At 65.4% G+C, this 57,671-nt stretch carries 47 protein-coding genes (2 of these 47 running past the window's edge); 18 read left to right on the top strand and 29 right to left on the bottom strand.

Features of this window, described 5'->3' with window-relative positions:
* Together HDG34_RS22865 and ltrA are read left to right on the top strand one after the other, a co-directional pair.
* Window positions 1-515, top strand: the 3' end of a protein-coding gene (locus HDG34_RS22865) for an MFS transporter (RefSeq protein WP_184062324.1). The gene continues 763 nt to the left of window position 1, outside the view; 515 of the gene's 1,278 nt are visible here — the last part of the coding sequence; its start codon lies off the left edge, out of view; the stop codon is at window positions 513-515.
* A gap of 478 nt (window positions 516-993) precedes the next feature.
* The gene (gene ltrA / locus HDG34_RS22860; RefSeq protein WP_184062322.1) at window positions 994-2,361 is read left to right on the top strand and encodes a group II intron reverse transcriptase/maturase; all 1,368 of its coding nucleotides are present in this window, start codon (window positions 994-996) and stop codon (window positions 2,359-2,361) included.
* Between the two features lie 117 nt (window positions 2,362-2,478).
* Here ltrA and secF read toward each other — a convergent pair whose 3' ends face one another.
* The 5 genes from secF to queA all read right to left on the bottom strand — a co-directional run bounded on the left by secF (window position 2,479) and on the right by queA (window position 8,546).
* On the bottom strand, window positions 2,479-3,429 hold the full coding sequence (gene secF, locus HDG34_RS22855) for a protein translocase subunit SecF (RefSeq protein ID WP_090803074.1): 951 nt from the start codon (window positions 3,427-3,429) through the stop codon (window positions 2,479-2,481).
* An 18-nt stretch (window positions 3,430-3,447) separates the two neighbouring features.
* Complete coding sequence (secD, locus tag HDG34_RS22850) at window positions 3,448-5,541, bottom strand: protein translocase subunit SecD (protein WP_184062320.1); 2,094 nt, start codon at window positions 5,539-5,541, stop codon at window positions 3,448-3,450.
* Between the two features lie 116 nt (window positions 5,542-5,657).
* Window positions 5,658-5,987 (bottom strand): preprotein translocase subunit YajC, encoded by a 330-nt coding sequence (yajC, locus tag HDG34_RS22845; RefSeq protein WP_184034524.1) that lies wholly within the window; start codon window positions 5,985-5,987, stop codon window positions 5,658-5,660.
* A gap of 195 nt (window positions 5,988-6,182) precedes the next feature.
* Window positions 6,183-7,373 carry a tRNA guanosine(34) transglycosylase Tgt gene (tgt, locus tag HDG34_RS22840; protein WP_184062318.1) on the bottom strand — a complete coding sequence of 397 codons (1,191 nt, stop codon included), beginning with the start codon at window positions 7,371-7,373 and terminating at the stop codon, window positions 6,183-6,185.
* Between the two features lie 114 nt (window positions 7,374-7,487).
* A complete protein-coding gene (gene queA / locus HDG34_RS22835) occupies window positions 7,488-8,546 on the bottom strand; it encodes a tRNA preQ1(34) S-adenosylmethionine ribosyltransferase-isomerase QueA (RefSeq protein ID WP_184062316.1) in 1,059 nt (352 codons plus the stop codon).
* Between the two features lie 189 nt (window positions 8,547-8,735).
* Between queA and recG the strand changes: the two genes are divergently transcribed.
* The 6 genes from recG to ubiA all read left to right on the top strand — a co-directional run bounded on the left by recG (window position 8,736) and on the right by ubiA (window position 16,020).
* A complete protein-coding gene (recG, locus tag HDG34_RS22830) occupies window positions 8,736-11,072 on the top strand; it encodes an ATP-dependent DNA helicase RecG (RefSeq protein ID WP_184062314.1) in 2,337 nt (778 codons plus the stop codon).
* Window positions 11,073-11,174: 102 nt separating this feature from the next.
* On the top strand, window positions 11,175-12,134 hold the full coding sequence (locus HDG34_RS22825; RefSeq protein WP_184055574.1) for a LysR substrate-binding domain-containing protein: 960 nt from the start codon (window positions 11,175-11,177) through the stop codon (window positions 12,132-12,134).
* A gap of 411 nt (window positions 12,135-12,545) precedes the next feature.
* Complete coding sequence (locus HDG34_RS22820; RefSeq protein WP_184062312.1) at window positions 12,546-14,000, top strand: catalase; 1,455 nt, start codon at window positions 12,546-12,548, stop codon at window positions 13,998-14,000.
* Between the two features lie 107 nt (window positions 14,001-14,107).
* Window positions 14,108-14,272 (top strand): hypothetical protein, encoded by a 165-nt coding sequence (locus HDG34_RS22815; RefSeq protein ID WP_184034506.1) that lies wholly within the window; start codon window positions 14,108-14,110, stop codon window positions 14,270-14,272.
* A 153-nt stretch (window positions 14,273-14,425) separates the two neighbouring features.
* Complete coding sequence (locus HDG34_RS22810; protein ID WP_184034504.1) at window positions 14,426-14,923, top strand: Dps family protein; 498 nt, start codon at window positions 14,426-14,428, stop codon at window positions 14,921-14,923.
* Between the two features lie 233 nt (window positions 14,924-15,156).
* Window positions 15,157-16,020: a 4-hydroxybenzoate octaprenyltransferase gene (gene ubiA, locus HDG34_RS22805; RefSeq protein WP_184062310.1), complete on the top strand. Its 864-nt coding sequence runs from the start codon at window positions 15,157-15,159 to the stop codon at window positions 16,018-16,020.
* 131 nt (window positions 16,021-16,151) lie between these two features.
* On the opposite strand, the gene proC is transcribed toward ubiA, so the two are convergent.
* The 6 genes from proC to HDG34_RS22775 all read right to left on the bottom strand — a co-directional run bounded on the left by proC (window position 16,152) and on the right by HDG34_RS22775 (window position 23,383).
* Window positions 16,152-16,967: a pyrroline-5-carboxylate reductase gene (gene proC, locus HDG34_RS22800; protein ID WP_184062308.1), complete on the bottom strand. Its 816-nt coding sequence runs from the start codon at window positions 16,965-16,967 to the stop codon at window positions 16,152-16,154.
* Window positions 16,968-17,043: 76 nt separating this feature from the next.
* Window positions 17,044-17,742, bottom strand: a complete 699-nt coding sequence (locus tag HDG34_RS22795) for a YggS family pyridoxal phosphate-dependent enzyme (RefSeq protein ID WP_184062306.1) — start codon at window positions 17,740-17,742, stop codon at window positions 17,044-17,046.
* A gap of 36 nt (window positions 17,743-17,778) precedes the next feature.
* Window positions 17,779-19,005: a glycolate oxidase subunit GlcF gene (gene glcF / locus HDG34_RS22790; RefSeq protein ID WP_184062304.1), complete on the bottom strand. Its 1,227-nt coding sequence runs from the start codon at window positions 19,003-19,005 to the stop codon at window positions 17,779-17,781.
* A gap of 8 nt (window positions 19,006-19,013) precedes the next feature.
* Entirely contained in the window at window positions 19,014-20,102 is a 1,089-nt protein-coding gene (glcE, locus tag HDG34_RS22785) for a glycolate oxidase subunit GlcE (protein ID WP_090803095.1), read from the bottom strand.
* Window positions 20,103-20,303: 201 nt separating this feature from the next.
* Window positions 20,304-21,797 (bottom strand): FAD-linked oxidase C-terminal domain-containing protein, encoded by a 1,494-nt coding sequence (locus tag HDG34_RS22780; protein WP_090803097.1) that lies wholly within the window; start codon window positions 21,795-21,797, stop codon window positions 20,304-20,306.
* Window positions 21,798-21,964: 167 nt separating this feature from the next.
* The gene (locus HDG34_RS22775) at window positions 21,965-23,383 is read right to left on the bottom strand and encodes an FAD-linked oxidase C-terminal domain-containing protein (protein WP_184062302.1); all 1,419 of its coding nucleotides are present in this window, start codon (window positions 23,381-23,383) and stop codon (window positions 21,965-21,967) included.
* A 223-nt stretch (window positions 23,384-23,606) separates the two neighbouring features.
* On the opposite strand from HDG34_RS22775, the gene HDG34_RS22770 reads away from it, so the two are divergent.
* A complete protein-coding gene (locus HDG34_RS22770; protein ID WP_184062300.1) occupies window positions 23,607-24,161 on the top strand; it encodes a cob(I)yrinic acid a,c-diamide adenosyltransferase in 555 nt (184 codons plus the stop codon).
* Between the two features lie 54 nt (window positions 24,162-24,215).
* On the opposite strand, the gene HDG34_RS22765 is transcribed toward HDG34_RS22770, so the two are convergent.
* The 6 genes from HDG34_RS22765 to HDG34_RS22735 form a co-directional block, all read right to left on the bottom strand.
* Window positions 24,216-24,548, bottom strand: coding sequence for a helix-turn-helix domain-containing protein (locus HDG34_RS22765; RefSeq protein WP_090803102.1), 333 nt, complete (start codon window positions 24,546-24,548; stop codon window positions 24,216-24,218).
* The gene (locus tag HDG34_RS22760) at window positions 24,545-24,889 is read right to left on the bottom strand and encodes a type II toxin-antitoxin system RelE/ParE family toxin (RefSeq protein WP_184055553.1); all 345 of its coding nucleotides are present in this window, start codon (window positions 24,887-24,889) and stop codon (window positions 24,545-24,547) included. The genes HDG34_RS22765 and HDG34_RS22760 overlap by 4 nt, the downstream gene beginning before the upstream one ends.
* Window positions 24,890-25,092: 203 nt before the next feature.
* The gene (gene aroG, locus HDG34_RS22755; RefSeq protein ID WP_090805593.1) at window positions 25,093-26,166 is read right to left on the bottom strand and encodes a 3-deoxy-7-phosphoheptulonate synthase AroG; all 1,074 of its coding nucleotides are present in this window, start codon (window positions 26,164-26,166) and stop codon (window positions 25,093-25,095) included.
* A 415-nt stretch (window positions 26,167-26,581) separates the two neighbouring features.
* On the bottom strand, window positions 26,582-28,048 hold the full coding sequence (gene tldD, locus HDG34_RS22745; RefSeq protein ID WP_090803105.1) for a metalloprotease TldD: 1,467 nt from the start codon (window positions 28,046-28,048) through the stop codon (window positions 26,582-26,584).
* Window positions 28,049-28,135: 87 nt separating this feature from the next.
* Window positions 28,136-28,999: a carbon-nitrogen hydrolase family protein gene (locus tag HDG34_RS22740; protein ID WP_184062298.1), complete on the bottom strand. Its 864-nt coding sequence runs from the start codon at window positions 28,997-28,999 to the stop codon at window positions 28,136-28,138.
* A 153-nt stretch (window positions 29,000-29,152) separates the two neighbouring features.
* Window positions 29,153-33,403, bottom strand: coding sequence for a YhdP family protein (locus HDG34_RS22735; protein WP_184062296.1), 4,251 nt, complete (start codon window positions 33,401-33,403; stop codon window positions 29,153-29,155).
* Between the two features lie 264 nt (window positions 33,404-33,667).
* On the opposite strand from HDG34_RS22735, the gene glnE reads away from it, so the two are divergent.
* Window positions 33,668-36,463, top strand: a complete 2,796-nt coding sequence (gene glnE / locus HDG34_RS22730; protein ID WP_184062294.1) for a bifunctional [glutamate--ammonia ligase]-adenylyl-L-tyrosine phosphorylase/[glutamate--ammonia-ligase] adenylyltransferase — start codon at window positions 33,668-33,670, stop codon at window positions 36,461-36,463.
* Window positions 36,464-36,568: 105 nt separating this feature from the next.
* Here glnE and recN read toward each other — a convergent pair whose 3' ends face one another.
* Together recN and HDG34_RS22720 are read right to left on the bottom strand one after the other, a co-directional pair.
* Window positions 36,569-38,236, bottom strand: a complete 1,668-nt coding sequence (gene recN, locus HDG34_RS22725) for a DNA repair protein RecN (protein WP_184062292.1) — start codon at window positions 38,234-38,236, stop codon at window positions 36,569-36,571.
* 66 nt (window positions 38,237-38,302) lie between these two features.
* Window positions 38,303-39,205 (bottom strand): NAD kinase, encoded by a 903-nt coding sequence (locus HDG34_RS22720; protein WP_184055543.1) that lies wholly within the window; start codon window positions 39,203-39,205, stop codon window positions 38,303-38,305.
* Between the two features lie 210 nt (window positions 39,206-39,415).
* Between HDG34_RS22720 and hrcA the strand changes: the two genes are divergently transcribed.
* The 3 genes from hrcA (at window position 39,416) to HDG34_RS22705 (ending at window position 42,103) form a co-directional block, all read left to right on the top strand.
* Window positions 39,416-40,435, top strand: a complete 1,020-nt coding sequence (hrcA, locus tag HDG34_RS22715; protein WP_184062291.1) for a heat-inducible transcriptional repressor HrcA — start codon at window positions 39,416-39,418, stop codon at window positions 40,433-40,435.
* A 181-nt stretch (window positions 40,436-40,616) separates the two neighbouring features.
* Complete coding sequence (gene hemH, locus HDG34_RS22710; RefSeq protein ID WP_090803115.1) at window positions 40,617-41,687, top strand: ferrochelatase; 1,071 nt, start codon at window positions 40,617-40,619, stop codon at window positions 41,685-41,687.
* A gap of 8 nt (window positions 41,688-41,695) precedes the next feature.
* Window positions 41,696-42,103, top strand: coding sequence for an RNA-binding S4 domain-containing protein (locus HDG34_RS22705; RefSeq protein ID WP_018419480.1), 408 nt, complete (start codon window positions 41,696-41,698; stop codon window positions 42,101-42,103).
* On the opposite strand, the gene HDG34_RS22700 is transcribed toward HDG34_RS22705, so the two are convergent.
* On the bottom strand, window positions 42,075-42,236 hold the full coding sequence (locus HDG34_RS22700) for a hypothetical protein (protein ID WP_167368620.1): 162 nt from the start codon (window positions 42,234-42,236) through the stop codon (window positions 42,075-42,077). The two genes, HDG34_RS22705 and HDG34_RS22700, sit on opposite strands and share 29 nt — an antisense overlap.
* A gap of 365 nt (window positions 42,237-42,601) precedes the next feature.
* On the opposite strand from HDG34_RS22700, the gene grpE reads away from it, so the two are divergent.
* The 4 genes from grpE to pabB all read left to right on the top strand — a co-directional run bounded on the left by grpE (window position 42,602) and on the right by pabB (window position 48,785).
* On the top strand, window positions 42,602-43,189 hold the full coding sequence (gene grpE, locus HDG34_RS22695; RefSeq protein ID WP_184062290.1) for a nucleotide exchange factor GrpE: 588 nt from the start codon (window positions 42,602-42,604) through the stop codon (window positions 43,187-43,189).
* Between the two features lie 332 nt (window positions 43,190-43,521).
* On the top strand, window positions 43,522-45,471 hold the full coding sequence (dnaK, locus tag HDG34_RS22690; RefSeq protein ID WP_018419483.1) for a molecular chaperone DnaK: 1,950 nt from the start codon (window positions 43,522-43,524) through the stop codon (window positions 45,469-45,471).
* A gap of 269 nt (window positions 45,472-45,740) precedes the next feature.
* Window positions 45,741-46,880: a molecular chaperone DnaJ gene (gene dnaJ / locus HDG34_RS22685; RefSeq protein ID WP_018419484.1), complete on the top strand. Its 1,140-nt coding sequence runs from the start codon at window positions 45,741-45,743 to the stop codon at window positions 46,878-46,880.
* Between the two features lie 18 nt (window positions 46,881-46,898).
* Window positions 46,899-48,785: an aminodeoxychorismate synthase component I gene (gene pabB / locus HDG34_RS22680; protein WP_184062289.1), complete on the top strand. Its 1,887-nt coding sequence runs from the start codon at window positions 46,899-46,901 to the stop codon at window positions 48,783-48,785.
* Window positions 48,786-48,833: 48 nt separating this feature from the next.
* Here the strand turns inward: pabB and panB are convergent, their stop codons facing one another.
* The 7 genes from panB to HDG34_RS22645 all read right to left on the bottom strand — a co-directional run bounded on the left by panB (window position 48,834) and on the right by HDG34_RS22645 (window position 54,295).
* Window positions 48,834-49,649 (bottom strand): 3-methyl-2-oxobutanoate hydroxymethyltransferase, encoded by an 816-nt coding sequence (gene panB, locus HDG34_RS22675; protein WP_184034424.1) that lies wholly within the window; start codon window positions 49,647-49,649, stop codon window positions 48,834-48,836.
* A gap of 37 nt (window positions 49,650-49,686) precedes the next feature.
* Window positions 49,687-50,367, bottom strand: a complete 681-nt coding sequence (locus tag HDG34_RS22670; protein WP_090803123.1) for a deoxynucleoside kinase — start codon at window positions 50,365-50,367, stop codon at window positions 49,687-49,689.
* Window positions 50,364-50,906 (bottom strand): 2-amino-4-hydroxy-6-hydroxymethyldihydropteridine diphosphokinase, encoded by a 543-nt coding sequence (folK, locus tag HDG34_RS22665; RefSeq protein WP_184062288.1) that lies wholly within the window; start codon window positions 50,904-50,906, stop codon window positions 50,364-50,366. Before folK ends, HDG34_RS22670 begins: the two co-directional genes overlap by 4 nt.
* A 51-nt stretch (window positions 50,907-50,957) precedes the next feature.
* Window positions 50,958-52,589 (bottom strand): polynucleotide adenylyltransferase PcnB, encoded by a 1,632-nt coding sequence (gene pcnB / locus HDG34_RS22660; RefSeq protein ID WP_184062287.1) that lies wholly within the window; start codon window positions 52,587-52,589, stop codon window positions 50,958-50,960.
* Window positions 52,586-53,272: an HAD family phosphatase gene (locus tag HDG34_RS22655; protein WP_090803128.1), complete on the bottom strand. Its 687-nt coding sequence runs from the start codon at window positions 53,270-53,272 to the stop codon at window positions 52,586-52,588. Before HDG34_RS22655 ends, pcnB begins: the two co-directional genes overlap by 4 nt.
* On the bottom strand, window positions 53,265-54,017 hold the full coding sequence (hda, locus tag HDG34_RS22650; RefSeq protein WP_090803130.1) for a DnaA regulatory inactivator Hda: 753 nt from the start codon (window positions 54,015-54,017) through the stop codon (window positions 53,265-53,267). Before hda ends, HDG34_RS22655 begins: the two co-directional genes overlap by 8 nt.
* A gap of 74 nt (window positions 54,018-54,091) precedes the next feature.
* Window positions 54,092-54,295: a hypothetical protein gene (locus HDG34_RS22645; RefSeq protein WP_184062286.1), complete on the bottom strand. Its 204-nt coding sequence runs from the start codon at window positions 54,293-54,295 to the stop codon at window positions 54,092-54,094.
* On the opposite strand from HDG34_RS22645, the gene purM reads away from it, so the two are divergent.
* Entirely contained in the window at window positions 54,294-55,361 is a 1,068-nt protein-coding gene (gene purM / locus HDG34_RS22640; RefSeq protein ID WP_184062284.1) for a phosphoribosylformylglycinamidine cyclo-ligase, read from the top strand. The two genes, HDG34_RS22645 and purM, sit on opposite strands and share 2 nt — an antisense overlap.
* Before the next feature lie 122 nt (window positions 55,362-55,483).
* Here the strand turns inward: purM and miaA are convergent, their stop codons facing one another.
* Together miaA and mutL are read right to left on the bottom strand one after the other, a co-directional pair.
* Window positions 55,484-56,425 (bottom strand): tRNA (adenosine(37)-N6)-dimethylallyltransferase MiaA, encoded by a 942-nt coding sequence (gene miaA, locus HDG34_RS22635; protein ID WP_184062282.1) that lies wholly within the window; start codon window positions 56,423-56,425, stop codon window positions 55,484-55,486.
* 47 nt (window positions 56,426-56,472) lie between these two features.
* Window positions 56,473-57,671, bottom strand: the 3' portion of a protein-coding gene (mutL, locus tag HDG34_RS22630) for a DNA mismatch repair endonuclease MutL (protein WP_184062280.1). Its footprint extends 907 nt past the window's final position; 1,199 of the gene's 2,106 nt are visible here — the last part of the coding sequence; its start codon lies off the right edge, out of view; it ends in the stop codon at window positions 56,473-56,475.

The raw sequence follows: 57,671 nt of genomic DNA, 5'->3' as shown, positions 1-57,671 counted from the left end.
ATCTGATGCTGTTCATGCCGACCTATGGCGTGCGGCAACTGGGGCTCGCGCCGTCGGTCGCGTTCTCGGCGATCGCGGTGACGGGTCTGATCCAGATGGTGTTCTCGCCGGTGGCCGGGCATTGGTCGGACCTGCATGGACGCACGCGCATCATGCTGGGCGCGGCCGTGCTGCTGTTCGTGCTCGTCTATCCGGCGTTCGCGTTCCTGATCGCGCATCCGAGCTTCGGCACGCTGATCGTCTGGCAGATCGTGTTCGGTTTTCTCGTCAGCGGCTACTTCGGCGCGACGCCGGGACTGCTGTCGGAGATATTCCCGGTGCAGACGCGCACGACCGGCATGTCGCTCGCGTATAACATCGCGGTGACGATCTTCGGCGGCTTCGGGCCGTTCATCATCGCGTGGCTGATCAGCGCGACCGGTTCGAAGGCAGCGCCGAGCTACTACGTGATGTTTGCCGCGCTGCTGAGCATCGCGGCGCTGATCGGCGCACGGCGCAAGCTGGGGTTCCGCTAGGAACGAGGCGGTAACGACGGCGTACGTAAACGCAAAAGGCCGGTTCGACAGAACCGGCCTTTTTTATTGTGCGCCGAGCATGCGCAACAGCTTGGGGGTGTGAGTCCCCTGTCCAACCTGATGGTGGTGAAGGACTAGCGAAACGCAAGGGCGTCGTCGTGAGGCGGGGTCTGAAGGAAGCGTGTAGCAAAGCCATGACCTGACGAACAGAAACCAGATGCGAGGCCTACCTAGCCGGACGAGCAAGCAATTGATTGCGAAGTCCATAGCCATCAAGGGCTGGGGTGGTAGATCTGGCAGGTGTGTGGTGAAGGCGGTTGCGCTTACCTCGGGAGGCCTGCATGGCGTCCTGGAATCAGGACTGAGCGGCTCGCAAGGGCCGTTGACCACCGTGCAGGAGTCAGCAGAGGGCATATTAGGGCGGCGACGCCTGAAGGCCCGAACGGAAAGGAGCGGCGAGTAAGCCGGAGAACTCGACATGGGAGAGCAGCAGAAAACGCATCGCGTCCTCGACAGCGGAAGCAGGGGTGAAGCCCCGATGGCTGCTGGTGGAGGGGCTGAACCTATGGCGGCGAACCCCGAGTCTGAAAGCCCGTCGGCATATGACCGACTGATGGAAGAAGTCTGCGAAAGGGGGAACCTGAAGCAGGCGTTGAAGCGTGTGAAAGCGAACAAGGGCGCACCGGGCGTGGACGGGATGACCGTTCAGGCATTACCGGCGTACCTGCGGGAGCATTGGCCGTCGATACGGGCCACGCTGCTGAACGGCACATACAAGCCTCAACCTGTGAGACGGGTCGAGATACCCAAGCCGGATGGTGGTGGCGTGCGCAAGCTCGGCATCCCCTCTGCGCTTGATCGATTCGTCCAGCAGGCGGTCTTGCAGGTGTTGCAAAGGCAGTGGGACCCGACGTTCTCGGAGTCCAGCTACGGCTTCCGTCCGGGCCGCTCGGCACATCAGGCCGTGGCGCAGGCGCAAAGCTACATCCAGTCGGGGTACCGATGGGTTGTAGATCTGGATCTGGAGAAATTCTTCGATCGCGTGAGCCACGACATCCTGATGAGTCGGGTGGCAAAGCGAGTCAGCGACAAGCGAATGCTGAAGCTGGTCCGCTCCTTCCTGACGGCGGGTGTGATGGAGCACGGGCTGGTTGGTGCGACGGACGAGGGCACACCCCAGGGTGGTCCCCTGTCCCCGCTATTATCCAATCTGATGCTCGACGATCTTGACCGGGAGCTTGAGCGACGCGGGCTGCGTTTCGCGAGGTACGCTGACGACTGTAACGTCTACGTACGCAGCGAACGCGCGGGCCAGCGTGTGATGGCGGGGCTGAAGGCCTTCCTCGCCGGCAGGCTGAAGCTGACGGTCAACGAGACCAAGAGCGCGGTCGCACGGCCACACACGCGGAAGTTTCTGGGGTTCACCTTCTCGGATCGGGACAAGGTCAAACGGCGTATTGCGCCCAAGGCGCTGTCCCGCCTCAAGGAGCGCATCCGGGAATTGACTCAACGCACGCGCGGGGTCAGCGTCGACCAGATGATCGGCGCGCTGAAACGTTATCTGGCAGGGTGGCGGGGCTACTTCGGTTTCTGCGAAACGCCCAGCGTTCTGCAACGCCTGGATGAATGGATACGCCGCCGCATCCGCTGCTTCTTCTGGAAGCAGTGGAAACGGGGCCGCACAAGATTCCGGGAGCTGACAGTACGCGGCGTCAGCCGAAACCTTGCTGCCCAGACGGTCGGTTCGCCACACGATGCGTGGCGGCTGAGTTGCAGTCCCGCGCTGGGCATCGCCCTGTCAAACCGTTACCTTCGCTCGCTGGGGCTTCCATCACTAAGGCCATAGTCGATTAACCGATCCGAACCGCCGTGTACGGACCCGTACGCACGGTGGTGTGGGAGGGGCCGGGCCGCGAGGCCTGCCCCTATCCCGATCCTCGCATCCTCAGCGGTTACGCGCGCATCAAACCTGGGCGCCCGCGTTCGGATCGTCCGGATCGACGCGTTCCTTCTTGTCCTTGATCAGGTCTTCGCGCTTGACGCCGAACCACATGGCAAGAGCCGCGGCGACGAACACCGACGAGTAGATACCGAACAGAATACCGACCGTCAGCGCGAGCGCGAAGTAGTGCAGCGTCGGGCCGCCGAACAGGAACATCGACAGCACCATCATCTGCGTACAGCCGTGCGTGATGACGGTTCGCGACATCGTGCTGGTGATTGCGTGGTTGATCACTTCGATCACGGTCATCTTGCGTTCGCGGCGGAAGGTTTCGCGAATCCGGTCGAAGATAACGACCGACTCGTTGACCGAATAGCCGAGCACCGCGAGCACCGCGGCCAGCACCGACAGCGAGAACTCCCACTGGAAGAACGCGAAGAAGCCGAGAATGATGACGACGTCGTGCAGGTTGGCGATCACGCCGGCGATCGCGTACTTCCATTCGAAGCGGAACGACAGGTAGATCACGATGCCGGCCACCACGCAGGCGAGCGCGAGCAGACCGTCGGTGGCGAGCTCCTTGCCGACCTGCGGACCGACGAACTCGACGCGCTGCAACTGCACTTCCGGCGTGTCGGCCTTCAGCGCGCCCATCACCTGGTCGCTCTGCTGCGCGGACGTGTAGCCCGTCTTCAGCGGCAGACGGATCAGTACGTCGCGCGAGGTGCCGAAGTTCTGCACCTGCGCGTCGGCATAGCCGAGCTTGCCGAGCGTGTTACGCACCGGGTCGAGCGGCACCGCGCCCGGATACTGCACCTCGATCACGGTACCGCCGGTGAATTCCACCGACAGATGCAGCCCGCGATGCACGAGGAAGAACACGGCGGCGAGGAAGGTGATCAGCGAGATCGCGTTGAAGATCAACGCGCGCTGCATGAACGGAATGTCTTTACGGAAACGGAAAAATTCCATGGTCTTGTTCTCCGGGACTCAGCGGGACGAACCCGGTTTTTGCCGCGTCGAGTCATTCGACGTCGGCGTGCCCGACGCATTGCGGCGACGCACGGTCGGCTTCGAGCGACCCTGCGCGCCGGCCGCGGCCGGTGCCTTCGAGCTTGCCTTCGCTTTCGCCTTCGCCGTGGCGATGGCCTGCGCGGTGTCGGTCGCGGCGTCGCTGCCGCCGAGGGTGTTGCCGGCATACGCGGCCGAGCCTGCCGCCGCTGTTTGCGGACGCCACACCTGGCCGATCGACAGCGACTTCAGCTTCTTCTTGCCGCCGTACCAGAAGTTGACCAGGCCGCGCGAGAAGAACACCGCCGAGAACATCGACGTCAGAATGCCGATACAGTGGACGATCGCGAAGCCGCGCACCGGACCGGAGCCGAACGCGAGCAGCGCGAGGCCGGCGATCAGCGTGGTCACGTTCGAGTCGAGAATCGTCGCCCATGCATGCGCGTAGCCGTTCTGGATGGCCAGTTGCGGCGGCGCGCCGTGGCGCAGTTCCTCGCGCACGCGCTCGTTGATCAGCACGTTCGCGTCGATCGCCATACCGAGCGCGAGCGCGATAGCGGCGATACCCGGCAGCGTGAGCGTGGCCTGCAGCATCGACAGCACCGCGACCAGCAGCAGCAGGTTCACGGACAGGCCGACCATCGAGATCACGCCGAACAGCATGTAGTACGCGCTCATGAACACGGCGATCGCCGCGAAGCCCCACACGACCGAGTGGAAGCCCTTCTTGATATTGTCGGCGCCGAGGCTCGGGCCGATCGTGCGTTCCTCGATGATTTCCATCGGCGCGGCGAGCGAACCGGCGCGCAGCAGCAGCGCGAGGTCGGCGGCCGCTTGCGGGGTCGGCTGGCCGGTGATCTGGAAGCGGTCGCCCAGTTCCGACTGAATCGTCGCGACGGTCAGCACTTCGCCCTTGCCGTGCTCGAACAGCACCATCGCCATTGGCTTGCCGATGTTGTCGCGCGATACCGCGCGCACCGCGCGGCCGCCGGCCGAGTCGAGACGGATATTGACCGACGGACGCTGATGCTCGTCGAAGCCCGCCGACGCGTCGATGATGCGGTCGCCGGTGAAGATCACCTGCTTGCGCAGCAGCACCGGCGTCTGGTTGCCTTGCGTGAAGAGTTCATCGCCCGGCGGCACCGGGTCGTTCGGGTTCGGATGCGTGTTGACCGGATCGGCGAGGCGCGCTTCGAGCGTCGCCGTACGGCCGATGATGTCCTTCGCCTTCGCGGTGTCCTGCACGCCCGGCAGCTCGACGACGATGCGGTCCGTGCCCTGTTGCTGGATCACCGGCTCGGCCACGCCGAGTTCGTTCACGCGGTTATGCAGCGTCGTGATGTTCTGCTTGAGCGCGGCGTCCTGCACCTCGCGCTGCACGGCCGGCGTAAAGGTGCCGACGAGCTGCACGCCGCCGTCCGGGCCGGTGTTCGGCTGCGACGCCCACTGCAGTTCGCTGACGCTGCGGCCGAGCAGCTTGAGTGCCGCGTCCGCCGTGGCCTGGTCGGCCAGATTCACCACCACCGACTGGTTCACGCGATTCACGCCGCCGTCGCGCACGTTGTTGTCGCGCAGCAGCGTGCGCACGTCCGAGGCGTCCGAGTCGAGCTTCTTGTTCAGCGCGCCGGCCATGTCGACCTGCAGCAGGAAGTGCACACCGCCGCGCAGGTCGAGACCGAGGTACATCGGCAGCGCGCGCAGCGCGGTCATCCAGGTCGGCGACGCGCTTTGCAGGTTCAGTGCGACGACGTACTGCGGATCGTTCGGGTCGCTATTGAGCGACTTCTGCAGCAGGTCTTTCACGCGCAACTGCGTGTCCGTGTTCGTCAGGCGCACGCGGATGTTCGCGTTGTTCTGCGAGTTGTCGAACGTGATTGCGGTCGGCTTGATGTGATTGGCCGCGAGCGCGGCTTCGATCGACGCTAGCGTGGCGGCGTCGAGTCTGACCGTGGCCTTGCCGCTCGACACCTGCACCGCCGGCGCTTCGCCGTACAGATTGGGCAGCGTGTACACGAGGCCGATGACCAGAGCCACCAGCATCACGGCGTATTTCCAGAGGGGGTAGCGATTCATGAGTGGTCCAACGGGAAGGTTGGCTTGGATGCGATGCGTCCGGCGATGAGCGCGGGCCGTTCAGCGAACTGCCTGAACCGCCGGCGAGGCCGCACCGGACGCGGGGAGTGCAGGCCTTACAGCGACTTGATCGTGCCCTTCGGGAGAATTGTCGTGACCGACGCCTTTTGCACGGTGACTTCCGTGCCTTCCGAGATTTCGATGCCGACGTAGGCTTCGCCCACCTTCGTCACCTTGCCGACGATGCCGCCGTTCGTCACGACTTCATCGCCCCTGGCCATCGCTGCGAGCATGTTGCGATGTTCCTTCTGACGCTTCATTTGCGGGCGAATCATGATGAAGTACAGTACGCCGAACATCAGGATCAGCGGCAGGAAGCTCATCAGGTTCGATTCGATACCACCTGCTGCTGCGCCTTGCGCGAAGGCATTGGAAATGAACGACACGTTGGTCTCTCCGTTATCAGTCAAACGATCAAAAAAATCAGCCGATTATTCTACCACCGGCCACACGCGCGCCGGCGCGGCGAATCGGCTTTGCGATCAACCGTTTAAAGGTCCGATTCGGGGCAAATTCAGCGGCCGGCGAAAGTAAATTGTAAGTTGTCCGCGTGCGGCATGCGCAATCCATGCGGCGGGCCGTCAGGACGACGGTTCGACGCCGCGCGCGCGGTCTTCGTGGAAACGCTTGCGGAATGTCTCGAACAGTTTCGCCTCGATCGCATCGCGCATTTCCTGCATCAGTTCCAGGTAGTAATGCAGGTTGTGGATCGTGTTCAGCTGCGCGCCGAGAATTTCGCCGACGCGATGCAGGTGGTGCAGATAGCCGCGCGTGAAGTTGCGGCAGGTGTAGCAGCCGCATTGCTCGTCGAGCGGGCGCAGCGAGTTCCTGTGCGTCGCGTTGCGGATCTTGATGTCGCCGAAACGCGTGAAGAGCCAGCCGTTGCGCGCGTTGCGCGTGGGCATCACGCAGTCGAACATGTCGACGCCGGCCGCGACGCCGGCCACCAGGTCTTCCGGCGTGCCGACGCCCATCAGGTAGTGCGGCTTGTCGGCCGGCAGCTTGGGGCCGATGTGGTTCAGGATCCGCATCATGTCTTCCTTCGGCTCGCCGACCGACAGACCGCCGATCGCGAGGCCGTGGAAGTTCTTCTGCGCGAGGCCGGCGAGCGACTCGTCGCGCAGATCCTCGAACATGCCGCCCTGCACGATGCCGAACAGCGCATTCGGATTGCCGAGGCGCTCGAATTCGTCGATCGAGCGTTGCGCCCAGCGCATCGACATGCGCATCGATTCGGCGGCTTCCTTGTGCGAGGTCGGGATGTTGTTGGTGGCGTACGGCGTGCATTCGTCGAACTGCATCACGATGTCCGAGTTCAGCACCTTCTGGATCTGCATCGACACTTCCGGCGACAGGAACAGCCGGTCGCCGTTGATCGGCGACGCGAACGTGACGCCGTCCTCGGTGATCTTGCGCAGATCTCCGAGCGAGAACACCTGGAAGCCGCCCGAGTCGGTCAGGATCGGCTTCTTCCAGCCCATGAAGCCGTGCAGGCCGCCGTGCGCCTCGATGGTTTCGAGGCCGGGTCGCAGCCACAGGTGAAACGTATTGCCGAGGATGATCTGCGCGTGCATTTCGTCGAGCTCGCGCGGCTGGACCGCCTTCACGGTGCCGTAGGTGCCGACCGGCATGAAGATCGGTGTCTCCACCACGCCGTGATTGAGCGTGACGCGGCCGCGGCGCGCAAGGCCGTCGGTGCCGAGCAGTTCGAATTTGAGGCCATTCTCCGGGCGCTCGTGGGCAGGATGTTGCGAGAGATGACCAAGGGTCATGGGGATCACTCCTGGGCGACCGGAAAACAGTCCGGCGCAATCAATGAAAACCGCCACGAGGGATCGCGGCGGCTAGGAAGACTGCCAATACGCTGAAGCAGTGCTCGAACCGGCTCATGCATCGCGCCGCGTGAGCAGCATCGCGTCACCGTAGCTGAAAAAACGATAGCGCTCGTCGATCGCATGACGGTACGCGGCGCGAATCGTCTCGACGCCCGCGAACGCCGACACCAGCATCAACAGCGTAGATTTCGGCAAATGGAAGTTCGTGACCAGCCGGTCGACCACGCGGAACCGGTAGCCCGGCGTGATGAAGATGTCGGTTTCCGCGCTCGCCGCGCCGAGCGGATGGCCGGCGGCTTCGGCGTCGCGCGCGGCGGCTTCGAGCGCGCGCAGCGACGTCGTGCCGACCGCGATCACGCGGTTGCCGCGCGCTTTGGTCGCGGCGATCTTGTCCGCGAGCGCTTGCGGCAGGTGATACCACTCGCTGTGCATCTTGTGCTCGGCGATGTTTTCGACGCGCACCGGCTGAAACGTGCCCGCGCCGACGTGCAGCGTCAGCGTCGCGCGGTCGATGCCGAGGGCGTCGAGGCGGCCGAGCAGCGTGTCGTCGAAGTGCAGGCCGGCGGTCGGCGCGGCGACCGCGCCCGGGTTCTGCGCGAATACGGTCTGATAGCGGGTTTCGTCGGTCGCGTCGGGGTCGTGCTCGATGTACGGCGGCAGCGGCAGACGGCCGTACTGCTCGATCATCGTCAGGCAGTCGTCGGGGAAATGCAGCGTGTAGAACTGATCGACGCGCTCGCCGACGGTGACGTCGAACGCATCCGCGAGACGGATCGTCGTGCCCGCCTGCGGGCTCTTGCTCGCCCGGATCTGCGCGAGCGCGCTGCGCTCGCCAGTCAGGCGCTCGACCAGCACTTCGATCTTGCCGCCGCTCGACTTCTGGCCGAAGAAGCGCGCCTTCAGCACTTTGGTATCGTTGAAGACGAGCAGATCGCCCGGCGCGAGGCACTCGGGCAGTTCGGTGAAGCGGCGGTCGATCAGGCGCGCGGCGCCGTCGGCGGCGCCTGCGGCGTCCACGTCGAGCAGACGGCTTGCGCTGCGCTCGGGCAGCGCGACTTGCGCGATCAGCTCGGGCGGCAGATCGAAATCGAAATCGGAAAGCGTAAACATGCGAACGACTGGAAGCGGGTTGGGACTGACTTGGGACTGAATTGAGCCGAAGCCGGAGCCGGGCGGCTATGATGGCGGGACGCCGAAGCGGCCCGCGCGCTTTGTGCCGCATCCTGCCTACGCTGGACGCGCGAAGGGCGGCACGACTTCTTTTCGACAGCACCCGATATTGTACTTGCGAAGCAGCCTATGCCTTTGTCCGACCGCCGATCGTCCGTTGCCACCCTCGAAGCGGGCGCCGAACCGCGGCGCCGCGGTGCGCGGGCGGAGGCGGGGGAGCGGGATGCGGCGCAAGCGGGCGCACAAGGCGGCATGATGGCCGCTGGCCACGATCTCGGGCGCGACGGCGACAAGCCCGGCGGCCACGCGGGCGACCCGCCGGATCAATTCGCCGCCGACCACGCGAGCGACGACAAACCCGCCGCCAAAACCAGAGGCGCGGCAAAAGCCGCCGCCAAAGCCCCGGTCAAAACCGCCGATAAGCTCGCCAAACTCGGCCTCACACGCGACATCGACCTCGTGCTGCATCTGCCGATGCGCTACGAAGACGAAACCTCGCTGACGCCGATCGGTCACTTGCTGCCCGGCGGCATCGCGCAAACCGAAGGCGTGGTGTTCGACAATGAGATCGCCTATCGCCCGCGCCGGCAGCTGCTCGTGAAGCTGCGCGACGCCGACGGCGACGAACTCATGCTGCGCTTTCTGAATTTCTACGGCTCGCAGGTCAAGCAGATGGCGCCCGGCGCGCGCCTGCGCGTGCGTGGCGACGTCCGGGGCGGCTTCTTCGGCATGGAGATGGTGCATCCGACCGTGCGCGTCGTCGATGAAGACACGCCGCTGCCGCAGGCGCTGACGCCGGTCTATCCGAGCACCGCGGGCGTATCGCAGGCGTATCTGCGCAAGGCGATCGACAACGCGCTCGCGCGCACGTCGCTGCCGGAGTTGCTGCCCGCGCCGGTCGCGCGCGCGTTTCTCGAACCGCTCGGCGTGCCGGCGCTGATGGACGCGGTGCGCACGCTGCATCATCCGGGCCCGCAGTCGGACGAAACGGCGCTGATCGACGGCACGCATCCGGCCTGGGTGCGCATCAAGTTCGAGGAGCTGCTCGCGCAGCAGATGTCGCTGAAGCGCGCGCACGACGAGCGGCGCACGCGCGCCGCGCCGGCCATGCCGCGCCGCAAGCTCGGCGACGAATCGGCGCTGGTCGCGCGGCTGCTGAAGGCGCTGCCATTTTCGCTGACGGCCGCGCAGCAGCGCGTCGGCGGCGAGATCGCGCTCGATCTGACTCAGCCGCATCCGATGCAGCGGCTGTTGCAGGGCGACGTCGGCAGCGGCAAGACGATCGTCGCGGCGCTCGCCGCCGCGCAGGCGATCGACGCCGGCTACCAGGCCGCGCTGATGGCGCCGACCGAAATTCTCGCCGAGCAGCACGCGCGCAAATTGCGCGGCTGGCTCGAGCCGCTCGGCGTGAATGTCGCGTGGCTCGCGGGCAGTCTGAAGACGAAGGAGAAGCGCGCCGCGATCGAAGCGGCCGCGCTCGGCACCGCGCAGCTCGTGATCGGCACGCACGCGATCATTCAGGACGCGGTCGAGTTCGCGCGCCTCGGACTCGTGATCGTCGACGAGCAGCATCGCTTCGGCGTCGCGCAACGGCTCGCGTTGCGCGCGAAGGCGCAGGGCGCCGCCGACGGCGCGGCCGACTTCCAGCCGCATCAACTCATGATGTCCGCGACGCCGATTCCGCGCACGCTCGCCATGACCTACTACGCGGACCTCGACGTCTCCACGATCGACGAACTGCCGCCCGGCCGCACCCCGATCCTCACCAAGCTCGTGTCCGACGCGCGCCGCGAAGAGGTGATCGGCCGCGTGCGCGAGGCGGCGTTGACGGGGCGCCAGGTGTACTGGGTGTGTCCGCTGATCGAGGAAAGCGAGACCCTGCAGTTGCAAACCGCGGTCGAGACCTACGAGACGCTGGTGGCCGCGCTGCCCGAGCTGAAGGTCGGGCTGGTGCACGGGCGCCTCGCGGCCGCCGAAAAGGCCACGGTGATGGACGCGTTCTCGCGCAACGAGATCCAGCTGCTGGTCGCGACCACGGTGATCGAAGTCGGCGTCGACGTGCCGAACGCATCGTTGATGGTGATCGAGCATGCGGAGCGCTTCGGTCTCGCGCAGCTGCATCAGTTGCGCGGACGCGTGGGGCGCGGCAGCGCCGCGTCGGTCTGCGTGCTGCTCTACACCGGACCGCTGTCGATGACCGCGCGCGCGCGCCTGCAAACGATGCGCGAAACCACCGATGGCTTCGAGATCGCCCGCCGCGACCTCGAAATCCGCGGGCCTGGCGAGTTCCTCGGCGCGCGGCAGTCAGGCGCCGCGATGCTGCGTTTCGCCGACCTGCAGAACGATCAGCACCTCATCGAGCCGGCGCGCGAAGCCGCCGCGACGCTGCTCGACCAATATCCGGACGTGGTCATTCAGCATCTGGCGCGCTGGCTCGGCGCGCGCGAGCAGTATCTGAAGGCCTGAGCGCCGTCCCCGCCGCAAGCACAACGGCTAAAAAGTTGGCGAACCGACCCTATAGGTGTATAACTAGAACCTATCGAATCCATCAGACTGATTGATCCCCGAATGACGCTCACCGAATTGAAATACATCGTGGCGGTGGCCCGCGAGCGGCACTTCGGCCGTGCCGCCGAAGCGTGTTTCGTCAGCCAGCCCACGCTGTCCGTCGCCATCAAGAAGCTCGAAGACGAGCTGAACGTGCAGATTTTCGAGCGCGGAACCAGCGAGGTCAGCGTGACGCCGATCGGCGAACAGATCGTTACGCAGGCGCAACGCGTGCTCGAGCAGACGCTCGCGATCAAGGAAATCGCCAAGCAGGGCAAGGACCCGCTGCTGGGTCCGCTGCGCCTCGGCGTGATCTATACGATCGGGCCGTACCTGCTGCCGACGCTCGTCAAGCAGATGATCCGGCGCGTACCGCAAATGCCGCTGATGCTGCAGGAAAACTACACGCTGAAGCTGATCGAGCTGCTCAAGCAGGGCGAAATCGACGTGGCGATCATGGCGCTGCCGTTTCCCGAAACCGGGCTGATGCTGCGTCCGCTGTACGACGAGCCGTTCGTCGTCGCGCTGCCGTCCGGCCACGCATGGGAAAGCCGCCCGAAGATCGACCCCGACGACCTGAAGCAGGAAACCATGCTGCTGCTCGGCAGCGGGCACTGCTTCCGCGATCACGTGCTCGGCGTGTGTCCCGAGCTGATGCGCTTTTCGCAGAACGCCGACGGCATCCAGAAGACCTTCGAGGGCTCGTCGCTCGAAACGATTCGTCATATGGTCGCAAGCGGCGTCGGCATTACCGTGCTGCCGCGCATGTCGGTGCACGAGGTCAAGCCACATGCGGGCGGTATCGACGCGGGCCTGCTCAGCTATGTCGCGTTCGACGAGCCGGTGCCCGATCGCCGCGTCGTACTGGCATGGCGCAAGAGCTTCACGCGCATGCCCGCGATCGACGCGATCTGCGACGCAATCGCCGCGTGCGACCTGCCGGGCGTCAAAAAGCTCGATCTGCCCGCCGCCGTCAACTGACTCGCCATCATCCGCAGCCGCGCCGGACACCGGTGCGGCCTGCCGCAAAAAGGGCGCAAGCCCTATCGAATAGATTAAATTAATCAAATACGACTATTCGATAGATGTTGCTATAGTTTCCTCCACGGATCGCCCGATCCCTTTATTCGATAAGGCTCAGCGCCCGGACTCCGAGTCGGGGCGCGAGACAAGCCAGGAGGAAAACACCATGCAAGCGCCTTCACAGCCCATCCACCCTTTTCCCGCGCAACCGGCCACGACGGCCGCCGCGCCGAGTATCCGTACGGTCGCCGTGTCGTTGCTGGCCGATCGGGTGCTGGCCGCCTGACGTGCCTACCCGTGACGGCGTCCGTCGCGCACGGATGCCGCATGCTTTTCCCCCGATTCGATAGAAACCACGCAGGAGTGCCCATGTCCGAACGTAAGCTCACCAATGCCGCCGGCGCGCCCGTCGCCGATAACCAGAACTCGATGACCGCCGGCCCGCGTGGCCCCGTGGTGCTGCAGGACGTCTGGCTGCTCGAAAAGCTCGCGCACTTCGATCGCGAAGTGATTCCCGAGCGGCGCGTTCACGCGAAGGGTTCGGGCGCGTTTGGCACGCTGACGGTGACGCACGACATTTCGCGCTACACGAAGGCGAAGGTATTCGCGCAGGTCGGCCAGGAAACGCCGCTTTTCATGCGCTTTTCGACGGTGGCCGGCGAGCGTGGCGCGGCCGACGCCGAGCGCGACGTGCGCGGCTTCTCGATCAAGTTCTACACCGAGGAAGGCAACTGGGACGTGGTCGGCAACAACACGCCAGTGTTCTTCATTCGCGATCCGCTCAAGTTTCCGGACTTCATTCATACGCAGAAGCGTGATCCGTACACGAATTTGCGCAGCAACGTCGCCGCGTGGGATTTCTGGTCGAGTCATCCGGAGTCGCTGCATCAGGTGACGATTCTGATGAGCGATCGCGGCATTCCGAAGAACTACCGGCAGATGCACGGCTTCGGCTCGCACACGTACTCGTTCATCAACGCGAGCAACGAGCGTTTTTGGGTCAAGTTCCATTTCAAGTCGCTGCAAGGCATCGAGAACTTCACCGACGCCGATGCCGCGCAGGTAGTCGCCAATGACCGCGAAAGCGCGCAGCGCGATCTGGTGAACAGCATCGACGCGGGCAACTTTCCGAAGTGGCGCTTCGCAATTCAGGTGATGCCGGAAGCGGATGCGGCGAACTACCGCTTCAATCCGTTCGACATCACGAAGGTGTGGTCGCAGAAGGACTATCCGTTGATCGACGTCGGCACGCTCGAACTGAATCGCAACGTGGAGAACTATTTCGCGGACGTCGAGCAGGCGGCGTTTACGCCGGCGAACGTGGTGCCGGGCATCGGATTTTCGCCGGACCGTCTGTTGCAGGGGCGGCTGTTCTCGTACGGCGATACGCAGCGTTACCGGCTCGGCATCAATCATCACCAGATTCCGGTGAATGCGCCGCGCGTGCCGAACCCGCATTCGTTTCATCGCGATGGCGCGCTGCGCACCGACGGCAATCGCGGCGGCAACGTGAATTACGAGCCGAATCGCTTCGGCGACTTCGTGCAGGACGCGAACGCGTCCGAGCCGCCGCTCGCGGCGGGCGCGGTCGCGCGTTACGAGCATCGCGAGGACGACGACTACTACACGCAGCCGCGCATGCTGTTCGCGCTGTTCGACGACGCGCAACGTGAGCGTCTGTTCGGCAATATCGCGCGACATATCGACGGCGTGCCGCAGGAGATCGTCGCGCGTCAGATCGAGCATTTCCGCCGCGCCGATCCGGCTTACGCGGAAGGTGTGATCGCGGCGCTCGCCGCGTTGCGGGAAGGCGGGAACCGCTAGGCGTCATATACGCGGCGGATGGTAAAGCAGTGGCAAAGCATTGGCAAAGTCATCGACGGCGCGGCGCATTGCTGCGGTCCGTCACGAGACGAACCCGGAGTACGATCATGATAAGGATGATGATGGCGAGCATTGGCGGTCGGGCCGCCGCGCCGAGCATGCAGGCGCAATGGCAGGCGTTGATGTTTCGCAAGGCGCTGGGCTTTGCGATCGTCGCGAGCGGCTTTGCGGTAATCGCCGCGCAGGCGTTGCAACACGCGCTGGGCGGCTGAGCGCAGTACCGCCAGAATGGCTGCGCAGCAAGGCTCTCGGGCACGCGTTGCGCAAACCTTGCGGCATTCACGCTACACTGTCGAACGTTTTATTCGTGTTTTCGCTGACCGTCATCTGCCGACCGGTTCGTATCACTCTTCAAAGGAGTCATCATGGCCAAGAAAGAAGCGGCCGCAGCAGTACAGCACGTCAACATCGGGATCAGCGACAAGGATCGCAAGAAGATCGCCGAAGGGCTGTCGCGTCTGCTCGCCGACACCTACACGCTGTACCTGAAGACCCACAACTTCCACTGGAACGTCACGGGTCCGATGTTCAATACGCTGCACCTGATGTTCGAAACGCAGTACAACGAACTCGCGCTCGCGGTCGACTCGATCGCCGAACGCATCCGTGCATTGGGCGTGCATGCGCCGGGCAGCTACAAGGATTTCGCGAAGCTGTCGTCGATCCCCGAAGCGGACGGCGTGCCGGCCGCGGAAGACATGATCCGTCAGCTGGTCGAAGGTCAGGAAGCCGTGGTGCGCACCGCGCGCGCGATTTTCCCGTCGACGGAAGCCGCCAACGACGAGCCGACCGCCGACCTGCTCACGCAACGCATGCAGACACACGAAAAGACCGCATGGATGCTGCGCTCGCTGCTCGCCTGATTTGGCGCAGCTGAGCCGGTCGAGTCGAGTCCGATGCCGGCGCCGGCATCGCGCGCGCCGTGCTAAAAACGCACAAGCCTCCCTGCACGGGAGGCTTTGTTTTTTGCGCCGCTGCCGCACGACGCACAGATTCGAGCGCGTGGCACTTCGATACGCGGCCGCGCGAATCCTGGGCCGCCGTGCGCTTCCCGTAAAATAGGCGCACCGTGTTCGCACTTCACCGAATTCGTCCCATGTTCGCCCGACTTCCCCTGTATCTGCGCCTCGTGCGCATGGACAAGCCGATCGGCAGCCTGCTGCTGCTGTGGCCGACGCTCAACGCACTGTGGATCGCGTCCGGCGGTCATCCGTCGTGGCAATTGCTGGTGATCTTCACGCTCGGCACGGTGCTGATGCGCTCGGCCGGCTGCGCGATCAACGACTACGCGGACCGCGATTTCGACCGTCACGTGAAGCGCACCGAAAACCGGCCGATCACGTCCGGCAAGATCAATGCGTGGGAAGCGGTCGTGTTGGCAACCGTGCTGTCGCTGGTCGCGTTTCTACTGATTCAGCCGCTCAATGCATTGACCAAAGAGTTGTCGGTGGTCGCGCTGTTCGTCGCGGGCACGTATCCGTTCGTGAAGCGCTTCTTCGCGATTCCGCAGGCGTATCTGGGCATCGCGTTCGGCTTCGGTATTCCGATGGCGTTCGCCGCTGTGCAGGATCACGTGCCGCTGCTCGCGTGGGCGATGCTGGTCGCGAATATCTTCTGGGCCGTTGCGTACGACACCGAATACGCGATGGTCGATCGCGACGACGACATCAAGATCGGCATCCGGACGTCGGCGCTGACGTTCGGCCGTTTCGACGTGGCCGCGGTCATGCTGTGCTATGCGGTGACGCTCGGGATTTACGTCGGCATCGGCGTGACGCTCGGGTTTGGTCCGCTGTACTGGATCGGCTGGGCGGTCGCGGTGGGTTGCGCGATCTATCACTACACGCTGATCCGCCATCGCGAGCGCATGCCGTGCTTTGCCGCGTTCCGTCACAACAACTGGCTCGGCGGCGCGTTGTTCGCGGGGATCGCCGCGCATTACGTGGTGGCTTCGTTTTAACTCGCGTCAGCGCTTTTCTGACTTCAGACCGCTGCGTTTCTACACGCCGTAGGCGCCTGCCCTGATGAGAAGAAGGACAGTCGCGCTACGGCGTGTCTGTTTCCGCTGTTTCTTTTCGACGCCGGTTCGCGTTACTGCTTGCCGAATTCGTCGCCCATCTCGCGCGCCCGCGCGTCGGCGGCCAGTGCGCCGCGCACGATCGCGTCCTTGATGCCGCTCGCTTCGAACGAGGCGAGTGCTGCCGCGGTCGTGCCGCCTTTGGATGTCACGCGCTCGCGCAGCACGCTCGGCGGCTCGTCGGAATTGGCCGCGAGTTGCGCGGCGCCCGTGAAGGTCGCGACCGCCAGCGCGCGGCCCTGCGCTTCGTCCATACCGAGCTGGCGCGCGGCTTCCTGCAGCGCTTCGATGAAATAGAACACGTAGGCCGGCCCGCTGCCCGAGATCGCGGTGACCGCGTCGATCTTCGCTTCGTCGTCGAACCAGACGGTTTCGCCGACCGCGCCGAGCACCTGTGACGCGAGCGCGCGGCCCGCTTCGTCGACGCTGCCGCTGGCGACGAGACCCGTGACGCCCCTGCCGATCAGCGCCGGCGTATTCGGCATCACGCGCACGACGCGGTTGTGGCCAGCGAGCCAGCGCGACATGTCGCCGATCCGAATGCCCGCGACGATGCTGACGACGAGTTGCGACGCGCGCAGATGCGGCGCCAGCGTCCCGGCGACGCTCTTCAGGATCTGCGGCTTCACCGCGAGCACGACCGCGTCGTAGTCGGCGAGCGTGACGTCGGCGGCCGCGCCGGTGCGGATGCCGAATTGCTGCTCGTTGCGCTGGCGCGCGTCTTCGTTCGGATCGACCGCGTACAGGTCCGCGGGCGCGACGCCCCGCTTGATGAGGCCGCCGATCAACGCCGCGGCCATGTTGCCGCCGCCGATAAACGCAATTTTCATGATGGTCCGGGTAGGTTCAGATGAGATGCGGTGAGGGCTTCGCGCAGCCAGGTTCGCGCAAGGCCCGTGGAAATGCTCAGCGCGAATAATCGCGTGCGCCGAAGATCGCGGTGCCGACGCGCACGATCGTCGCGCCTTCGAGCACGGCTGCTTCGAGATCGGCCGACATGCCCATCGACAGCGTATCGAGCGCGAGCCCGTCGTTACGCAAGCGCTCGAATAGCTCGCGCAATTGGCGATGCGGCGCGCGTTGTTCTGCGAGATCGCCGCCCGGTTCGGGAATCGACATCAGTCCGCGCAGCTTCAGCTTCGGCAGCGCGGCGATCTGCTGCGCGATAGCGGCCGCCTCGGCGATGGCGACGCCACTCTTCGACGCTTCACCGCTGACGTTGACCTGCAGGCACACGTTGAGCGGCGGCAGGTTGTCCGGGCGCTGCTCCGACAGCCGCTGCGCGATCTTCAGCCGATCGACCGAATGTACCCAGTCGAAATGCTCGGCGACGGGCCGCGTCTTGTTCGATTGCAGCGGCCCGATGAAATGCCATTCGAGCGACGCGCGCAGATCGGCAAGTGTCTGGATCTTGTCGAGCGCTTCCTGCACATAGTTTTCGCCGAACGCGTGCTGCCCGGCCGCATGAGCGGTGCGCACGGCATCGGCGGGAAACGTCTTGGAGACCGCGAGCAGCGTCACGGACTGCGTGTCGCGGTGGGCCGCTTGCGCGGCCCTGGCGATGCGCTCGTGCACGTCGGCGAGATTGTGAGGCAGATCGGACATGGAACGAACCGGTGTTCAGCGAAGACGATGCCCCGATTATACGGACAGCATGTGCTCGACCAATTCGATCCAGTGCGCGACCGGCGTCGACGTACCGCTTTGCAGATGCGCGATGCAACCGACGTTCGCTGACACGATCACCTGCGGCTCCTGCGCCTGCAAACGCTCGAGCTTCTGGTCGCGCAGCGCGTACGACATGCGCGGCTGCAGCAGCGAGTAGGTGCCGGCCGAGCCGCAGCACAGATGGCTGTCGGCGGGCAGGCGCACTTCGACGCCGAGCGCGCTGAGCAGTTGCTCGACCTTGCCGCGGATCTGCTGGCCATGCTGCAGCGTGCAGGGTGGATGAAACGCGACCGTGTGTACCGAGCGGCGGCGCGTGATGGCGACGAGCCGTTCTTCGAACTCGGGCAGGATCTCGGAGACGTCGCGCGTCAATTCGACGATGCGGCGCGCCTTCTCGGCATAGTTCGGATCGAGGCGCAGCAGGTGCGCGTATTCCTTGACCGTCGCGCCGCAGCCCGACGCGTTCATCACGATCGCTTCAACGCCCTGTTCGACGTAGGGCCACCATGCGTCGATGTTCGCGCGCAGGTCGTCGAGCGCTTCGTCGTGGTAGCCGAGGTGCAGGCGGATCGCGCCGCAGCAGCCGGCGTCGGGCGCGATCAGCGTTTCGATGCCGAGCGCATCGAACACGCGCGCGGTCGCGATGTTGACGTTCGGCATCATCGACGGTTGCACGCAGCCCGCCAGCATCAGCACCTTGCGTTCGTGTTTTGCGCTCGGCCATTCGAGCGGGTGCTGGCGCGCGGGCACCTTGTCGCGCAGCTTCTTCGGCAGCAGGCCGCGCACGTGCTGACCCAGCCGCATCGCCGGCGTGAAGATCGCGCTGTTCGGCAGCACGCTCGCGAGCAGGCGCCGCATCAGCCGCTGATTGAGCGGACGCGTGACTTTCTCTTCGGTGAGCTTGCGGCCGATTTCGACGAGCCGCCCATATTGCACGCCCGACGGGCAGGTCGACTCGCAATTGCGGCAGGTCAGGCAGCGGTCGAGGTGAACCTGCGTGCTGCGCGTGACCGGCGCGCCTTCGACCATCTGCTTGATCAGATAGATGCGCCCGCGCGGGCCGTCGAGCTCGTCGCCAAGCAGTTGGTAGGTTGGGCAGGTGGCGGTGCAAAAACCGCAATGCACGCATTTGCGCAGGATGGCGTCCGCTTCGTTGCCATCGGGCGTATTACGAATGAAGTCCGCGAGGTTGGTTTGCATCGCGTCGCTCAGAAGTCGGAGTAGAGACGGCCGCGGTTGAAGATGCGGGCCGGGTCGAATGCATGTTTGAGGCCGCGATGGATTTTCATCAGCGGCGCGGGCAGCGGTGTGAATACGCCGGCGCCGCGGTCGTAGCCGTGGCCGCTGCGGAAGATGGTCGCGTGGCCGCCGGCCTGTTTCGCGCTGATGCGCACGGTTTGCGCGTCGGTGTCGGTGATCCACCAGCGCTGGCCGCCGCCCCATTCCATCAGTTGCGCGCCGGGCAGCTGCAGCGGCTCGGTGATCGACGGTAGCGCGAGACGCCACAGCGCGGCCTTCGGTGGAATGCCCGCGAAAAACGAATCGGTCTGTTCGCGCAGGCCGGCCCAGAAGCGTTCAGCTTCGACCGCATCGACGACTTCGCCGCCGAGCCCGGTGCGCGCTGCCTTGACCGCGGCTTCCGCGCCGCCCAGGCGCACCGCGAGCGTGCCGTTGCGCCATGCGCTCGCGGTGATCGGCAGGGGCCGGCCGCCCCATTCGTTGAGCTTGCGTACCGCGTCGGTGCCGTTCATGTCGAACTTCAGCGTGGCTTCGACCTGCGGCCGCGGCAGCACTTTGACCGACAGCTCGAGGATCAGCCCGAGCGTGCCGAGCGAGCCCGCGAGCAGCCGCGACACGTCGTAACCCGCGACGTTCTTGACGACCTGGCCGCCGAAGTGCAGCACCTGCCCCTGGCCGTTCATCACGACGGCGCCGAGCACGAAGTCGCGCGCGGCGCCGACGGCCGGCCTGCGCGGCCCCGAAATGCCAGCGGCGATGCAGCCGCCGAAGGTGGCCTGCGGCCCGAAGTGCGGCGGCTCGAACGGCAGCATCTGGTTGTGCTCGGCGAGCGCGGCTTCGATTTCCAGCAGCGGTGTTCCCGCGCGCGCGGTGATCACGAGCTCGGCCGGATCGTACGCGATGATGCCGCGATAAGCGCGCGTGTCGAGGATCTCACCTTCCAGCGTCTGGCCATACCAGTCTTTGGTGCCGCCGCCGCGGATGCGCAGCGCGCGTCCCTCGGCGCTGGCCGAACGCACGCGTTCGGACCATACGGCGACGATGTCGTCCTCTTCCATGGTGTCCTGCTCGTTGTGTTTCGTTTGATTGTACCGGGCGGCGGCTCGCTGGCAAGCCGGAGCGCACCCGCATGACGGGGCGCGACATCGGTCTGGAGGGGAGGGCGCAAAGCGCCGGGGAGGGCGCAAAGCGCCGCGCAGGCCGCGCCAGCATCAGCGCGGGCGCGGCGAACGGTGGATGCGCGCTGCAAACCCCAGCCGCTAGAAGCGCGGCAGCTCGGGATGAGGCAGCAGGCCGCCGCGCACGTGCATCTTGCCGTATTCGGCACAGCGCGCCCGCGTCGGGATGCCCTTGTCGGGGTTCAACAGGCCGGGCGCGTCGAATGCTCGCTTGACCGCGTGGAACGTATCGCGCTCTTCGGGCGAGAACTGCACGCACATCGAATTGATCTTCTCGATGCCGACGCCATGCTCGCCCGTCACCGTGCCGCCCAGCTCGACGCAAGCTTCGAGGATGTCGCAACCGAACAACTCGGCGCGATGCCACTCGTCCTGGTCGTTGCCGTTGAACAGGATCAGCGGGTGCATGTTGCCGTCGCCGGCATGGAATACGTTGATGCAGCGCAACTGGTAGGTCTTCTCCATCTCCTCGATGCGCGCGAGCAGCGGCCCGATACTGCGGCGCGGCACGGTACCGTCCATGCAGTAGTAGTCCGGCGAAATGCGGCCGGCGGCCGGAAACGCGTTCTTGCGCCCGGACCAGAAGCGCAGGCGCTCGGCTTCCGTGCGTGAAATCTGGATACGGGTCGCGCCGTGCTCGCGCAGCACCGCGGTCATGCGCACGATCTCGGCCGCGACTTCCTCGGGCGTGCCGTCCGATTCGCACAGCAGGATCGCCGCCGCGTCGAGGTCGTAGCCGGCGTTGACAAACTCCTCGACCGCGCGCGTGGCGGGCTTGTCCATCATCTCGAGGCCGGCCGGAATGATGCCCGCCGCGATGATGCCCGCGACGGCGTCGCCGCCTTTGACGACGTCGTCGAAGCTGGCCATGATGACCTGCGCCGTTTGCGGCTTCGGGATCAGCTTGACGGTGACCTCGGTGACGATCGCGAACATGCCCTCGCTGCCGATCAGCACCGCGAGCAGATCGAGCCCCGGCGCGTCGGGCGCGAGCGAGCCGAATTCGACGATCTCGCCTTCCATCGTGACCGCGCGCACGCGCAGCACGTTGTGCACGGTGAGGCCGTACTTCAGGCAATGCACGCCGCCCGAATTCTCTGACACGTTGCCGCCGATCGTGCAGGCAATCTGCGACGACGGATCCGGCGCATAGTAAAGACCATACGGCGCCGCGGCTTCGGAGATCGCCAGATTGCGCACGCCCGGCTGCACGGTCGCGATGCGCGCGTACGAGTCGACTTCGACGATCTTGCGAAAGCGCGCGAGCGATACCACCACGCCGTGCCGAATCGGCATCGCGCCGCCGGACAGCCCGGTGCCCGCGCCGCGCGGCACGATGGGCACCTCGAGGCGATGGCAGATCTGCACGATGCGCTGCACCTGCGATTCGGTTTCCGGTAACACGACCGCGAGCGGCAAACGCCGGTACGCGGCGAGTCCGTCGCATTCGTACGCGACGGTGTCTTCTTCGCGATACAGCAGACAGTGGGTCGGCAACACGGCCATCAGCGCCTGCACGACCTCGCGCTGACGCTGCGCGAGGACTTCGGCCGACAGTTCAGCGGGTGCGTTCATGTGAGTTGTCTCCTCGTGGCTTGCGCCGGTCCGGCTTGCTGGTTCGAGCCGGCCGTTTCGTGCTGCGTGTTTCGTGCTGCCTGCTTCGCATCACTTGCGTGTTCAGCTTGGCGCGGTTGCCGCTGGGCGTGTCAGCGGTTTGCCGCGGCCGGCATGCGCAGTGTCGATCAGGCCGCCGCCCAGGCGAAAATCTTGCCCGGGTTCATCAGATTGCGAGGGTCTAGCGCGTGCTTGATGGAGCGCATCGTGTCGACCGCGACGTCGCCGTGCTCCTCGAGCAGAAAGCCCATCTTGTGCAGGCCGATGCCATGCTCGCCGGTGCAGGTGCCGTCCATCCGCAGCGCGCGCTGCACGATGCGATGGTTCAGGCGCTCGGCTTCCTCGAGCTCTTCGGGCTTGTCCGGATCGATCAGGATCGCGACGTGGAAGTTTCCGTCGCCGACATGGCCGACGATCGGGCAGGGCAGCGGCGACGCCAACAGATCCTGCTCCGTTTCGACCACACACTCCGCGAGACGCGAGATCGGCACGCAGACGTCGGTGGTGACCGCGCGCGAGCCGGGCTTCAGTTGCAGCATCGCGAAATAGGCGTTGTGACGCGCGTTCCACAGACGGCTGCGGTCTTCGGGGCGCGTCGCCCATTCGAAGCCTTCACCGGCATTCTGTGCGGCGATTTCCTGCACGAGTCCGGCCTGTTCCTTGACGCCGGCCTCGGTGCCGTGAAATTCGAAGAACAATGTGGGCGCTTCGCGCAGTGTCAGATTCGAATGGCGATTGATCGAGCGGATCGCAAGTGAATCGACGAACTCGACACGCGCGATCGGCACGCCGATCTGGATCGTCTCGATGACCGCGCGCACCGCATCGCCCATCGACGGGAACGTGCACACCGCGGCCGACACCGCCTCCGGCTGCGGATAGAGGCGCAGCGTGATTTCGGTAATCACGCCGAGCGTGCCTTCCGAGCCGACGAACAGGCGCGTGAGGTCGTACCCCGCCGACGATTTGCGCGCGCGCGAGCCGGTCTTGATCACGCGGCCATCGGCGAGCACGACCGTCAGGCCGAGCACGTTCTCGCGCATCGTGCCGTAGCGCACGGCGTTGGTACCCGACGCGCGGGTTGCCGACATCCCGCCGATGCTCGCGTCCGCGCCGGGGTCGATCGGGAAGAACAGGCCGGTGTCGCGCAGCGCTTCGTTCAGTTGCTTGCGCGAGATGCCGGGCTCGACGGTGACGGTCAGGTCTTCGGCGTTGATCGACAACACCCGGTTCATTTCCGACAGATCGATCGACACGCCGCCTTGCACGGCAAGCAGATGTCCTTCGAGCGACGAGCCATTGCCGTACGGAATGATCGGCACGTCGTACTGGCCGCACAGCTTGACGGCGGTTTGCACGTCTTCGCTTGTACGCGCGAACACGACGGCGTCAGGCAGTTGCGGATCGAACGGAGATTCGTCGCGGCCGTGGTGCGCACGCACGGCTTCGGCAACGGAAACCCGATCGCCGAAAGCGGCTTTGAGCCGGTTCAGCAATTCGGCGGGAAACGGCCGGCGTAGCGGCGCCGGCGGCACGGGATGGTTCACGCATGTCTCCTGTGTCGACCGGAGTTAGCGCTACAGCGCTTACTCCGGTCCCATGAAAGTTTCTTTAAATAACGGTCTGTTTGCAGCAAGTATTTCATTTTACGCCGTTCGCCCGCCAGGCAGCGCTGGGTCGGCTTCCGCTCATATAATGGCGGCGATTTCGCGATGCGTGCAATATGGACAAACCAGCTGGCAGCATCGTCACTAATACATGGGAGACGTCATGGGCAATCGCCTCAGCAAGATCGCCACTCGCACCGGCGACGACGGCACCACCGGTCTCGGCGACGGCCGCCGCGTGCGCAAGGACAGCGCGCGTATCGCCGCGATTGGCGACGTCGACGAACTCAATTCGAATCTCGGCGTGCTGTTGTGCGAGAACCTGCCCGAGAACGTACGCGCGGCGCTGGTCGCAATCCAGCACGACCTGTTCGATCTGGGCGGCGAGCTGTGCATTCCCGGTCACACGATGATTACCGAACAGCATCTCGCGCAGCTCGACGGCTGGCTCGCCGACTACAACGCCACGCTGCCGCCGCTGAAGGAATTCATTCTGCCGGGCGGTTCGCGCGCGGCCGCGCTCGCGCATGTGTGCCGTACCGTTTGCCGCCGCGCGGAGCGGACGATCGTCGCGCTTGGCGAACACGAGGCGCTGAACGCGGCGCCACGTCAGTACGTGAACCGGCTGTCCGATCTGCTGTTCGTGCTGGCGCGCGTGCTCAATCGCGCGGACGGTGGCACCGACGTGCTGTGGCAGCACGATCGCGGCGCGCCTTGAATGGCGACGCACATGTGCGCATGGACACGCACGGTGCGTCGCACGAGCCGAGGCTCAACCGACGGCGAGCGTGACCGGCTTGCCGATGCGGCTCAGCATTTCCACGAGCGTGTCGATCGTGAACTTGGTGGTTTTCTTGTTGACGACGTCGGACACGCGCGGGCGCGACACCATCAGGATTTCGGCCGCCTCGGCCTGCTTCAGATGATGCTGTTCGATCCACGTGGACAGCTCGGTCATCAGCTGTTCCTTGAGCAGCCGCGTGTCGTTGATCTGCTTTTGCGACGCCGCGTGAAGGCGCTTCGCTTCATCGGCGGAAAAACCGAGTTCGAGGAACACGTTCGCGCCGGCTCGCGTTACGTGACGAATGTTGGTGTCGATCGTCATGGCTGGGTGGTCCTGTAATGGGTGATGGCGCGGTAGCGCGTTTCGGCAATTCTTCTGTCGTGCGGTCCGAGCCTCTGCGTTTTCTTCTGAAAGCAATGCAGCACGTACAGCGCTTCGGCGTATTTCGTGACGTACATCACGCGAAAAATGCCGTCCTCGTCTCTGATGCGAATTTCGCGCGTTCCCGCGCCGATAGACTCGAACGGTTTCCAGTCGTCAGGGTCGAGTCCTGACTGAATCTTGTGAAGCTGAAACCCTGCGAGACGACGCGCTTCGTTGGGAAAAGCGAGCAAATCACGGTAGCTGGAGCCTAACCAGCGAATTTCTTTTTCCTGCTCCATCGCCACCTCATGTATAAAATCTTATACGCATTCTCCAGCCTGGTCAAGCGTGTAAGCGACCAGGCAACGAGCTATGACGATATCGAGGCAGCAGGCTGAGTACCATTCGTCCGAATGGCCAATAAAAAAACCCGGTTCGATATTGAACCGGGTTTCTTCTACGGACTGCCGACAAGCCCCCGCAGTGGCGGCGGGGCAGGTGTTCAGTTGCCGCTGCCGCGCGCGACGCGGCGCTGCCTGACCGCTTCGGCAAGGCCTTCGAGCACCGCGACGCTTTCGTCCCAGCCGATACACGCATCGGTAATGCTCTGCCCGTACGTGAGCTCGCAGCCTTCCTGCAGATCCTGGCGACCCGCGACGAGGTGCGACTCCACCATCACGCCGACGATCCGCTCGTCACCCGCGGCGATCTGACGGCCGATGTCCGCGCACACCGGAATCTGGTTTTCGTGCTTCTTCGAACTGTTCGCGTGGCTCGCATCGATCATCAGACGCGCGGCGAGACCCGCCTTGCCGATGTCCGCGCAGGCCGCGTTGACGTTGTCGGCGTCGTAGTTCGGCGTTTTGCCGCCGCGCAGAATCACGTGGCAGTCCTCGTTGCCCGCGGTCGATACGATCGCCGAGTGGCCGCCCTTCGTGACCGACAGGAAATGGTGCGGCTGCGAGGCGGCCTTGATCGCGTCGACGGCGATCTTCACGTTGCCGTCCGTGCCGTTCTTGAAGCCGACCGGGCACGACAGTCCCGAAGCCAGCTCCCGGTGCACCTGCGATTCGGTCGTGCGCGCGCCGATGGCACCCCAGGAGATCAGATCCGCGATGTACTGCGGGCTGATCATGTCGAGGTACTCGGTGCCGGCCGGCAGGCCGAGTTCGTTGATGCGCAGAAGCAGCTCGCGCGCGGTGCGCAGACCTTCGTTGATCTTGAAGCTGTTGTCCATATGCGGGTCGTTGATGAGACCCTTCCAGCCCACCGTCGTACGCGGCTTTTCGAAGTACACGCGCATCACGACTTCGAGTTCGCCGGCAAAGCGCTTGCGCTGCTCGATCAGACGCCCCGCGTATTCGATCGCGGCCTTCGGATCGTGAATCGAGCACGGGCCGATCACGACGATCAGACGATCGTCCATGCCGTGCAGAATGCGATGCATCGCGGTGCGCGAGTCGTAGATCACGTTGGAAACCGTCTCGTCGCAGGCAAATTCGCGGATCAGGTGAGCGGGCGGCGTGAGTTCCTTCAATTCGCGAATGCGGACATCATCGGTATTGTGCGGGGGCATGTTGTTCTCCTGAATCGGTTCGTAGCGTGTTCGCGCGGGCAACGGGGCGATCAGTCAGTGATCAAACAGCGAGGCCAGAGCGGACGACGATCAAAAAATGGTCAACGACAAAATGTCAGTCAGGTATCGAAAAGCGTGAGACGAAAAAAAACCGCCAGGCTAGCTGGCGGTTTTTCGGGAATTCTCGGTGTCCTGCGTGCACTAACACCCCTCTCGATCCGCCAGCGGTCTGAGATACCAAAAAAAGTAAAAATAAAACTTGGCGGACATGGCGAAGTGAATGCGTCGCTGGTCAAAAAGGGTGAGTGAGTTTATAACCCGATACAGGCTCGGCTGACAAGCTGGGGCGTCGAAAAATGCGGAAAACCCGCACGCTTCGCGCCTTGCGTGCGCGAAGCGTGCATCCGTGACGAAATCAGGCCGTGCCGCCGACCGTCATCCGCTCGATGCGCAGCGTCGGTTGACCGACGCCCACCGGCACGCTCTGGCCTTCCTTGCCGCACACGCCCACGCCCGAATCGAGCTTCATGTCGTTGCCGATCATCGTGACGTACTTCAGCGATTCCGGTCCGCTGCCGATCAGCGTCGCGCCCTTGACCGGATACGTGATCTTGCCGTTCTCGATCATGTACGCCTCGGAGGCCGAGAATACGAATTTGCCGTTCGTGATGTCGACCTGACCGCCGCCGAAGTTCACCGCATACAGGCCGTTCTTCACGGACGCGAGGATTTCTTGCGGGTCCTTGTCGCCGTTCAGCATGTACGTGTTGGTCATGCGCGGCATCGGCAGCGCCGCGTACGATTCGCGCCGTGCGTTGCCGGTGACCGGCATCTTCATCAGACGCGCGTTCAGGGTGTCCTGGATGTAGCCCTTCAGGATGCCGTCCTCGATCAGCGTCGTGCACTGGGTCGGATTACCTTCGTCGTCGATATTGAGCGAGCCGCGACGATTCGGCAGCGTGCCGTCGTCGACCACGGTGACGCCCTTCGCGGCGACCTGCTCGCCGATGCGTCCCGCGAATGCCGACGACCCTTTGCGGTTGAAGTCGCCCTCGAGCCCGTGGCCGATCGCCTCGTGCAGCAGCACGCCGGGCCAGCCCGGCCCGAGCACGACGGTCATCGCGCCGGCCGGCGCCGGACGCGCGTCGAGATTGACGAGAGCGGCGTGCACTGCGTCGTCGACATAGCGCGACAACACTTCATCGGTGAAATAGCCGTAGTCGAAACGCCCGCCGCCGCCGCCGCTGCCGATTTCGCGGCGGCCGTTCTGCTCGGCGATCACCGTCACCGAGACACGCACGAGCGGCCGGATGTCGGCCGCGAAGCCGCCGTCGCTGCGCGCGACCAGCACCACGTCGTATTCGCCGGCGAGGCCCGCCATCACCTGCTGGATGCGCGGGTCGCGGCCGCGCGCCATCTGCTCGATGCGCTCGAGCAGCTTGACCTTGGCGGTGGCGTCGAGCGAATGCAGCGGGTCGGACGGCAGGTACAGATCGCGCCCGGCGATGCCGGTCAGCGACGATGCCACCTGGATCTTCTGCTTGCCGCCGCCTGCCTTGGCGATCGCGCGCGTGGCGATGGCCGCCTGGCGGATCGCTTCGGGCGACAGGTCGTCCGAGTAGGCGAACGCGGTGCGCTCGCCCGACACGGCGCGCACGCCGACACCCTGATCGATGCTGAAGCTGCCCGACTTCACGATGCCTTCCTCGAGACTCCACGCTTCGCTGCGGGTGGTCTGGAAGTACAGGTCCGCGTAGTCGACGCGGTGCGTGAAGATTTCGGCGAGCGTGCGCGTGAGCAGCGATTCGTCGAGACCATAGGGCGTGAGGAGGATGTCCTTGGCGGCGGCGAGATTACGGATACCGGGTTCGATGATGTTCATGCGAAGTATGTTCTGCTCGATACGAAGGGGTCGGGGAGCGCCTGCGTCGCTATATGCGTGGCAGGCGCCGCAGTTTCAATGTCGGTTTCAGGTCAGCACGCGATGACGCCATGCCGGCAGGCTTTGCCGCACTTCGTCGATGCGCGCGCGTTCGAGGTTGCCCGCGACCACGCCGGCGCCCTCGTCGCGCACCGCGACGATCTCGCCCCACGGGTCGATCAGCATGCTGTGGCCCCAGGTGCGGCGGCCGTTTTCATGTTTGCCGCCTTGCGCCGCGGCGAGCACGTAGCACTGGTTTTCGATCGCGCGAGTGCGCAGCAGCAGCTCCCAATGCGCGCGGCCGGTCGTGTAGGTAAACGCCGACGGCACCACGATCAGCGCGCAGTCGCCCATGCGCCGGTACAGCTCGGGAAAGCGCAGATCGTAGCAGACCGACAGGCCGACCCGGCCGAATGGCGCCTCGAAGCTTTGCACCGAGGTGCCGGGTCGAATCGTGCGCGCTTCGTCGAACGATTCTTCGCCCTTTTCGAAGTTGAACAGGTGGATCTTGTCGTAGCGCGCGGCCTCGTTGCCGTTCGGGTCGAACACCAGCGTCGTGTTCAGTACGCGCGACGGCTCCGGTGCGTTCAGCGGCAGGGTGCCGCCGATCACCCAGATCTGGTGGCGGCGCGCGGCGTCGGCGAGAAAGCGTTGGATCGGGCCGTCCTGATGTGGCTCGCGCACGGCGAGCTTGTCGGTGTCCTTGAAGCCCATGAAACAGAAATACTCGGGGAGCAGCACGAGTTGCGCGCCGTCGGCGGCGGCTTCGGCGATCAGGCGCTCTGCGTCGGCGAGATTGCGATCGCGATCCGGCGAGCTGACCATCTGCAGCGCGGCGACCCGGAAGGGGCTGGCTACAAGGCCGCTGGAGGTTGCGGCGGATGCGGATGAAGTGACGTGTGTTTCGCTCATGAGCGTGTCGAAAGACTCCCGGCGGGCGGCGGTGTGAAGCGCGGGCGCCGCATGCATGGTTCTGGGCTGGCTCGGCCCCGTTGGCGCATTGAGTCGATAGAGCGGCACGAGCGGCCGCGTGGTTCGAGACGGCGGCGCCAGGGAAACCGGAGCTCAGTGCGCTTCCACGGTCGAAGCCGGAGCGTCAATCTTACCCCGTTCGCCCGTCACCCGCTCGACGTGCGGTTTCGACCACGAGCCGGTGATCGCGTAGTCGCGCGCGAATACGTGCGACACCCCATGCGTGAACGCGATATCGGCGATCAGCGCGCCGAGGCCGATCAGCGGATTGATGACCGTCGCGGCGATCACCGCGGAGCCGGCGCTGACGGTCGGCACTACGTGCAGGTGCAGGTCCTGGCTCTTCTGCGCGATGTCGACCGAGCCCACCATCTCGGCGCGGGCCGGCGCGGTCACCATCCTGAAGTTGTCGGTGCGGGCGATGCCGTCATGAATCTGCGCGGTACCCGTCACGCTCGAGAACGGCAGGCCCTCGCCGATCACATCGCGGAAATTGAGTGTGGCGATGCGCGCGAGGCTTTGCAGGCTCAGCACGCCGAGCAGCGTCGCGACGCCCGGATCGACCTTCAGGATCTGACCGTGGTGTAGATCCAGCGCGAGGTTGCCGTTCAGCGTCGAATAGTCGATCGTGGTCGGGCCGCCCTGCCACACGGCCTTGCCCTGAATCGAGCCGGTGCCGCCCCGGAGCGTCCTCGGCAGACCGAAGCGCTCGAGCATTGCGCCGGCATCCTTGATGTCGAGCTTGAAATCGAACACGGTGCGGCGCGGCATGGCTTCGTCGGCCGAGATGGGCAGTTCGGTCGAGGTACGCCAGTTCGCGGTCGCGGTCAGCGTCGCGGTGGGGTTCGTCACATCGAGCTTGTCGAGCTGCCAGACCGGCACGCCGTTTTCTTCGAAGTTGTGCGCGTCGACCTCGAGCCGGCCGACGTTGCGATCGTGCACGATCAGCTCGTCGACGACCAGATCGATCGACGGCATGTTCAGCGCGGGCGCCGACATCGCCGGACCGATCAGGTCCTTGTCCGCGACCGACGGAATCACGACGCGCGCGAAGCGCGCCTGCAGTTCGCCCGGCGATTCGCGGGTCGCTCCCGGCAGCCACGACACGTGGCCTGACACCTGATTCGACGCGATGTTCGCCTGCCACGTGCGATCCGCGTGCGACGCGCCGACGATCACGTTGTCCCAGTGACGCTTGAGCAGCGTAAGCATGTCGATGTGCAGCGCGAAGCGGTTCGGCAGGAACTGCGTGAGCATGGGATTCGGCACGGCCGTAGGCGCGGCCGCGGGTGTGGCCGCGCTGTTGGCGGTATTGCCGCCGTTCGCACCGCCGTTCACGCCATTCGCCCCGCCCGCGCGCAGCTGCGCGGCGAGCGCGCGCCAGGCGTCGGCATCGATCTCCTTGATGTCCGCCGCGGCGACCACGCCCTCGGACGGCAGGTCGACCGGCCGGTTCACGCCGATCGCGCCGCGCACGACGGTCGGTGACGTACGCGGCTGCGCGTTCGGCCGATAGCGCAGCAGATACGCGGCGGCGACCGGCCCCAACGTCAGGTCGGCGCGTTCGAGGCCGGCTTCGCCCGGCCCCGTTGACGGATTGACCGAGAAGTGCAGCGGCATCGGCGTGCCGGCAGTCTTTTTGAACGGCGCTGGAAAATCGAGCCCGAGGCCGCTCAGATCAGAGTTGGCGCTGACCTCCGGCAGGCGGCCCTTCGCGCCGGTGACGCGCAATGCATAAGGCACGCTGCCGCTCATATGCGTGAGCACCTGTGCGGCCGGGCCATGCAGATGCAGTTCGCGCGCGGCATCGACGGCGATGTGGCCGTTGAGCGCGAGCGCGTACGTGCCGTCTTGCCGCAAGCCGCCGTTCGCATGCACGTCACCGCCGAGGAACTGGCCGGAGAGCCGCTCGACCTCGGCCGTGCGTTCGGTGAAGCGCACCCGGCCGTTCAGCTGCGACAGCGACGGCGCATTGCTCACGCTCAGGCGATTGTTCTGGAAGCCGAGCGCACCTTCCACGCCGATATGCGGCTTCGGCGTACGCGGGATCGTCAGCTTCAGCGCGAGCGACGCGGGCCCTTCCGCGCGAATCTTTTCGGTCTGGTGCCGCGCCATGATGCCGAGCGAGCTGCCGTTCACGTAGTCGAGCATATCGGCGAGCGGGCCGCGGCCGTTGCCCTCTATGGTGAGGTTCGAGCCTTTGGTGCCGAGGTCGTCGATGCGGCCGTTCACGCCGGTCAGCGCGACGCGCTTGTAACGGCCGCGGTCGATGTCGAAGCGCAGTACGTTCTGCCTGAGCTCGAACACGCCGTCGATGCCGTCGAGCGGCGGCCAAACGTTTGGCGTGCCGTTGCGCATGTTGCGCGGCGGGAACGGCGTCGGATCGAACTTGCCGCCGGTGAACGGCGCGACGATGTGGAAGATGCCGGCGTCGGGGTCGCGCGCGTAGGGGAACTTGGTCAGGTCGCCGTGCACTTCGATCGTGCCGCCACGCGACACGCCAGCCTGCAAGCCGTGGCCGAGGTAAATGCGCAGCTTTTCGCTGACCGCGGTCGGCAGATAGCGGGCGATGTGCGTCACCTGCGCGCGCCGGAAGTCGGCTTTCAGGTCGAGCGAGCCGCGGCCGTGGCCGGGATTGCTGTAGCTCGCAGTCGCGCTCGCCTCGACGTCAGGGTTCGATACGCTGAAATCGTTGAGCTTGAGCGCGAACGCGGGACGCGTGTCGCCCGGTGCCTTCGTGCCCATCGTCCAGTCGGCGCGGCCGTGCAGACGCGCAAGCGTGAGACGCGGATCGTCGAACACGCCCGGCAGCGTGATCGCCACGTTGGTCGTATCGAAGTTCGCGTGGCCGCCTTTTTCATCGGCGTCGACGCTGCCCCACAGGTTTTCGATGCCGGGAACGCCGGCGCGCGGGTGGCCGCGCGGCGTCAGGCCCGGCCCCGGCTCCTGGGCGGCAAAGCTGATGCCCTGCAAATCGCCCTTGAAGCGATAACGCTCGATCGGTTCAGCACCCGTCGGCCGACGGTCGCTGCCCACTTCTCCGGATTCCGGCTTGCCGCGCTCGAGCTCGATCACGTAGTTCGCGACGCGCCCGCGCGGATTGATGCGCACGAGTTCATTGAGAAAGTGCCGCGGCAGCGGCAGCGCGCGGCTGAATTCGGCGAGGATGCCGAGATCGACGCGATCGCCGCTGACGCTCAAAAGCTGCCCATGCTGCTGCGACGCCATCCGGTAGCGGCTGTCGAGGGTCCGGAAGCGCAGGATGCGCGCGAGCGGCGTGCCGTCTTCGAGCGGCGGCTGGCCGAGCTCGGCACGCAGGTCCGACAGCTGCAGCCGGTACTCGCCTTCGTTTGCCTCGACGCGCCACAGAAAGTGGGTGATCGGCACGAGCAGCCTTGGCTGGGTCGGGCGCACGCGCATCGCGACGTCGTAACCGCTCAACTGGCCGGTCGCCTGGGTCATGCGGCCTTCGCTGAAGTCGATCCAGATTGCATTGTCGATGCGGCCGGCGAACGTCTCGATCGGGAACTGGATGTAGCGCGCAAGCGTCGGCAGATCGACCGGACCCGTCGACATGTACACCTGCCCGCTCCAGTTGATCGGCTTGCCGAGCGCCGAGAGCGGCGCGTGGCGGAAGTGCGTGCGGAAGTCGAGCGGGCCTTTCAACACCTGGCCGTCGGGTGGCGCCTGCAGCGCCATGCGGTGGTCGCGGCCGTCATTGAGGATCGCGATGCGGATGTCGCGCAGCGCCAGTTCGGGTTCGTTGCGCGTCGCGTCGCGCCAGCGCAGCACGCCGCCGCGCACGACGATCGCCTGCTGACGCAACAACCAGGTGGACAGCGCGTCGTTGCCGCTGTGGCGCGTCGGCACCGGCACGCCCGCGACCGACAGCACGCCGTCCTCGCTGCGCGACACCAGCACGTCCGGCTGATCGACGATCAGGCTCGACAGCGCCAGATGAAACTCCCACAGCGAGCGCCAGGACACCGACGCGGTGGCGTGCGGAATCGTCAGCGCGGGTTGGCCGTCGTGATCGCGGATGACGAGATTCGTGACATCGAGCCCTGGCTGGAAGCCGCTCCAGTGCGGCGCGAGCCGGCCGATCGTGAATTGGGTGCGCAGCTTGTCGGAGACCGTGGCTTCGATGCGCGGCCGGAACATGTCGGCGCGCGGCAGCACCACGTAGCGCAAACCCAGAAACAGTCCGCCCGCGATGAAATAGAGGACGAGCGCGAGCGCGGCGAGCACGCGCAACGTCCGACGCAGCACGATGTGGTCGCTTCCGCTCACATGCCGGACCTGCGGTGGGGTTTGCGGGTCGGCGGATTCGTTTCGCTCGGACATGCTGCGGCGGCTGGGCGTATGGTAGTTTTGCGTGTTAACGACGAAATGTATCACATGGGAAAGCGTCGGCGGACCTCCTGCAAACCCTGTCCGACGGCCCGTGACGGCGATTGGCGAGGCCGTCCGGCACGGAGTCCGGCACGCTTGTCGCCGCATGCCGATGGCACGACGGAACGACACGACAACGACCCCGGAACGACACCCGGACACCGTCAGAATACCGCCGGACAAATTCGATCAAGCAACGAGCGAGCCAGATTTTTGATGACTGACGCCACCCTCCTGAGTTCCAGCTATTCGCACTATGCCGCGCGCGCCGCCGCGGCCCGCCCGCAACTGGTCGCGCATGTCGGCGCGCTGGCCGACGAACCGCTGACGCGCGAGCGTATCGACGCGCGTCTCGACGAACTGTGCGCCGAGGCGGCGGGCCCAGCCGGTGCGCCGGTCGACGAAGATGCGCTGAAGCGCGCGCTGCGCCAGCTGCGCACCGAAGTATTCTGCGCGGTGATGGAGCGCGACCTGGCCGGCGAGGCCGATATCGCCGAAGTCACCGGCGCGATGACCGATCTCGCGGAAACGACGATCCAGCGCGCGCTGACGGTGCTGAGCGCCGAGCTCGAAGCGCTGTATGGCGAGCCGCGCGACCAGCAGGGCGAACGGCTCACGCTTGGCGTGGTCGGTATGGGCAAGCTCGGCGGGCGCGAGCTGAACGTGTCGTCGGATATCGACCTGATCTTCGTCTATGAGGACGACGGCGAGACCGCCGGCGGCCAGCGCTCGCCGCTCGCGACCCAGGAGTTCTTCACGCGGCTCGGCAAGCGGCTGATCGGCGCGCTCGCCGAAGTCACCGCCGACGGCTACGTGTTTCGCGTCGATATGCGTCTGCGGCCGAACGGCGATTCGGGGCCGCTCGTATGCAGCCTCGGCATGCTCGAAGAGTATTTCTATGTGCAGGGCCGCGAGTGGGAGCGCTACGCGTGGATCAAGGGCCGGCTCGTGTCCGAGGGCGCGAGCGCCTCGGCGCAGCGGCTGCAGAAGCAGCTCGGGGCGATCGTCACGCCGTTCGTCTATCGACGCTATCTGGATTTCGGCGTGATCAGCGCGATTCGCGCGCTGCATCTGCAGATCCGCCAGGAGGCGCAGCGCCGCGCGTCGATGCGCCCCGACAAGGCCGACGACATCAAGCTAGGCCGTGGCGGCATCCGTGAAATCGAATTCAGCGCGCAGGTGTTCCAGCTGATCCGCGGCGGCCAGGACGCCGGCTTTCGCGTGCGGCCGACGCTCGCCGTGCTGCGCCACGCGGCCACGAATGGGTTGATGGATCCGTCGGTGTGCGTGAAGCTGTCGCAGGCGTATCGCTTTCTGCGGGAGCTCGAGCATCGTTTGCAATATCGCAACGACGCGCAGACCCACGCGATGCCCGTCGATGCCGAAGACCGCATGGCGCTCGCGCGCGTGATGGGCTGCGACGACTACCCGCAATTGATGACGAAGCTCGACGCGCATCGCGAGTTCGTCGAACAGCAGTTCGACCAGATTTTCGCCGACAAGGTGGGCGGCCGCGACGGTTGCGGCGCGCCCGAGGACGGCGCGGCCGCGTGGGTGTGGAGCAGCGCGCTCGCCGACGATAGCGCCGACGACGCACTGCGCGCGCGCCTCGTCGAACTGGGGGTGGCCGAGCCCGGTGAGCTGCTCGCCCGGCTGCAGGCGGTGTGGCGCTCGTCGCGCTACACGGGCCTGAACGAGCGCAGCCGGCAGCGTTTCGACATCGTCGCGCAGCGCGCGCTCGAAGCCGCGCGCACGCTGGAGCCGGCCGGGCGGCGCGGCGATACGGTCGCGCGCCTGTTCGATCTGCTCGAAGCGGTGAGCCGGCGCGGCGCGTATCTGGCGCTTCTGACCGAGTATCCGCAGGCGCTGCACCAGGTGCTGTCGGTGCTGGGCGGCTCGCGCTGGGCGGCCGGCTATCTGATCCGCCATCCGCAGCTGCTCGACGAGCTGCTCGACGTCGAGGCGATCAACAGTCCGTTCGACTGGGCTGAATTCAAGCGTACGTTGCGTTTGCGGCTCGCCGCCGCCGATGGCGTCGAGCAGCAGATGGATCTGCTGCGTCACGCGCATCAGGCCGAGGTGTTCCGCATTCTGCTGATCGAGCTTGCCGGCAAGCTGTCCGTCGAGCACGTCAGCGACCGGCTGTCCGAGCTCGCCGACGCAGTGCTCGACGTGACGATCGAAGCCGTGTGGAAGCAGTTGGCCAAACGTCATCGCGACGTGCCGCGCTTCGCGGTGATCGCCTACGGCAAGCTCGGTGGCAAGGAGCTCGGCTACGCGTCGGACCTCGACGTGATCTTCCTGTACGACGATCCCGGCGATGCCGCCGCCGACGTCTACGCAACCTACACACGGCGTCTGATCACATGGCTGACCACCGCGACCGGCGCCGGCACATTGTTCGACATCGACCTGCGGCTGCGACCCAACGGCGAGTCGGGCCTGCTCATCACCGACCTCGATGCGTTCCGTCGCTACCAGCTGCGCGAGGGCGACGCGGCGAATACCGCGTGGGTGTGGGAGCATCAGGCGCTGACGCGTGCGCGCTACTGCGCGGGCGATCCGGAGATCGGCGCGAAGTTCGAGGCGATCCGCGAACAGGTGCTGACGACGCCGCGCGAAGCGGCGCCGCTCGCGAAAGAGATCGTCGAGATGCGCGCGCGTGTCGAGGCGGGACACCCGAACCATACGCCGGCGCTGTTCGACCTGAAGCACGACCGCGGCGGCATGGTCGATATCGAGTTCACCGTGCAGTACTGGGTGCTGCTGCATGCGGCGCGCGATCCCGAGCTGATCCGCAATACCGGCAATATCGCGCTGCTGCGTGAGGTGTCGCGTTTCGGGCTGATGAGCGAAGCGGAAGCGGAGACGGTCGGCGCCGCCTATCGGCGCTATCGCAAGCTGCAGCACACGCTGCGGCTCGATGGGATGGAGAAGGCGCGGGTCGATCCGGCGCTGGTGGCGGCCGAGCGCGAGGCGGTGCTGGCGTTGTGGAAGAGGGTGTTTGGGTAGGGGCGCTCACGCACTTCGCGTCGCGCATCATGCGCGGCCGGGATCGGTGTGACGTCCCGGCCAAGCCGACTCAGCCGTGTGCGGCCGGCTATGCGCGGCGCAATTTCAGGCGGCCAGCATTTCCTTCGCGTGCTTGCGCGTGGTCGCCGTGATTTCGAGGCCGCCGAGCATTCGCGCGACTTCCTCGATGCGGCTCGCCTTGTCGAGCGAGCTCACGCTGCTGAGCGTGCCGCCGGTGCCGTTGCTCATCTTTGCGACCTGGAAATGGTGATCGCCGCGCGCGGCGACCTGCGGCAGATGGGTCACGCACAGCACCTGGCGCGCCTCGCCGAGCTGATGCAATAGCCGTCCGACCACTTCGGCCACGCCGCCGCCGATGCCCGTATCCACTTCGTCGAAGATCAGGGTCGGTGTCGGGCTGGCCGCGCTCGCGATCACTGCGAGCGCGAGACTGATACGCGCGAGTTCGCCGCCTGACGCAACCTTCGCGAGCGGCCGCAGCGGCACGCCGGCATGACCGGCGACGCGGAACTCGATCTGCTCGAGCCCGTGCGCGCCGCCTTCGGGCAGCGGCACCAGCGCGACCTCGAAGCTGCCGCCTTTCATCGACAGTTCCTGCATGCCGGTCGTGACCGCCTCGCCGAGCGCCTTGCCTGCTTTCGCGCGTGCCTTCGACAGTTTTTTCGCCTCGGCGACGAACACTTCCTTCGCTTGCGCTTCGGCGGCGCGCAGGCCGTCGAGGTCGGCGGCGGCGTCGAGCGCGGCCAATTGCTTGCGCCGCTCGGCATGTTCTTCCGGCAGCGTCTCAGGCCGCAGGCGGAACTTGCGCGCAGCCGCGTGCAGCGCGTCGAGGCGCTTTTCGACCTGCGCGAGCCGCTCCGGATCGAGCTCGAGCTTCTGCGCGTAGTGGCTCAGCGAATACGCGGCTTCCTGCAACTGGATTTCGGCCGGTTCGAGCGCGGCGAGCACGTCGTTCAGCGCCGGATCGATCTCCGCGAGGTCGCGCACCTTCGACACGATCGAGCCGAGATGCGTGATCATCGCGTCGTCCGATTCGGACAGCGCGCCGAGCGCTCCCTGCACGCCGTCGATCAGATTCGCGGAATGCGACAGCCGCCGATGCTCGGTGTTGACTTCTTCCCATTCGCCCGGCTGTGGCGCGAGCTTGTCGAGTTCGGTGAGTTGCCACGCGAGTCGCTCGCGTTCGAGTTGCAGCTCGCGATCGCGCGTTTGCGCGTGCTCGACGACCTGCGCCTTGTCGCGCCACGTGCGCCACGCGCGCGTGACGGCGGCGGCCAGGTCGGACAGGCCCGCGTGCGTGTCGAACAGCTCGCGCTGCGCGTCCGGGCGCATCAGCAACTGGTGCGCGTGCTGGCCGTGAATATCGACGAGCATCTCGCCGACCTCGCGCAGCTGCGCGAGCGTGGCCGCCGTACCGTTGATGAACGCGCGCGAGCGGCCGTTCGCGTCGACCACCCGCCGCAGCATCACGGTGCCGCCGTGCTGGCCGTCGTCGGCCGCGCCGAGCGCCTGGGTGTCGAGCCATTGATCGACCTGTGCGTGCGTCTCGAACTCCGCGGTGATGTCGGCGCGGCTCTCGCCGGTGCGCACGACGCTCGCCTCGGCGCGCGCGCCTAGTGCCAGCGCGAGCGCGTCGATCAGGATCGATTTGCCGGCGCCGGTTTCGCCCGAGAAAACGGTAAAGCCGCTGTCGAATTCGAGATCGAGCGCGGCGACGATGACGAAGTCGCGTATCGAGAGGTGGCGAAGCATGGAGGTCGTCGGGTGAGCTTGGGATTCGGGTGGCGGCCGCGGCGGCGTGCGAAATCAAAGTGCCGCTTACGGCCTCGGGTCTTCTTCGTGCGACGGGTACTCGTGCCAGTGCAGCTTCTTGCGTAGCGTCGCATAGTAGCTGTAGCCGACCGGATGCAGCATCGGCACCGTGTGGCGCGAACGGCGCACCTCGATCGTGTCACCGAGCTCCAGCGACGTGAACGACTGCATGTCGAAATTGACGTTCACCTCGCGCCCGGAAACGATCTGGATGCTGACCTTCGATTCGTCCGGCAGCACGATCGGCCGGTTCGACAGCGCGTGCGGCGCGATCGGCACGAGCACGATGCCCTGTAGTTGCGGATGCAGGATCGGCCCCTGCGAGGACAGCGCGTACGCGGTCGAGCCGGTCGGCGTCGCGACGATCAGGCCGTCCGAGCGCTGGTTGTACATGAAGCGGCCGTCGACCGACACGCGCAACTCCGCCATGCCCGAGAAGCCGCTGCGGTTGACCACCACGTCGTTGAACGCGAGCGCGTGGTAGATCGGCGTGCCGTCGCGCACGATGCGCGCTTCGAGCAGCACGCGCTCCTCGCGCTCGAAATTGCCGGACAGCATCTGCGGCACGATCTCGCGCATGTCGGAGATCGGAATGTCCGTGATGAAGCCGAGCCGCCCGTGGTTGATGCCGATCAAGGGCGTGCGATACGGCGCGAGCTGGCGGCCGATGCCGAGCATCGTGCCGTCGCCGCCGAGCACCACGGCGACGTCGGCGCGCGCGCCGATCTCGGCGAGACGCAGCGCCGGATAGTCGGTCACGCCGATTTCGGCGGCGGTGTCGGCTTCGAACACGACTTCCAGGCCGAGCTTCGCGATGCAGGCGGCGAGCGCGGTCAGCGGCTCGCCGATGCCTGGCGTATTGCTGCGCCCGACGAGCGCGACGGTCTTGAACTGGCTGGTCACTTGCATGCCGGCATTACACCATAGGTAGGGCCTGAAAAGAACCGCAGACCAACCCGGTTGTGGGGCGGCGCACGCAGGGCGTCTGCGTACGTCGCGATTATCGTTAGAATGGTGAAGACCCGATGACATGCGAGCCCGCCGACGGCGGTGCATTCGCCGGGAGCGGGCGCCGCGGGCGCTCTCGGCTGCGATGCCATTGAGCTAAAATTTTTCGTCATGCTAGATCCTCGCGCACAAACCCTCCTCAAAACGCTGATTGAGCGCTACATCGCCGAAGGTCAGCCGGTCGGCTCGCGCACGCTGTCACGTTATTCGGGCCTCGAACTGAGTCCGGCCACGATCCGCAACGTGATGTCGGACCTCGAGGATCTGGGGCTCGTGATCAGTCCGCATACGTCGGCAGGGCGCATTCCGACGCCACGCGGCTACCGCCTGTTCGTCGACACGATGCTGACCGTCGAATCCGCCGCCGACGAGGAGGCGGTGACGCGCACCGTCAAGACCACGCTGCAGGTGGGCGAGCCGCAGAAGATTGTCGCCGCGGCGGCGAGCGTGCTGTCAAATCTGTCGCAGTTCGCCGGCGTCGTGCTCACGCCGCGTCGCAGCCACGTGTTCAAGCAGATCGAATTCATGCGCCTGTCCGACCAGCGCATTCTGCTGATCATCGTGACGCCCGAAGGCGACGTGCAAAACCGCATTCTCGCCACCCAGCGCGACTTTTCGCCTTCGCAGCTGGTGGAAGCCTCCAATTACATCAACGCGCACTTCGCGGGCCTCTCGTTCGACGAGGTGCGCCGCCGCCTGCGCGAGGAAATCGACGAGCTGCGTGGCGACATGACCTCGCTGATGCACGCGGCCGTCACCGCCAGCACCGACGAATCCGACACCGGCGAGACCGTGTTGATCTCGGGCGAGCGCAATCTGCTCGAAGTCGCCGATCTTTCGTCGGACATGGCGCGCCTGCGCAAGCTGTTCGATGTGTTCGACCAGAAGACCAGCCTCCTTCAGTTGCTCGACGTGTCGAGTCACGCGGCGGGCGTGCAAATATTCATTGGCGGCGAATCGAATCTGGTACCGATCGAGGAAATGAGCGTCGTCACCGCGCCGTACGAGGTGAACGGCAAGATCGTCGGCACGCTCGGTGTGATCGGACCGACCCGCATGGCCTACAGCCGCGTGATTCCGATCGTGGACATAACCGCGCGGCTGTTGTCCATGACGCTCAGCCAGCAGTAGTCCTCGGGCTCCGCGGAACTGTCGTCATCGCAGTCCGTGGCGACCATGATGCGCGAACGCGCGGTGTCTGCCAATCGTCCGAATGGCCAGGGGTCTCTGGCGGCGCCGGGCAGAACCCGCGCCGCTATAATGAATCTCCATTGAATCGACTCGCCGCAAAATGCGGTGATTTCTGCTACCTATGCGCTTCGACCTCGAGCGGCCTTCACAGAACGCCACGTCGCATCGCGTCGCCGTGTTGCTGATCAATCTCGGCACGCCCGACGCGCCGACGCCGCGCGCGGTGCGCCGCTACCTCGCGCAGTTCCTGTCCGATCCTCGCGTGGTCGAAATTCCGGCGCTGCTGTGGCAGCTCATTCTGCGTCTGCTGATTCTGCCGTTGCGCGGCCGCAGCTCTGCGAAGAAGTATGCGGCGGTGTGGATGCCCGAGGGCTCACCGCTGCGCGTCCACACCGAAAAGCAGGTCGAGGGCCTGCGCCATCTGCTGCAACTGAACGACTACACGGTGCTGGTCGACTACGCGATGCGCTACGGCACGCCCGGCATTCCGGCAATGCTGAACCAGCTGAAGCTCGCGGGCGCCGAGCGCGTGTTGCTGATGCCGATGTATCCGCAGTATTCGGCGTCGACCACCGCGACCGCGTTCGACGAAGCCTTTTCCGCGCTCAAGCGCATGCGCAACCAGCCGGAAGTCCGCACCGTGCGCCAGTACGCCGATCACCCGGCGTACATCGCGGCGCTCGCCGCACAGGTGCACCACTACTGGCATCTGCACGGCCGCCCCGATTTCGCGGCGGGCGACAAGCTCGTGCTCAGTTTCCACGGCGTGCCCAAGCGCACGCTCGACCTCGGCGACCCGTACCACGAGCAATGCCAGCAGACCGGCGCGCTGCTGATGCAGGCGCTCGATTTGACGTCGGTCGAATGCCGCATCACGTTCCAGTCGCGCTTCGGCAATGCCGAATGGCTGCAGCCCTACACGGCGCCGACGTTGAAGGAGCTCGGCGCGGCAGGCGTGCGGCGTGCTGACGTGTTTTGCCCGGGTTTCACCGCCGACTGCCTCGAAACGATCGAGGAAATCGGCATGGAAGTGCGCGGCGAATTTCTGCAGGCGGGTGGCAAGGAGTTTCACCGGATCGCCTGTCTGAACGCGTCGCAGCCGTGGGTTGCCGCGCTTGGCGAAATCGTTGCGCAGCATCTGCAGGGCTGGCCCGTGCAGGCGGTGCCGGTGCCGCACACGACAGGAGCTTGAATACGCAGATGAACTACCGCATTTCAACCGAACCGGGCGCGAAACTGCGCATCGACAAATGGCTGTGGGCCGCGCGCTTCTTCAAGACGCGTTCGCTGGCCGCGGAGGCGGTCGACAAGGGGCGGGTGCGTATCGGCGGCGTCGCCGTGAAGCCGGCGAAGGACGTGCGTGTCGGCGATCTGGTCGAAATCGAGATCGAGCGCTACGTGTGGCAGGTGGAGGTGCTGGGCGTATGCGACGTACGCGGTCCGGCGAGCGTCGCGCAGACGCTTTATGTGGAAACCGCGCAGAGCAAGGCGAAGCGGCAGGTCGAGCAGGAACGGCGCAAGGTCTACCACGAGCCGGCCGCCGCGCTGCACGGCCGACCGACCAAACGCGACCGGCGCACTATCGACAGATTTTCAGGTGGGGATTGAGAAACTGCTCCACGGTGGCGTGTGCGCCGCCGTACTCGGTGGTGTGGTCGTTGACCGCACCGGACATGCAGATGGTCGTGGTGCCCGCGATCAGTACCAGTGCGACCACGCCGATTGCAAAGGTCAGTTTCACGGTACTCCCCTTGATGGGCTGAAACAGGCTATCGGAACGACTGTCAGGTGTCGGTAACGCTTACGTCAGATTAGGGTTAACGTGGCGTTGCTGCTCCATGACTGGAGAATAGGTCAGTTGCGGGCTGCACTCAATCTCTATCTGATTGCGCCACGGTGAGGCTTGTTACGGCGCATTTCGCCTGCACGTCGGTGGTGCGAAAAAACCCTCGACCCGCTTGAAACGGCTTTTTCAGGCCCCATCTGGGGTCCGGTCTGGCGGATCGGCGCGAAGACGCGTGTCGCGATTTTGCAAAGCATGAATCGTACTGTGTCGGAACGGCTTGCACCGCCTTTGGCTTTTACTTTTTAACGACTTTCAGCGACATGGAAAACACGCAAGAGAACCCGACGAGCCAGAATCCCACGCCCGCCGACGAAGCCGCGCGCCAGGCCGCCGAGGCGGCTGGGGCCGCTGCTCAACAGCCGGACACCGGCGCCCCCGCGGAACCGGCCCAGGGTGCCGCCGAGCAGGCGCTGGCCGACGCTCAGGCGAAGATCGCCGAGTTGCAGGAAAGCTTCCTGCGCGCGAAGGCCGAAACCGAAAACGTGCGCCGTCGCGCTCAGGAAGACGTCGCCAAGGCGCACAAGTTTGCGATCGAGAGCTTCGCCGAGCATCTGCTGCCGGTGGTCGACAGTCTCGAGGCGGCCGTCGCCCATTCGTCCGACGACTTGCAGAAGGTCCGCGAAGGCGTCGAGCTCACGCTGCGGCAGTTGAACGGCGCGCTCGAGAAGGGGCGCGTCATGGCGATCAATCCGGTCGGCGAAAAGTTCGATCCGCATCGCCATCAGGCCATTTCGATGGTGCCGGCCGACCAGGAGCCGAACACCGTCGTCGCGGTGCTGCAAAAGGGCTTTGTGATCGCGGATCGCGTACTGCGTCCCGCGCTCGTGACCGTCGCGGCGCCGAAGTAATCACGTCGACACTCGCTCCGGGCGTTTGCGCCGGTGGCGTCTGCTGCGTCGCTTCGCCTCGCTACGTGCCGCAAAGATCCCATCGATTCAGGCACTTCCGGCGAACCACGCCGGGAGCGCCGCGCAGACTGACGGAGCGGGCTCGCAGCGAAGATTCAGGCGCCTCGCCCCGTGATTGAAAAAAATTAAAGACCGCATCGCAAAAGAGGTCTTGAAAACGATGTGGCCGCACTTATTTTGAGTGCAGGTATGAATTGAGAGCGGATCGTCCCGCCGCCAAATGGGTCAACCGGGCGCTTTCCGCAGCGATCAAAGTCAGGAGATTTGTAAAAATGGGCAAAATCATCGGTATCGACCTCGGCACGACCAACTCGTGCGTGGCGATCATGGAAGGCAACTCGGTCAAGGTCATCGAGAACTCGGAAGGCGCGCGCACCACGCCGTCGATCATCGCTTACATGGATGACAGCGAGATCCTGGTCGGCGCGCCGGCCAAGCGTCAGTCGGTCACGAACCCGAAGAACACGCTGTTCGCGGTCAAGCGCCTGATCGGCCGCCGCTTCGAAGAGAAGGAAGTGCAGAAGGACATCGGCCTGATGCCCTACAAGATCATCAAGGCCGACAACGGTGACGCGTGGGTCGAAGTGCGCGACCAGAAGCTCGCGCCGCCGCAAATCTCCGCCGAAGTCCTGCGCAAGATGAAGAAGACCGCTGAGGACTACCTTGGCGAGACCGTCACGGAAGCCGTGATCACGGTGCCGGCGTACTTCAACGACAGCCAGCGTCAGGCAACCAAGGACGCCGGCCGCATCGCCGGTCTGGAAGTCAAGCGGATCATCAACGAACCGACCGCCGCGGCTCTCGCGTTCGGTCTGGACAAAGCCGAAAAGGGCGATCGCAAGATTGCGGTGTACGACCTGGGCGGCGGTACGTTCGACGTGTCGATCATCGAAATCGCGGACGTCGACGGTGAAATGCAGTTCGAAGTGCTATCCACGAACGGCGATACGTTCCTCGGCGGCGAAGACTTCGACCAGCGCATCATCGACTACATCATCGGCGAGTTCAAGAAGGAGCAGGGCGTCGATTTGTCGAAAGACGTGCTCGCGCTGCAGCGCCTGAAGGAATCGGCTGAAAAGGCCAAGATCGAGCTGTCGTCGAGCCAGCAGACCGAAATCAACCTGCCGTACATCACGGCGGACGCATCGGGTCCGAAGCACCTGAACCTGAAGATCACGCGCGCCAAGCTGGAAGCGCTGGTCGAAGACCTGATCGAACGCACCATCGAGCCGTGCCGCGTCGCGATCAAGGACGCGGGCGTGAAGGTCGGTGAAGTCGACGACGTGATCCTGGTCGGCGGTATGACCCGTATGCCGAAGGTGCAGGAAAAGGTGAAGGAGTTCTTCGGCAAGGACCCGCGCCGTGACGTGAACCCGGACGAAGCCGTGGCCGTTGGTGCCGCGATTCAGGGCCAGGTTCTGTCGGGCGACCGCAAGGACGTGCTGCTGCTCGACGTGACCCCGTTGTCGCTCGGCATCGAAACGCTCGGCGGCGTGATGACGAAGATGATCAACAAGAACACGACGATCCCGACCAAGCACGCGCAGGTCTACTCGACGGCTGATGACAATCAAGGCGCCGTGACGATCAAGGTGTTCCAGGGCGAACGCGAAATGGCAGCGGGCAACAAGCTGCTCGGCGAGTTCAACCTCGAAGGCATTCCGCCGGCACCGCGCGGCGTGCCGCAGATCGAAGTGAGCTTCGACATCGACGCGAACGGCATTCTGCACGTCGGCGCGAAGGACAAGGCGACCGGCAAGGAGAACCGCATCACGATCAAGGCGAACTCGGGTCTGTCCGAAGCCGAAATCGAGAAGATGGTGAAGGACGCCGAAGCGAACGCGGAAGAAGATCACAAGCTGCGTGAACTGGCCGATGCCCGCAACCAGGGTGACGCCCTCGTCCACAGCACGAAGAAGGCGCTGACCGAGTACGGCGACAAGCTCGAAGCTGGCGAGAAGGACAAGATCGAAGCCGCGTTGAAGGACCTCGAAGACACGCTGAAGAGCAACTCGAGCGACAAAGCCGCGATCGAAGCGAAGATCGAAGCGGTGGCCACGGCCTCGCAGAAGATGGGCGAGAAGATGTACGCCGACATGCAGGCTGCGCAGGGTGCCGAAGCGGCGGCGGGCGCGGCGGGCGGTGCCGGTGCATCGGCGGGTGCGAGCCAGCAGGCCGACGATGTGGTCGACGCTGACTTCAAGGAAGTGAAGAAAGACTAAAGCCAGGTCGGCATCCGACCGTAAAGCCGTGCACAGCAATGTGCGCGGCCCGGCTGCACGAGAACGGCGCCCCCGGGGCGCCCAAAGTGCAAGAGCGGTTTTCGCGCCTGGCGAGCCTTTTTGGGGCTCTCCGGGCACGTTCGTTTTATGGAGGGCGTTGTTTTGAACCGTGCCCTGGCGCGGCGCAGACAGCGACCGGACGAGTCGCGAGACTCCACAGCATTCACAAGGAGCTACCGCGTCGCTTTGCGCGGCGGCGTTGAACCGATATGGCGAAACGGGATTACTACGAGGTTCTGGGCGTCGCAAAGAACGCGAGCGACGACGAAATCAAGAAGGCTTATCGCAAGCTCGCGATGAAGCACCACCCCGACCGCAATCCGGGCCACAAGGATGCGGAAGAGCATTTCAAGGAAGTGAAGGAAGCCTATGAAATGCTGTCGGATTCGCAAAAGCGCGCCGCGTACGATCAGTACGGTCACGCGGGCGTCGATCCGAATATGGGTGGGGCCGGCGCGCAAGGTTTCGGCGGCTTTGCCGATGCATTCGGCGACATCTTCGGCGACATCTTCGGCCAGGCGGCCGGCGGCGGCGCACGCGGAGGCGGCCGCGCGGGCCCGCAGGTGTACCGCGGCGCCGATCTGCGCTACAGCATGGAAATCACGCTCGAGCAGGCCGCGCACGGCTACGACACGCAGATTCGCGTGCCGAGCTGGGTTTCGTGCGAAGTCTGCCATGGCTCGGGCGCGAAGCCGGGCACCAAGCCGGAAACCTGCCCGACCTGTAGCGGCTCGGGTTCGGTGCGCATGTCGCAGGGCTTCTTCAGCATCCAGCAGACTTGCCCGAAGTGCCACGGCACCGGCACCTACATCCCCGAGCCGTGCAATCACTGCCACGGCGCGGGTAAGGTGAAGGAAACCAAGACGCTCGAAGTGAAGATCCCGGCCGGTATCGACGACGGCATGCGCATCCGCTCGGCCGGCAACGGCGAGCCGGGCATCAACGGCGGTCCGTCGGGCGATCTGTATGTCGAGATTCATATCAAGCAGCACTCGGTGTTCGAGCGTGACGGCGACGATCTGCATTGCCAGATGCCGATCCCGTTCACTACCGCGGCGCTCGGCGGCGATATCGAGGTGCCGACGCTCGCCGGTCGCGCCAGCTTCACGGTGCCGGAAGGCACGCAGTCCGGCAAGACGTTCCGTTTGCGCGGCAAGGGCATCAAGGGGCTGCGTTCGAGCATCGCCGGCGATCTGTACGTACACGTGCAGGTTGAAACGCCGGTCAAGCTCACCGAAGCGCAGCGCGATCTGCTCAAGCAGTTCGAAAAGGCGCTCGTGGAAGGCGGTTCGCGGCATAGTCCGCAAAGCAAGAGCTGGTTCGATCGCGTAAAGAGCTTTTTCGATTGATTTGATTCGGCGGTCAGTATGACGGTGGACAGTCGCGGCGCGGCGTTCGCGCTGCTCGACGATTGCGGTGCAACGGCGGCGCTTCCGTCGAGCCGCTTGTACACGGGTTTCGTGCGCGAGAGGGTCTGCACGGAGGCGGCGCAGCTCGAAGCCGTGTGCGAAAGCGTCGCGGCGGATACCCGGAGCGGCTTGCACGCCGTTGTGCTCGCCGATTATGAATTTGGCCGCGCGCTGATGGGTTTCGATGCGCGCCGGTCTTCTGAAACGCAGCGTGGCAATGCCACGCTGCGTTTTTTATTGTTCGAACGTTGTGCGAAGCTTTCGCGCGACGAGGTCGACGCTTGGCTGACGGCGCGGGACAACGGCGCTCTCGAGCCGTCGGTCGCGGGCACCGCGAACGTGCGCGAGAGCGTCGATCGCGCCGAGTTCCACGCGGCGATCGACGCGATTCACGCCGCCCTGCGCGCGGGCGATTCCTATCAGGTCAACTACACGTACCGCCTCGGCTTCGACGTGTTCGGCTCGCCGCTCGCGTTCTATCGGCGGTTGCGCGCGCGCCAGCCCGTGTCGTTCGGCGCGCTGATCGCGTTGCCGGACGATGCGTGGGTGCTGTCGTGTTCGCCCGAACTGTTCGTCGAAAAGCACGGCCCGACGTTGCGCGCGCGGCCGATGAAGGGCACCGCGCCGCGCTCGCAAGATCCTGCCGTCGACCGGGGTAACGCCGAGTTCCTCGCGACCGATCCGAAGAACCGCGCCGAGAACGTCATGATCGTCGATCTGTTGCGCAACGATCTGTCGCGAGTCGCGCAGATAGGCTCGGTCAGCGTGCCGGCGTTGTTTTCGGTCGAGCCGTATGCGTCGGTGTGGCAGATGACGTCGACTGTCGAGGCGACGTTGCTCGACGGCACCTCGTTCGCGACGATCCTGCGCGCGCTGTTTCCCTGCGGCTCGATTACCGGTGCGCCGAAGCATCGCACGATGCAGTTGATCGACGAACTGGAAAGCACGCCGCGCGGGCTCTATACCGGCGCGATCGGCTGGCTCGATGCGCCGGGCGATGATCACGATTGCGGCGACTTTTGCATGTCGGTCGCGATTCGCACGTTGACGTTGACTGCGTCATCGGCGTCAGACGGTGGCACGAACGGTCTGCGCGGCAGCATGGGCATCGGCGCGGGCATCGTGCTCGATAGCGTGGCCGCCGACGAGCACGAGGAGTGTCGATTGAAAGCACGTTTTCTGATGGGCGCCGAGCCGGGTTTCGAACTGTTCGAAACGATGTTCGCGACGCGGGAAGACGGCGTACGGCACGTCGAGCGGCATCTGCGGCGCTTGTCGTCGAGCGCCGCGACGCTTGGCTTCGGGTTCGACGAAGCGCGCATTCGTGGGGAGATTTCAGCGCGGTGCGCCACGCTCCCGGCGCAGATGCCGCATCGAATGCGGCTTGCTTTGAGCAAGAGCGGGGTGACCCAGATCTCGGCCGCGATACTTGCGCCGTTGGCGGATGCGATCGTTGGTGTTCTGCTCGGCCCCGAAGCGCAGTTCGCGCCGACCCACGCCGCCGATCCGCTGCTGCGCCACAAGACTACGCGCCGGGCAGACTACGACCGCGGCTGGCGCGAAGCCGAAGCGAAGGGCGCCTTCGATACGCTGTTTTTCAACGAACGGGGCGAACTGACCGAAGGCGGCAGGTCGAACGTGTTCGTGAAGCTCGCGGGACAATGGTGGACGCCGCCGCTCGCGTCAGGCGTGCTGCCGGGTGTAATGCGAAGCGTGTTGCTCGACGACGCGTCGGGCTTGCGGGCAGGTGAAAAAGTGCTGACGCGGGCGGATGTGCTGAACGCCGAAGCGCTGCTCGTGTGCAACGCGTTGCGCGGCGCGGTGCCGGCACGGCTTGTTGGTTAAAGCACTGAAAAATACGGGAATGCCGCGCGCTCGCGCGGCAATGAAGCATCAGAACGTGTGCTCGGCGCCGGGAAACGTGCCGTCCTTTACCGCCCGCACATACGCCTCGACGGCCGCCTGAATATTCGGCTGTCCCTGCATGAAATCCTTCACGAAGCGCGGTCGCTTGCCAGGAAAAATCCCGAGCATGTCGTGCAGCACCAGCACCTGACCCGAGCAGCCGAGGCCCGCGCCGATACCAATCGTCGGAATGCGCAGCTGCTGCGTGACCTCGCCCGCGAGTTGCGACGGGATCGCTTCCATCACGATCAATTGCGCGCCGGCTTCCTGCACGGCGAGCGAATCGCGCAGCAGCTGGCTTGCGCCCGCTTCGGTCTTGGCCTGCACCTTGAAGCCGCCGAACGCATGCACCGACTGCGGCGTGAGACCCACATGCGCGCACACCGGAATCGAGCGCTCGACCAGAAACCGCACCGTGTCGGCGAGCCATTCGCCGCCTTCGAGCTTGACCATCTGCGCGCCCGCGCGCATCAGTTCGACCGAGCTCCTGAATGCGTCCTCGCGCGTGCCGTAGGTGCCGAACGGCAGGTCCGCGACGATCAGCGCCGACGGCCGCGCGCGCGCGACGCTCGCCGTGTGATACGCGATGTCGGCAAGCGACACCGGCAGCGTGGTCGCCTGGCCTTGCAGGACGTTGCCGAGCGAGTCGCCGATCAGCAGCACGTCGACGCCCGCGCGATCGAGCAGCGCGGCGAAGCTCGCGTCGTAACAGGTGAGCATGGCGATTTTTTCACCAGCGTCGCGCATTGCCTGCAGTTTCGGCACGGTGATCGCGCTCCGGCTCGCTTCCTGCAAATAAGTCATGGTCAATCCAGTGAGAAAAATGAACTAGCCGCGCCGCTTACAGCGACGTGGCTTTGACAAAGAATTCCTTGCGGCCGCGCATCGTCTCGATGCGTTCGGCGAGCAGCGCAAGGTCCGCGTCGGAGTCGAGCGGATTCAGGTGTTCGGCGTTGACCGTCAGCACGGGCGTGCGGTCGTAGTGGTAGAAGAATTCGTTGTACGCGTCGCACAGCGCGCGCAGATAGGCATCGGAAATCTGCAGCTCCATCGGCACCGCGCGCTTCTGGATGCGCGCGAACAGCACCTCTGGGCTCGCCTGCAGATAAACGACGAAGTCCGGCTCCGGCGCGCTGACGTCGAGCCGCACGGCAAGCGCGCGGTACAACTGCCACTCGTCTTCCTGCAAGGTCAGACGCGCGAAGATGTCGTTTCGCTGCGTGATGAAGTCGGCGATCAGCGGCGTGCCGCTCGCCTGCGCGGCGCTGACTTCCTGCGCCTGCTGCGCGCGTTGCAGCGCGAAGTGCAACTGCACCGGTAGCGCATAGCGCGTGGTGTCGCGATAGAAGCGTTCAAGAAACGGATTGTCTTGCGAGCGTTCGAACAGTTCGTGCATCGACCAGCGTTGCGCGAGGCGCCGCGCGAGTGAGGTTTTGCCGACGCCGATCGGCCCTTCGATCGCGATATAGCCGAACGGCGGGCGCAGTTGCGGCGCGGTGACCGTGAGCGGCGGCGAACTCATTCGCAACGGCCTTTTTCGGCGGAATTGCCGGTCAGCGCATTGAGCATCGGGCACTGGCAGGGCGAATTTACTTTCTCGATGCGCTGATCGCTCACGCTGTCGAGCAGCGCGGCGGCCCGGCCATGCAGCGGAATGACGATCGCCGCGTCGATCTCGACGAGCGGCACCAGCGCAAACGCGCGCTCGACGAGGCGTGGGTGCGGCACGATCAGATCGGCTTCGTCGATCGATTGATCGCCATACAGCAGGATGTCGAGATCGAGCGTGCGCGGCGCATTGCGGAACGGCCGCTCACGGCCGAACTGATGCTCGATCTTGTGGCACAGCGCGAGCAGATGCCGCACGGGGAGCGTCGTTTCCAGCTTCACGACGCAGTTGAAAAAGTCGTCGCCGCCCGCGTCGATCGGGGCAGTGCGATACAGGCTCGATTTGGCGAGCACGGTGATGGTGTGCTGTTGTGCGAGGCACACCACCGCGTCTTTCAGGGTCTGGCGCGCGTCCCCGAGATTCGCGCCGAGGCCAAGATAAGCAACCGTCATGGCATATCTTCCTGCAACTATCGTTTTGACGGCTTTTCCGCGAACGCCGCGTCAGTCTTCGTGCGAGCCTTCGAGGCCCGCGTCGTTGTCCGTGCGTTCGGCGGACGAGCCGCCCTCCACTCCGTCACCTGATTTGCGGCTTCTGGCGCCACCGCGCCGCCGTCGTTTTCTTGGGCTCCGGTCCTTCCCGCCTTGCGTGAGCAATGTCTCGCGCGCGGCGACGTCTCCTTCGATGAACTCCGTCCACCATGCACCGACCGACTCGTCGAGTTCGCCCGATGCGCAGCGCAACAGGAGGAAATCATACCCCGCTCTAAATCTTTGGTGTTCGAGCAGCTTCAGCGCGCTGCGCCCCGAGCGTTTTTCGAGGCGCAGCTGCAGGCCCCAGATCTCGCGCATGTCGGCCGAGAAGCGCTTGTGGATCGCGAGCTTTTCGGTCTGCATGTCGAGCACTTCGTCCATCGCGCGATGCAACGCGGGCACCGGATACTCGCCTTCGGCCTCGAACTTCTGCCAGCGCTGCTGCACGTCGTGCCACAACAGCGTCGCGAACAGGAAGCCCGGCGACACCGGCTTGCCGGCGAGCACGCGTGCATCTGTGTTAGAGAGTGCCAGAGAAATGAATTTTTCGCCGGTCGGCTGCTCGAGCACGACGTCGAGCAGCGGCAACAGCCCGTGATGCAGGCCTTCCTGGCGCAGCCACTTCAGGCACGCGAGCGCGTGACCCGACAGCATCAGCTTCAGCATTTCGTCGAACAGACGCGCGGCGGGCACGTTGTTGATCAGATCGGCCATCTTCTCGATCGGCGCGCGCGTGGCGTCGTCGATGTCGAAGTCGAGCTTGGCGGCGAAGCGCACGACGCGCAGCATGCGCACCGGATCCTCGCGATAGCGCGTGGCCGGGTCGCCGATCATGCGCAACAGGCGCGCGCGCATGTCGGCCATGCCGTTGTGGTAGTCCAGCACCGTTTGTGTGGCCGGATCGTAGTACATCGCGTTGATCGTGAAGTCGCGGCGCGTGGCGTCCTCGTGCTGTTCGCCCCACACGTTGTCGCGCAGCACGCGGCCGCTCGCATCGACCGCGTGGGTGCGGCGGTCGAGCTCGTCGCGCTTCAGACGCTTCGGCGGCGGCGCGTCGGCCGCGGGCGGATCGACCAGCGCGCGGAACGTCGAGGTTTCGATGATTTCCTGGCCGAACTGCACGTGCACGATCTGGAAGCGCCGGCCGATGATGCGCGCGCGGCGGAACAGCTTCTGCACCTGTTCGGGAGTCGCGTCGGTCGCGACGTCGAAGTCTTTCGGCTTGACGCCGAGCAGCAGGTCGCGCACCGCGCCGCCGACGATGAACGCACGGAAGCCCGCCTGTTGCAGGCCCTCGGTCACGCGGATCGCATTGCGCGAGATCAGCGTGGGGTCGATGCCGTGCACGTCGTGCGGAATGATGACGGGTACGTCCGGCTCGCGCGGCGCTTGCGCGGCAGCAGCGGCACTTGCGGACTTGCGGCGCGGCCGCGCGGCCGTGCCGGAAGCGGTCGTGCCGGATACGGTCGTGCCGGATACGGACTTGCCGCGCGCCGGCGGCTTGCCATTGGCATTGCCGTCGACGCTGGCGGCGGCGGAGAGCGTGTCGTCAGCGGTCGCCGTGTCCTGGCCGAATAGCTTGCGGATGAGTTTCTTGATCACGAGGGTTGGAAGAGTTCGAGGATGCGCCAGCCTTTGGCTTGCGCATGGGCGCGCAACGTGTCGTCCGGATTGGTCGCGATGGGATCGGTGACTTTTTCGAGCAGCGGGATGTCGTTGTGCGAATCGCTATAGAAATAGCTGTGCTCGAAGTCGCTCCAGCTCTTGCCGAGCGACGCGAGCCACATTTCGGTGCGCACGATCTTGCCTTCCTTGTAGCTCGGCGTGCCGGTGGGGCGACCGGTGTAGGCGCCGTGCGGCTCCCCGCCGACGGTCTCCGCCTCGCACGCGATCAGCGTGTCGACGCCGAACGCCTGCGCGATCGGCCGCGTGATGAACTCGTTGGTCGCGGTGACGACGCAGCACAGGTCGCCCGCTTCACGATGCTGTTTCACGAGTTCGAGCGCCACCGGCTGGATGGCCGGCGAGATGACCTCGTGCATGTACTGCGCGTGAAAGTCAGCGAGCTGCGCGCGTGTGTACTTCGCGAGCGGCGTCAGCATGGCGATCAGATAAGCGTGAATGTCGAGCTTGCCGGCCTTGTAGTCGGCGTAAAAGCGATCGTTTTCACGGGCGAAATTTTCGGCGTCGACCATGCCTTTTTTCACCATGAAGCGGCCCCATTCGTGGTCGCTGTCGGTGGGAATGAGCGTGTGGTCGAGATCGAAGAGTGCAAGGTTAGCCATGGGCGCCTATTTTACTTGAAGCGGGAAGAGCGGCGTGTGAACCCGGTGCGGCGGCGGGGTCGGGCGACGCGAGCATCGTGCGCAACAGCGGCAGCGTGACCGCGCGTTTCTGTTCGAGCGAGAAGCGGTCGAGCGCGTCGAGCAGCGCCATCAGGCTCGGCATGTCGCGGCGAAAGTGCGTGAGCAGGTAGGCGGGCACGTCGTCGGCCAGCATGATGCCGCGCTCGCGCGCCGCGCGTTTCAACACCGCGGCCTTCGCGTCGTCGGGCAACGGCGCAAGGTGAAACACCAGTCCCCAGCCGAGGCGCGTGCGCAAATCTTCGCGCACCGTCATGCCGATCGGCGCCGCGTTGCCCGCGGCGACGAGCGCGCTGGTCGGATGCGCGCGCACTTCGTTGAACAGGTTGAACACGGCGATCTGCTGCGCGGCCGACAGCGCGTCGCAGTCGTCGATTGCATAGAGCGCGACGCGCGGATCGAAGCCGAAGGCGGCGAGGCTGCTTTGCGGCCCGGCGAAGCGCGCATGCCCCGGCGGCGCTTCGTGCACGAGCGCCTGCAGCAGGTGCGTGCGGCCGCTGCCGGCTTCGCCCCAGATGTAGAAGGTGCGATCGGCGACCGGTCCGGAGGCGAGCGCGTCGTCGAGCTCACGCAGGCGCGTGACCAGCTCGGCGTTCGCGCCGGCGAAGAAATTGTCGAATGTCGATGGCGGCGGGGTGCCGAGATCGAGCGTCAGTTGACGAAGCACAGTAGGTTAATGCCGAAAATGAGGCTCAGGCCGCGAGTGGCCCGAACCTCGAGGCCTGGAAGGTTGCCAGGCGCTCAGTTGTCGTGAAGCGTGCTCGCCGGGTCGTGAGGCCGCGCGTCGCGAAGCACGGCTGGCGCAATTGCGCGGGTCGGCGGCGCCGGAATCGGGGTGTCGTGTTGCAATGTCGTTTCCAGGATATCGTCGGAACGCGTGAATTCCAGCCAGGCGGCCAGCATCGGGTAAAATCGCATTTTACCGACCTTCGAGCTTTTCCCCATGAATCAACCGAAATCCGCCGAGCATTCAACCGATTCGGCCCAAGGTTTGTCGTATCGCGACGCCGGCGTGGACATCGATGCGGGTGACGCCCTCGTCGACGCCATCAAGCCCTTTGCCAAGAAGACCCTGCGCGACGGCGTGCTGGGCGGCATCGGTGGATTCGGCGCGTTGTTCGAAGTGCCGAAGAAGTACAAGGAACCGGTGCTCGTGTCCGGCACCGACGGCGTCGGCACCAAGCTGCGTCTGGCGTTCCAGCTGAACAAGCACGACACGGTCGGCCAGGATCTGGTCGCGATGAGCGTCAACGACATCCTCGTGCAGGGCGCCGAGCCGCTGTTCTTCCTCGACTATTTCGCCTGCGGCAAGCTCGACGTCGGCACGGCGGCGACCGTCGTGAAGGGCATTGCGCACGGCTGCGAGCTGTCGGGCTGCGCGTTGATCGGCGGCGAAACCGCGGAAATGCCGGGCATGTACCCGGACGGCGAATACGACCTGGCTGGTTTCGCGGTCGGCGCGGTGGAAAAGAGCAAGATCATCGACGGCAGCAAGATCGCGTCGGGCGACGTGGTGCTCGGGCTCGCGTCGAGCGGTATCCATTCGAACGGCTTTTCGCTCGTGCGCAAGATCATCGAGCGTGCCAATCCCGATCTGAACGCGGACTTCGACGGCCGCACGCTCGCCGACGCGCTGATGGCGCCGACGCGCATCTACGTGAAGCCGCTGCTCGCGCTGATGCAGCAGATCGAGGTCAATGGTATGGCGCACATCACGGGCGGCGGCCTCGTCGAGAACATTCCGCGCGTGCTGCGCGAAGGCCTGACGGCCGAGCTCGACCATCGCGCGTGGCCGCTGCCGCCGCTGTTCTCGTGGCTGCAGAAGCACGGCGGCGTCGCCGATGCGGAAATGCACCGCGTGTTCAACTGCGGTATCGGTATGGCGGTGATCGTGTCGGCCGCGGATGCCGAAGCGGCGATCGGTCTGCTGTCCGCGGCGGGCGAGCAGGTCTGGAAGATCGGCACGGTCCGTGAAAGCGCAGCGGGTGAAGCGCAGACGGTCGTGGTCTAAAGGTTGACGAGGGCGGCGTGCCGCAATGGTGCGCCGCGCTGGCTTCGAATCCTTTGTTTCACATTTCCCGCTTCAAATTCCCGCTTTACGTCCCTCCGATTCCCCCAACGCTGATCGGCGCCTCAAACCAGCGTTTCGATCAACTCCACCACCCGCGCCGTCGCGTGCGGATCGCAGCAATCCACCACCTGTCTTTCCGGCATGCTGCGCAGCCACGTGAGCTGCCGCTTGCAGAGTTGCCGCGTCGCGAAGACGCCCTTGTCGCGCATGGTCCGATAGTCGACCGCGCCATCGAGGTATGCCCACACCTGCCGATACCCGACGCAGCGCATCGACGGCATCTCCGGCAGCAGGTCGCCGCGCGCGCGCAGCTTCACCACTTCATCGACGAAACCGTGCGCGAGCATCGAATCGAAGCGCTGCTCGATGCGCGCGTGCAGCTCGCCACGCTCGGACGGCTCCAGCGCGACCGGCACGAAGCGTGCCGATGCGGCGTCGTCGGTGCGCGCGGGCGCGGCGAGCAGCGTCGACATCGGCTGGCCGGTCAGCATGAACACTTCCAGCGCGCGCTGGATGCGCTGCGAATCGTTCGGCGCGAGACGCGCGGCCGTGACCGGATCGAGCGCGGCGAGCCGCGCGTGAAGCGCCGGCCAGCCGTCGCGGGCGGCGTCGGCGTCGAGTCTCGCGCGTACTTCGGCATCGGCGGCGGGCAGGTCGTTGAGCCCCTGCGTGAGCGCCTTGTAGTAAAGCATCGTGCCGCCGACCAGCAGCGGCAGCCGCCCGCGCGCATGAATTTCTCCGACGAGCCGCAGCGTATCGGCGCGAAACTGCGCGGCCGAGTACGAGTCGGCCGGATCGACGATATCGATCAGATGATGCGGCGCGACCGCGCGTTCTTCCGCGGTCGGCTTCGCGGTGCCGATGTCCATCTCGCGATAGACGAGCGCCGAGTCGACGCTGATGATTTCGACCGGCCGCCGCGCGGCGAGCGCGAGCGCGGCGGCGGTCTTGCCGGACGCGGTCGGACCGAGCAGGCACGGGATGGGGGTAGGGTGTGACGTCATGGGCAAGCGGGCGCGCGGCGCAACGGTGTGATCGAAACGCAGCGCCGTTACTGCCCGCGCATGAACAGCCGATCGAGATCGGCCAGCGTCAGCTGATACCAGGTCGGACGCCCGTGGTTGCACTGATCGGCGCGCTCGGTCGCTTCCATCTGGCGCAACAGCGCGTTCATTTCGTCGAGCGTCAGACGCCGGTTCGCGCGCACCGCGTGATGGCACGCGAGCGTGCCGAGCAGTTCGTGCTGACGCTCGGTCAGCACGCGCGAGCCGCCGAATGCATGCAGGTCGGACAGCACCGCGCGCGCAAGCGCTTGCAGGTCGGCGTCCTTCAGCAACGCGGGGACTGCGCGGATCGCGAGCGTGGTCGGCGACAGCACCGCGAGGTCGAAGCCGAGTGCATCGAGCGTATCGCGCTCTTCCTCGACCGTGCCGATTTCGACCGGATCGGCCTGCATCGTCTGCGGGATCAGCAGCGGCTGCACGGCGATCGCGCGGTCGGCGAGCGCGCTCTTGAACTGCTCGTACAGGATGCGCTCGTGTGCCGCATGCATGTCGACGATCACGAGCCCATGGCGGTTCTGCGCGAGCACGTAGATGCCGTGGACCTGGCCGAGCGCGAAGCCGAGCGGCTGGTCGTCGGTGGCGTCGAATGCGGGGGCAGCCGGGCGCTGCGCGAACGGCGCTGCGTCGTATGGCGACGTCGCGTCGGTTGCGGAGTCGCGCGCTTCGAACAGCGACGCGCCTTCGACCCGGCCGGCAAGCGGATCCTTGCGGCCGAACAGCGCGTCGTAACCGGCGAGCGGTTGCGCGACCGGCAGCGTGCCTTGCGTCATGCGTGCCTGGCGCATCCACGTATTGCCAGGCTGCGAGGCGCCCGGGGCGCCGAAGCTGCTGAAGCCGCTGCCGCCGCCAAGGCCGCCGCGGTTTCCCGCGCCGAAGCCCGCGCCGCTCGAAAGACCGGCGCCCGCGCCAATGCCGTCGGCTACGCCGCTTGTGACACCCGGCGGCGTCGAACCAGATGGAGCCGGTCCACCGGCCGACGGTTCCAGGTGCGCCGCATGCCCGCCCGCCGTCGTTTCAGGCGACGCGCCCGCGTGCCGAGCGAGCGCGCGCTGCACCGCATGGAACACGAACTGGTGGATCGAGCGCGAATCGCGGAAACGCACCTCGATTTTCGACGGATGTACGTTCACGTCGACGCCTTCGGGTGGCAAATCGAGGAACAGCACGTACGACGGATAACGCTCAC

The organism is Paraburkholderia sp. HC6.4b, assembly GCF_014200875.1.
Taxonomy (GTDB): domain Bacteria; phylum Pseudomonadota; class Gammaproteobacteria; order Burkholderiales; family Burkholderiaceae; genus Paraburkholderia; species Paraburkholderia tuberum.
This window is presented reverse-complemented; position numbering and strand designations above follow the sequence as displayed.

Excerpts from the sequence above, each read along its gene's own strand:
- ltrA (WP_184062322.1), top strand. The coding sequence starts at position 994 with ATGGGAGAGCAGCAGAAAACGCATCGCGTCCTCGACAGCGGAAGCAGG.
- secF (WP_090803074.1), bottom strand. The coding sequence starts at position 3,429 with ATGGAATTTTTCCGTTTCCGTAAAGACATTCCGTTCATGCAGCGCGCG.
- secD (WP_184062320.1), bottom strand. The coding sequence starts at position 5,541 with ATGAATCGCTACCCCCTCTGGAAATACGCCGTGATGCTGGTGGCTCTG.
- tgt (WP_184062318.1), bottom strand. The coding sequence starts at position 7,373 with ATGACCCTTGGTCATCTCTCGCAACATCCTGCCCACGAGCGCCCGGAG.
- queA (WP_184062316.1), bottom strand. The coding sequence starts at position 8,546 with ATGTTTACGCTTTCCGATTTCGATTTCGATCTGCCGCCCGAGCTGATC.
- recG (WP_184062314.1), top strand. The coding sequence starts at position 8,736 with ATGCCTTTGTCCGACCGCCGATCGTCCGTTGCCACCCTCGAAGCGGGC.
- HDG34_RS22825 (WP_184055574.1), top strand. The coding sequence starts at position 11,175 with ATGACGCTCACCGAATTGAAATACATCGTGGCGGTGGCCCGCGAGCGG.
- HDG34_RS22820 (WP_184062312.1), top strand. The coding sequence starts at position 12,546 with ATGTCCGAACGTAAGCTCACCAATGCCGCCGGCGCGCCCGTCGCCGAT.
- HDG34_RS22815 (WP_184034506.1), top strand. The coding sequence starts at position 14,108 with ATGATAAGGATGATGATGGCGAGCATTGGCGGTCGGGCCGCCGCGCCG.
- HDG34_RS22810 (WP_184034504.1), top strand. The coding sequence starts at position 14,426 with ATGGCCAAGAAAGAAGCGGCCGCAGCAGTACAGCACGTCAACATCGGG.
- ubiA (WP_184062310.1), top strand. The coding sequence starts at position 15,157 with ATGTTCGCCCGACTTCCCCTGTATCTGCGCCTCGTGCGCATGGACAAG.
- proC (WP_184062308.1), bottom strand. The coding sequence starts at position 16,967 with ATGAAAATTGCGTTTATCGGCGGCGGCAACATGGCCGCGGCGTTGATC.
- HDG34_RS22795 (WP_184062306.1), bottom strand. The coding sequence starts at position 17,742 with ATGTCCGATCTGCCTCACAATCTCGCCGACGTGCACGAGCGCATCGCC.
- glcF (WP_184062304.1), bottom strand. The coding sequence starts at position 19,005 with ATGCAAACCAACCTCGCGGACTTCATTCGTAATACGCCCGATGGCAAC.
- glcE (WP_090803095.1), bottom strand. The coding sequence starts at position 20,102 with ATGGAAGAGGACGACATCGTCGCCGTATGGTCCGAACGCGTGCGTTCG.
- HDG34_RS22780 (WP_090803097.1), bottom strand. The coding sequence starts at position 21,797 with ATGAACGCACCCGCTGAACTGTCGGCCGAAGTCCTCGCGCAGCGTCAG.
- HDG34_RS22770 (WP_184062300.1), top strand. The coding sequence starts at position 23,607 with ATGGGCAATCGCCTCAGCAAGATCGCCACTCGCACCGGCGACGACGGC.
- HDG34_RS22765 (WP_090803102.1), bottom strand. The coding sequence starts at position 24,548 with ATGACGATCGACACCAACATTCGTCACGTAACGCGAGCCGGCGCGAAC.
- HDG34_RS22760 (WP_184055553.1), bottom strand. The coding sequence starts at position 24,889 with ATGGAGCAGGAAAAAGAAATTCGCTGGTTAGGCTCCAGCTACCGTGAT.
- aroG (WP_090805593.1), bottom strand. The coding sequence starts at position 26,166 with ATGCCCCCGCACAATACCGATGATGTCCGCATTCGCGAATTGAAGGAA.
- tldD (WP_090803105.1), bottom strand. The coding sequence starts at position 28,048 with ATGAACATCATCGAACCCGGTATCCGTAATCTCGCCGCCGCCAAGGAC.
- HDG34_RS22740 (WP_184062298.1), bottom strand. The coding sequence starts at position 28,999 with ATGAGCGAAACACACGTCACTTCATCCGCATCCGCCGCAACCTCCAGC.
- HDG34_RS22735 (WP_184062296.1), bottom strand. The coding sequence starts at position 33,403 with ATGTCCGAGCGAAACGAATCCGCCGACCCGCAAACCCCACCGCAGGTC.
- glnE (WP_184062294.1), top strand. The coding sequence starts at position 33,668 with ATGACTGACGCCACCCTCCTGAGTTCCAGCTATTCGCACTATGCCGCG.
- recN (WP_184062292.1), bottom strand. The coding sequence starts at position 38,236 with ATGCTTCGCCACCTCTCGATACGCGACTTCGTCATCGTCGCCGCGCTC.
- HDG34_RS22720 (WP_184055543.1), bottom strand. The coding sequence starts at position 39,205 with ATGCAAGTGACCAGCCAGTTCAAGACCGTCGCGCTCGTCGGGCGCAGC.
- hrcA (WP_184062291.1), top strand. The coding sequence starts at position 39,416 with ATGCTAGATCCTCGCGCACAAACCCTCCTCAAAACGCTGATTGAGCGC.
- hemH (WP_090803115.1), top strand. The coding sequence starts at position 40,617 with ATGCGCTTCGACCTCGAGCGGCCTTCACAGAACGCCACGTCGCATCGC.
- HDG34_RS22705 (WP_018419480.1), top strand. The coding sequence starts at position 41,696 with ATGAACTACCGCATTTCAACCGAACCGGGCGCGAAACTGCGCATCGAC.
- grpE (WP_184062290.1), top strand. The coding sequence starts at position 42,602 with ATGGAAAACACGCAAGAGAACCCGACGAGCCAGAATCCCACGCCCGCC.
- dnaK (WP_018419483.1), top strand. The coding sequence starts at position 43,522 with ATGGGCAAAATCATCGGTATCGACCTCGGCACGACCAACTCGTGCGTG.
- dnaJ (WP_018419484.1), top strand. The coding sequence starts at position 45,741 with ATGGCGAAACGGGATTACTACGAGGTTCTGGGCGTCGCAAAGAACGCG.
- pabB (WP_184062289.1), top strand. The coding sequence starts at position 46,899 with ATGACGGTGGACAGTCGCGGCGCGGCGTTCGCGCTGCTCGACGATTGC.
- panB (WP_184034424.1), bottom strand. The coding sequence starts at position 49,649 with ATGACTTATTTGCAGGAAGCGAGCCGGAGCGCGATCACCGTGCCGAAA.
- HDG34_RS22670 (WP_090803123.1), bottom strand. The coding sequence starts at position 50,367 with ATGAGTTCGCCGCCGCTCACGGTCACCGCGCCGCAACTGCGCCCGCCG.
- folK (WP_184062288.1), bottom strand. The coding sequence starts at position 50,906 with ATGACGGTTGCTTATCTTGGCCTCGGCGCGAATCTCGGGGACGCGCGC.
- HDG34_RS22655 (WP_090803128.1), bottom strand. The coding sequence starts at position 53,272 with ATGGCTAACCTTGCACTCTTCGATCTCGACCACACGCTCATTCCCACC.
- purM (WP_184062284.1), top strand. The coding sequence starts at position 54,294 with ATGAATCAACCGAAATCCGCCGAGCATTCAACCGATTCGGCCCAAGGT.
- HDG34_RS22645 (WP_184062286.1), bottom strand. The coding sequence starts at position 54,295 with ATGGGGAAAAGCTCGAAGGTCGGTAAAATGCGATTTTACCCGATGCTG.
- miaA (WP_184062282.1), bottom strand. The coding sequence starts at position 56,425 with ATGACGTCACACCCTACCCCCATCCCGTGCCTGCTCGGTCCGACCGCG.